This window comes from Paenibacillus sp. TC-CSREp1 (assembly GCF_050171015.1).
GTDB lineage: Bacteria > Bacillota > Bacilli > Paenibacillales > Paenibacillaceae > Paenibacillus > Paenibacillus silvae.
On sequence record NZ_JBNOKM010000002.1, the window covers coordinates 230686 to 288356 of the forward strand.

The following is a 57671-nucleotide window of genomic DNA, read 5'->3' on the forward strand; positions in this document are numbered from 1 at the left end:
CTCGTCATTGGACTGACCTTCTTGTCCACGATGGCACTCGTCGCAGCTGCGACAGTCCTGATCAACGTATTCGTTGCGTTAACCCTGCTGCCCGCCTTGCTTGGCCTTGTTGGTGAACGAATCTGCTCGAAGAAAGCGCGTGCGAAAGCTGCCAGTACATCAGAGGCGTCAAGTCATGGCGTGGCCAACAGATGGGTCAAATTCGTCATTAAAAATCGCTGGGCGACCGTTATTGCGATTATCCTCGTTCTGGGTTTTGCCGCCACTCCAATCACAAAAATGGAAATGGGTATCCCGGGTGCTTCGTCAGCGAATCTGGATACGGATGCAAGACAGAGCTATGATGCGATCTCGAAAGGTTTTGGAGAGGGCTTTAACGGACCGTTGATCCTGGTAGCTGAACCACGCAAAGCCTCTGCCAAAATGACACCTGAGCTTCTGGGCGGACTCGCCATGGAGCTGCAAGGCCAGAATAACGTGGCTCAAGTCTCACCTTTAGGCATGACGGAGGAAATGGCTATTTTCAGTCTGATTCCCAAGACAGGTCCAAACGATACTGCGACAAAAACGCTGGTCAACGATTTGCGGTCGGCAGACTCCAGCATGGCCAAAACATATGACGTCAAACTTGGCGTAACCGGGCTTACCGCCGTAAATATTGATATGTCCGCCAAGCTGGCTCAGGTTTTCCCGATCTATGTAGGCATTATCATTCTACTTTCATTATTTATCTTGCTGCTTGTATTCCGTTCGATCATCGTTCCGATCAAAGCAACCATCGGATTCCTGCTTAGTATCCTGGCTACATTCGGCATGACGACAGCTGTGTTCCAGTGGGGCTGGCTGCATTCCCTCTTCGGTTTCGATACAGGCGGTCCGCTGCTTAGCTTCATGCCTATTATCGTAACAGGCATACTTTATGGTCTTGCCATGGATTATCAGGTGTTCCTGGTTAGCTCCATGCGCGAATCCTATGTCCACGGCCACCGCGGCACCGAATCCGTTGTACATGGTTATAATCAGGTTAGTCGTGTCGTTGTAGCCGCAGCGGTTATCATGGTTTCCGTATTTGCCGGTTTTATCTTTACCGATGATGTAATGATTAAACAGATCGGCTTCACGCTGGCGGTCGGCATTCTGATCGATGCATTTATCATCCGAATGGCTCTGGTGCCTGCCATTATGGCGATGTTTGGCGACAAAGCCTGGTCTCTTCCGAAATGGCTGGATCGCATCCTGCCTAATCTCGACGTTGAAGGCGAAAAGCTGATTGCTACCCTGAGTACCCGAAATGACGAAGTGAAACCAATGTCGGATTCCAAGTCATAACGACTCTTCAATAACATTCTTCAACAAAAGACCTCCTCAGTTCATGAGGAGGTCTTTACATTATATGCTCTAACACAACTCATCCCCCCCGATACATGCTATAGCATCATTTGAGGGGATTTAAAGCTCCGCTGTAATTCACTTAATCCTCTCACACATTCATGTACAACTTCTCCAATGTTGCTTTTAATTGTTCCAGTTCCTCCGGTTCTAACCCTCGTGTAACATATTGATGAGCGTCTTCGACCGTCAAGGACAACTTTTGTTTTATTTCTTCTCCTTTAGGAGATAAATATAAATGGTGTGAACGTTTATCCTGATCATTAACCATACGTCGAACCATGCCTTTTCGTTCTAATGAATGAATCATTCGAACGACAGTCGTTTGATCCCGATCAATCGCCTCTGCCAGTTCTTTTTGAGTCGTAGCTTTATCGATATGCATATAAAAAATAATACTCCATTGTTCAGGCGTGACCTCGTATGGTTTTAATTGTTTGATAAAATAATTCGTAAGCTTGAGATCCGTCCGGTGAATTAAAAAACCAGTCACATTGTATAAGTCCATTGTTATACCCTCATTCATCATTTTCTTACACCAATTATAGGTGATCTGAACAAATGTTACAAACGACACTCATGGATTGACACCTCTTATATCCTTTTAAATTTTAAAAAAAGGAATTGTAATTTCACAAATTAAGTTGTATGCTAATGCATGTTAATTTTAAGACAAGGAGTTTGATGTTGAAATGATTATTGATTGGTCAGTAACTTCAGTGTATAACACATTGATGTCCGTTGCTACCGGAGTAGCATTGTTAATGATTTTAAAATTCAGTGCCGACGTAGTCCGATCTAAGGTTACTCACTTGGAGGGTTGGGCTGTGGGGTTCGGAATTACCGGATTTATTTTAACCCTTACGGGTGCGCACATGACATTGACATGGCCGTTATCCAAAATCGGATTTCCTTTCGATGATATTATTTTCGGTGAACCCGTTTTGGCATTTGGCGTGTTATTGTTAGGTGCGACAGTCATTCTTTGGAGAAAATCCAATCAATATCACAAAGCAGGTTTAAACATGGAAGATTCAAACTTGATATCAGGAAAACTGCGAGCTGAGTTACCGTACCTCCTCAGACCACTTTCTTACTTTGCGGCAGCTATGGGACTCGCTCTGATCTCCATCAGCTTCGCGGGGGTTGGTTTTCAATTATTTGCAGCTCCCCCGGAAGAACCGATTTCTGGCTGGTTTGCCGATTATCCGATGATCGAAGCAACATTTATGTCTTTATTAATTGCCATTACGGGTGTTGGAGCATGCATTTTCCCCTTTATTCTAAAGGATACACCTAATCCCAAGCTAGTTCGTACTGTCAATTACTTGTGGCTTATCGCTGGTATTATTTTTGTTGGTTTTGGGGTACTCAACTACTTCACTCATATTGGTTTGATTGTTCATACCATGAAATAAAACGATAGCCTGACATCGTTCCAGAAAAATGTGAATCACTTCCGAGTATATGCTATAACATATTCTTGGAAGTGATTTTTAATGATCTACTTCATTTTTATTCATTAGATTCAGGCTGTAACATCCTTAATATCCTGCAACGGATTATTGAATCGAGCTGAACAGCAGGCGTCGACGAAAGCTGTAAACAGCTGCTGACTGTACCCGTCCACGGCATAACTGTACTCCGGATGCCACTGAACAGCGAGCACAAACGAGCAGCCAGGCATGACGACAGATTCAATCAATCCATCCTCCGCAATCGCTGCAGCCACTAATTGATTAGACAACGTTTTAATTCCCTGATGGTGATAACTGTTAACCCGAATCTGATCTGTCTGCAAGATATCATGAAGCAAATTATGCTTTTCAATATGTACAGAATGTACGAGATTGCTGTACGGGGGTTTTTGCTGGTGAGTAATCTTCTGCTCTGCATCAAAAGCTGTGGGGATATCCTGATATAACGTTCCGCCTAATACGGCGTTAAACAGCTGTAATCCGCGGCATATGCCGAAGGCAGGTTTGCCCAGCGCAATCACTTTTTCAAACAGAACAACCTCCATCCTGTCCCGCTCTATACATAACTCGCCACAGACGCTCTGCATCCGCTCACCGTAAAGCTCCGGATTCACATCATGTCCACCGGTAAACAGAAATCCGTCAAAGGTGTTCGCCAGCGTTGTGATCATGTCCTCGTCCGTCGTTAATGGCAGCATGACCGGTATACCGCCCGACGCTTCAATCGCCTTCAAATAATCAGGAAGCATCCAGTAGCTTTTTTTGTCCGTATCATACAGAGGCAGTACCCCAATCATTGGTTTGTTCATGCCGTGCGACCTCCTAATCCTACTGTTTATCCTCTGAAAACTTGCTTCTATTTTATCAGAATTTCTACTGAATAATTTGCATAAAACCTTGCACTTCTGCACCTGAATGAACGCCTGCACCAATCCTCTGCTTATGAAAGATCGCTCAGCTGTTGCTTGTATTCCGTTGGACGAAGTCCCTTATATTCTTTGAACACCTTGGAAAAATAGTGTTGATCGCTGAAGCCAAGCAGCTCAGCCAGCTCTCTGAATTTCATCTCGGGCTGATCAGACATCAGACGGCAGGCTTCCTCAATTTTAAGGCAGTTATAGTATTGTACAAAAGTCACACCTGTTTCGCTCTTGATAACCCGGCTAACATAAGAGGGACTGATGTGGAACTTGTTCGCGATATCAGGAATGGACAAGGCGGAGTATTTATTTAAACATATATATTCATCAATCTTCTCAAATAATAGCGAACCGCTCCGTCGAACCTGTGATTGCAGCATATCAAAGCATTGTTCGATCCATTCCGTCAATTCCTTGCAAAAATCAGTGTATACCGGCAAGTCCATCAGCTGTCTGCATCTCATCTCTAATGCGAGTCTCATTCCTGACCCCTGCTCTTCAAAAAGATGCGCAAACGTATCAACGATCAATCCCATGAAACGTTCAATCTCCGTCATATGCACATGCTCGTCAAGCCAGCGCTGAAGCAGTTCCGTAAGCTTGAGCGTAACATTTTCTTTGCGAAGCAGTTGAATCATTTGCACAAAGGAAGCCTCTGCTGCACTGTCCAGCACGCCCGCTTCGGACCGAACCATAGAGACCGGATTGCCTGTACCAAGGGTAATGCCCTGCATGAGACGCTGCTGTTCATCCAGCAGGGAACCTATACGGTGATAGATGTCAGTTACATTCTCCCTTTCAGAAGACAGCGGCTGTCCTCCGATCATGACATTGATCTCATGTGTCGCAAGGGTTCTGCGCAACGTTTCAAGACATTCATACATCGAAGTATACAATTCCAAAGCACGGTGATGAACAAAAACTACATACTGATCTTCTTTTTGGCTTAAGTACACCCGGCAGATATGAGGTGTGAAAAAAGAGTTCATCATGGCCTGAAGCTGTTGCAGCCCCCAAGCCCCTTTGTTTCCTGTAAAAGGTTGTCTGCGCATCATAATCATCACCTGAGTATAAAGCGGGGCATATTCACCAGGGTCTTGCCATGTCTCAGTATGCTGCGCGTCAATAATCTCACGCAAATCAACCTGATTTTTCACTTTCCGTTGATCCAGCTGCTCTACAACTCTGCCGATGACCTCCTCCAGCGATTCCCGTTCCACCGGCTTTAACAAGTAATCAAATACCTGCAAGCTTAGTGCCTTTCTGGTGTATACAAAATCACTATACCCGCTGATCAATACGACTTTCAGATCGGGATTGGCCTCCTTGGCCTGTTCGATCAGCGCCAATCCATCCATTCGCGGCATACGGATATCCGTCAGAATCAAGTCAATATGATGCTTCCGGATCACCTCCAGCGCCTCCTCACCGTTGGCGGCCGTAGCCGCCACTTGCACAGGATACTCCAGGGAAGAGATAAGCATTTGAATATTGCGCAGGATTGGTTTGCTGTCTTCCACAATCATCACATTGTACATCTGCTGCCCCTCCTGTATTAATAAAAATCCTTGGTCAATGAACCGATGATCTGAACGGTAGCACCCTGTTCCTTGTCGGATGAATGATTGAATATATTCACAAACAATCGATTGCGGTACATGAGTTTGAGTCTATTGACGCTGTTGATAATACCCATATTGCCGAGTGCTGGCTGCTGACTCAGGACCATCTGTGATTCATCATCTGCTGTCTGCAGCCTGTCCATGATTTCCTTGATTTTGTCTGCTTGGAACCCATCGCCGTTGTCTGTAATCTCAAGAGCCCATAGTCCGTTATATTGTTTCACTGTAATCCGGATACGCCAGGGAGGTGCTGTCCGGGTAAAGGCATGCTCTACACAATTTTCCACAAACGGCTGAATGACGAGCCTGGGCAGCTTGACCTCATTTCCCATCTTATCAGCAGCAATCTCCCACTCCAGATCCTCCTCATATTTCTGCTGCACCAGCGACAGGTAATGACGGGTATGCTCCAGCTCTTCTTCCAGAGTCACATGTGCATAGGGTGATGATACTATATAGCGCAGGCTCTCCGAGAGATGTTTGCACATATCGGATACAGCCCTGTTCCTGCCTTCCTGAGCAGCGATACTGATCAGATAAAGCACATTATGAATGAAGTGAGGCGCAATCTGAGCCTGCAGGGCCGAATTGCGGGCTTTCACCTCTTCATGCAAAGCCTGCTTTTCACGCTCAATGGATCGCTGTAACCGATGGAGCAAATCCTGGAAAGCTTCATTAAGAAGCAGCAGATCATTATTTTTAGGAGTCTTTTCCATTTTGAGATGCAAATTACTGTAATTCATACGCCAGATCTGACTGCGAAGCTTGCGAATCGGAAGCAGCAGATTACGTGTCGACACAAAAATGTATACAAAGGAAAACAGCATAAGGCCAGTAATCAGAAGAATGGACATCGTCTGCACGGAGCGAATGGAACCCAGAACGGATGCTTTGGGCGTAATCATGTATGTGATCCAGCCTGTTTGTGGAGATATGGCATGTGTGATGTATTGATCAAACCTGTTGACATTTAACCCTTCCGAAGTTGACGGATTCGTCCATTCTTGTAACCATCCGCTTCCGGCTTGCGAGCCCGTCATCTGTTCTCCATGCTCATTCAGAATATAAACATCTCCTGCCGTAATACCTCCGGTCAGATTCTGAATATACGCCTGGTCCATTTGAATGCTGAGATAACCATATACTTTGCCGTTCTGATCATTAATCGTACGAACAAAGGAGATATGATTGGACTGACGCACCAGCACAAAGCCCTGTTCCTGCCATGCGCGTCCTGCAAGACTTTTATCCAGCATATCCCGAAGAAGAGCGGCAGGGTTACTGATGCCGAGATAAGATGTAAGCAGCACACCCTGTTTATCATAAATGGACATGTCCTTTATATTCATGCTTGGTCCAATGGCCTGGAACATAATATCCTTCAGAATTCGAATCTGCTTCAAGCGTTCATAATTATTCGGAGCAAGCGAGCTTTTGTTCATTGCGGTGAAAATATCCTTGTTGGACAATATGCGCTGTGACATCTGATTCTGCTGCTCAACATACAAATCCACCTGTTCTCGCACTTTTGTTGCGGCAATGAGCAAATCCTGCTCTGTTTTTTGTCTAAGCGGGGTAACCACAACGGTATTAACGTAGACAATGAAACATCCTAGCACAAATAAAAGCAAAACCAGGAAGGTTAGAAGCACCTTCGTTTGCAAGCTGAATTGTGGTGCACTCTTTACAAGTTTGAACATGTCCTGCATCACACTCCTGAATAACCATGGTGTTATATCCGGGCTTCAACGTTCCATGACCTACTGTATCACGGGTCTTCATGAAATGATAGCGATTTCAAGTTCAGTATTTTACACATGAATGTTCAACCACAGACATGTACCCACAGCATGAAAATATCTATAATCGGATGTGCAAACGGATTCAAGAGATGATCTAGAGGGGGATTTCACATTGAAATTGCATAAAGCAAAAAAAGTACCAGCCTTGATATTGGCAAGCATGTTAACGATCGGACTTACAGCCTGCGGATCAGACAGCTCGAACAATGGCTCATCAGCAGGTGAGGAGGGCCAAAGCACCAAGGTCACGCTTGAACTTGCCATTTCCAAAAGCTCACAGGATTCTGCCTTCATTCAGAAAGATGTGCTGGATGACTTCGAGAAAAAGACGAATATACGAGTGAACCTGCAGCTGATTCCCGCAGAGCAAACGACTACGGTGCTTCAGACCAAGCTGGCTGTTGACGAGACACCCGACATTATTCAGTACAACCTCGCAAGCGCCGTCACTGACCTGAATCTGGAGCGCAATTTCGAGATTCTGGACAACGAGCCCTGGGCCGGCAGAATTGTGAATAAAGACGTGCTTTCTTCTGGCGGTCACATCTATAGCTTCCATGTCAGTCAGGATACAGGCATGCAGGGCGTTGTATACAACAAGAAAATATTTGAGGAGCTCGGCTTATCCATTCCGAAGAATTATGAAGAATTTCTGGCCATCTGCGAGAAAATCAAAGCCAGCGGCATCACCCCTGTATTCATGCCATATAAAGATGCCTGGGCAGCCAACATTTGGCCCGCTGCCGCTTTTGCTGATTTTGCCGCTAAACATGACCCCACTTTCTTTGACGATGTGAATAGCAACAAGAAAAAATGGTCCGATGTGCCTGAGTTCAAAACCTTTCTTGAGCAGCAGTACGAAGTGTATTCCAAAGGATACACCAACGCAGATGTGCTGAGTGACAGCTATGATATGGCCGTAGGCAAATTCCTCAACAAAGAAGTTGCCATGATGTTTATGGGAGACTGGCTGATTGAGGGCGTGGCAGAACAGGACCCGGGCATGGAGCTGGGGGTCTTCCCGATTCCATCTTCCGAAGATGCAAGTTTGGGTGCAAGTCCGCTCGGCGGCCAGCTGTTTATTCCGAAAAAGTCCAAACATCTGGAAGAAGCCAAACAGTTCCTTGATTACATTGCCTCCAAAGACGTTGCACAAAAAATTGTGGACACCAAAGGATATGTATCCAATCTTAATGACGTTACTACACCTGAACTGCCGGCATACAAACAGGATATTGTCGACAATTACATTACACCGAAGAAAACCGTGCTCACAACAGATGCCTACATGCTGGTTGACCGCAGTGAGCTGTACCGTTTGCTGCAGGACCAGTTTGCAGGCGGCCTGACACCGGAGGAAGTATTGAAATCATGGGATGAGAAATTCAGCCAGCTGATGCAGGACAAAGGCATTTCCGGCTTCTAGTTTACAGCAAGCAGAACAATACACATCCAATACAAAACCAAGGCAGCATAACACGGTCAGCTTCATCTGATGACAGGTTATGCTGTCTGCCTATAACGGAGCGTGACATATGAAACGGGCTAAAAATTTATATTCATACTATATGATATTTCCTGCGCTGATCATCTACTCTGTCTTCTTTGTTATTCCGGCCATCACAGGTTTTTATTATTCCTTTACAGATTGGCGGCTGGATCGACTGGAGTTAAGTTTCATTGGCTGGGATAATTTCAGGAAGATTTTTTCGGACAAAACGCTGATTCTGGCGCTTCAGAACACAGCCATCTTTGCCATTGTGACGGTGGTTGGCAAAAATGTCATCGGTCTGCTGCTTGCCGTAGGTCTGAATATGAGACTTCGCACCAAAAATTTGCTGCGTGCCATCTTCTATTCTCCCTCCATCCTCAGCATACTGGTGATCAGTATTCTGTTTACGCCGATGCTGCGTACCGAGGGCACAATAAACAACCTGCTCGAAGCTATCGGACTCAGCTCCCTGAGTCAAGCCTGGCTGACAAATCCTTCGATTGTCATCTGGACGATTGCCATCGTTTCGATCTGGCAAAGCGCAGGGTTTCAGATGGCTATCTATCTGGCCGGCCTGCAATCCATTTCACAGGAATATTATGAAGCCGCCAAAATCGACGGAGCAAGCTCATGGAGAAGCTTTTTCAAAATTACACTGCCTCTCCTGCTGCCCGCGATTAACATCAACCTGATGCTGACTTTAATTGGCGGACTGAAAGTGTTCTCGGAGGTTTACGTTATGACAGGCGGAGGTCCGGGCAATGCATCTCAGGTTGTAGGCACAATCATTCTGCGCTCCTTTGGAGAAGGAAACTGGGGGCTTGGAACGGCTGTGAACACCCTTCTGTTTGTTGTTGTGACCATTATCGCTATACCACTCCTGATTTTCATGCGGCGCAAGGAGGTTACGGAATAATATGAGCTATACTCGCAAACTCGCCATCCGCGACTTCATTGTAGAAGGTTTCCTGATTCTCGCTTCCCTGATCGTTTTGCTGCCACTTGTCATTCTGATTCTGGGATCGTTCAAAACAAGTGCAGAAGTGCTAAGCTTCTCGCTAAGCCTGCCGGAAAGCTGGCAATTTTCAAACTATGTTCGTGTCTTTCAGGAGGGTGGATTGTCACGGGCGTTCCTCAACAGCATCTGGATTACGGGAATCTCTTCTATTATTAACATTGCCGCTTCATCGGCAGCTGCTTTTATTCTCGCCAGACGGGATACCCGTTGGTCCGGAACGATCTATATGTATTTTTTCATGGGACTTATCGCGCCAATGTCGATCATCACAACCATCCGTGTAGTTCAAGGTCTGGGCTTCTACGGAAGCATCACAAGTGTGATCCTGATCTACGCTGCACTTAATACAGCGTTCAGCGTTTTCCTGTACAGCGGGTTTATCAAAACGATTCCAAGAGCACTGGACGAAGTTGCTTTTCTGGAAGGAGCCAGTGTGTTCGGTGTGTTCTTCCGCATCGTTACACCGCTCATTCTACCTGTAAATGCCACGGTAGCCATCATGGTATTTATGTCCGTGTGGAACGATATCACAATTCCGGTCTATTTCCTGACAGACAGCTCCACCTGGACCATGCCGCTATCCATCTACAACTTCTACGGCAAGTACAGCCGGGACTGGAATCTGATCTTCGCTAATCTCGTACTGACCTCCCTGCCTGTGTTCATTCTTTATCTGTTTGGTCAAAAATATATCGTCAGCGGCCTTACAGCCGGCGCAGTCAAAGGTTAAAGATTACAACATCAAGCCCCCGTCGCCAAACATGACGAGGGCTTGATGTGTAATTCATGTAATTCATGAGTCGTAAAACTCAATCCTCCAGATCATCGAGAGGCAGCGGGGCAGCTGCTTTTCTAGGAACACAAGTTTGTTCGCGTTTCTCGTAAAGTCCTTCAGGCAGTGCCTCCACAAAAGGCGACCAATGCTGCTTGGCATATAAATGCAAACGATGCATCGCGCGAGTACAAGCCGTGTAGAGCAGCTTGCGATCATACTCTTCGCCATATTGTTCCGGTGAAGCGTCATATACAAGCACGGCATCAAATTCCACACCTTTGGCTAGATAAACCGGGATCACCATGCAGCCTTTTTCGAACTGTTCGGTTTCCTTCGTAATCAGCTTCAGTTTTTCCATACCTTGTGCCTGTAGACGCTCATAAGCTTTGCGGCTCTCGGCTGCTGTCTTGGTTATGATGGCAATGGATTGAAAACCCTCTGCATGTAACTCGTCAACATCTTTGCAAATAAGCGCATCATGCTGGCTCTCTGCGGTGCCCGTTTGTATAAGCTGCGGCTTCTGATCTCTTCTGTCAAAAGCAACAATTTCTTCGCCGCCTGGCAGCATGGCTCTGGTGAATTCGACAATTTCACGGGTTGAACGATAACTTTGCAGCAGCCGGATAAGTCTGGTTTCCTTTTCACCATATAATCCGGTTAATGGAGAATCCGCAGCAGCAAGCTCCGTTGCCTGCATATAGATGGCCTGACCGAAATCACCCAGCACTGTCAGCCGGGCGCGGGGAAACAGCTTTTTGATATATTCATACTGGAATGCAGAATAATCTTGCCCCTCATCCACAAATACATAACGGATATCCGTGTTGATGCGCACACCTTCAATGATTTCTTTGACATATAAATACGGAGTAGCATCTTCATGAAACAGTTTGTTTTGATGCAGCATGTCGATCGTTTGTTTGCAGATTTCGTCCCAGTAAGGCGGAACAACTGCACCGTTGGTGCGTTCCTTATAAGCAGCCTCGTCTACAAATAACTGCTCATACACCGCTTGAACATTCACGAATTTGAACTTCCGCACCCGCTGTCTTAACGGTTTGAACATTTGTTTCACAACATTACGCCGAAGCAGCTGCTCCTCTCGCTCCACAAAGTCAAAGGCTCCTTCATCCAGATCAGGACGTTTGCTCGTATTCTCACGAGCTGCATACTGTTCGGCCACTTCAAACACTGCCTTTTCCTTGTGCAGCTTGCGGTACACATCCGCGTAATCATCCACATCGAGATAATTCAATTCTTCCTCCACCCAATCTGCGTACAGCTCCTTCTGCTCCAATAGGGCCAGCTCTTTCAGCAGCCATTCCTGCAATAGCAGAATACGACTGGGCAGCGATAACTTCACATCATAGCTGGAAAATTGCGCCTTCATCTGTGCTGAAGTAATGAACTCGCGATCGCGGAATCGAATGCCAACAAATTTTATGCCTTCCCGGCCGAGCCATTCATTGTAATTTTTCAGTGCCTCCAGAAATGCAGGGGACGCTTTATACCGAATTCCTTCCAAGCGTGCGGCATACTCTGCTTCCTCTCCAGCTGTCAGCACATACTCCATTTGGTCGAGCGGGTCCTCCGGGCTCAGCGACGATCCCAGCCAGTAATTCAAATATTCCTGAAACGTGGTCTGTTGAATATTTTCTTCACCCAGTTCAGGCAATACGGTCGAAATGTAACTGGCAAACATCGGATTTGGCGAAAAAAGGACCATCTGATCCGCTTTAACGCTCTGGCGGTGTTTATATAAAAGATAAGCCACTCGCTGGAGCGCCGCTGACGTCTTGCCGCTGCCTGCTGCTCCCTGCACGATCAGCATTCGGCTTCGATCATCGCGAATGATCGCGTTTTGCTCCTTTTGAATCGTTGCCACGATGCTTTTCATCTGAGAATTGGCACCTTTGGAGAGTACCTCCTGAAGCAAAGCGTCTCCAATCGTCTCACTGGCATCAAACATGCCGAGCAACTGACCATCCTGAATCTGAAACTGGCGCTTCAGCTCCACGCTGCCCTCGATTCGTCCCATCGGTGTCTCGTAATCTGCCGGACCAGAGGCATGATCATAATAAAGACTTGCAATCGGGGTACGCCAATCATAGATCAGGAAATTCAACCCCTCCTTATCCGTAAATGAGGACACACCAATATAAACCTGCTCCGTGAAGTTAATTCCCTTCTCCTTAAAATCGATTCGGCCAAAATAGGGTGAAGGAAGCAGACGATTCACGCTTTTCCATTGCTGCACGAGCAGCTGATGTCCCCGTTCTCGCTCAGCCAGCACGCGTGATTGCTGGTTTATCGTATAAAAAGCCTCTTCAAAATCGGTATAGGAACTCGTATTTATCGTTACTTCTTCCCAGAAGCGCTTGCGAATATCAGCCGCCTGTTCTGCCAGTCCAGCCACTTGGGGTTCAAGCTCATCAAGTCGATCTTGCAGCTCTTGACGAACATGAGCCAATCTTTCTTTTTCCCAGCGTCGTTCATTTGTTTCTGTCATCGGTTTAACCACTCCTCCACCCATTTATTGGAATAAAAAAGCAGGTTGACAAAACAACGAATCCGATGTAAGATTAAATTAGGAGAAATAATGCTACACCTTTTTAATTCAATGAAATATCAACTGCGCTCATGATTATATCATAGCGCATTTTTGCGTTCAATCTTTTTTTGACTCAAAGAAACACTCCCATCTGCGTGTTGCAATAGGCGCATGATCCGTAAAGCTGACCTCGGAAGACATTACTTTTCTGGAAGAGCCTTATTTCCCCCTTGCTGTCGTTGGTGCGCAATAAAAAAGTCGTCTTACTTGCTGCAAGAAACAAAGAGCCCCTGCTTCCATATTCGGAAACAGGGGCTCTTTTGATAATGCATGAGCTTGAATACTCTATTCACTTAATGCTAGGACATTGATAAAGTTTATCCCTTAGCTCTCTATCTTAAATCGTGCTGGTGTCAATAACGAAGCGATATTTTACATCAGAAGCTAGTACGCGCTTGTACGCTTCATCGATCTGATCCGCTGAAATGACCTCAATGCTCGGCGCAATATCGTGTTCGGCACAGAAATCGAGCATTTCCTGTGTTTCCCGTATGCCGCCAATCAGAGAACCGGCAAATGAACGGCGGTGACCGATCAATGAGAATACATTGACAGCGAGAGGCTCTGGCGGGGCACCCACGTTGACAAGTGTGCCGTCCAGCGTCAACAGAGAGAAATAGGCATTAATGTCAATGCTGGCACTAACCGTATTAAGGATCAGATCAAATGATCCTGCGAGCTTTGCAAATGTTTCCGGGTCGCTCGTTGCGTAGTAGTGATCTGCGCCAAACTGCAATCCATCTTGCTTTTTACTCAGGGATTGAGAGAGAACGGTAACTTCAGCTCCCATCGCATGTGCGATTTTAACCGCCATATGACCAAGGCCACCCATCCCTACGATAGCTACCTTCTTACCCGGACCAGCACCCCAATGGTGCAGCGGAGAATAGGTGGTAATTCCCGCACAGAGCAATGGTGCAGCAGCATCCAGCTCAATATTGTCAGGAATGCGTACAACAAAATCCTCGGTTACTACGATATGTGTGGAATAGCCGCCTTGGGTCGGTTCACCGTATTTGTCTACACCTGCATAGGTTGGAATGTTGCCTTTCAGACAGTACTGCTCTTCACCTTTAAGGCAATTCTCACATTCACCGCAAGAGTCCACCATACAGCCAACACCTACACGGTCGCCTACTTTGTATTTGGTTACACCGCTTCCTACCTCAGTAACGATCCCTGCAATTTCGTGACCTGGTACGAGTGGATAATTGACTGGCCCCCACTCCCCATGGGCTGTATGAATATCCGAGTGGCAGATGCCGGCAAATTTAATTTCAATTAATACATCTGTGGTATCCAGATCACGGCGGTTAATTTCTGCGGAACGAAAGGCTTGATCTGGTCCATCCACGGCTCTGGCTTTAGCTGTAATCAATGTTATAACCTCCTCATGATTTTGGAATCCTCTTTATCTTACGCCCTATAGTTAACTCTAGGTCAAATGTTTTGCTCTACTTTTTTTAAAATGTTCGTTTTGACATCACTCCTGACGTCATGATAGAATTCACTCGCATCAACGAATGCCCTGCTTTTCTCCCGATTTGATCTAGAGCTGAAAGGAACACACCCTATATGACATATTCCATTAGTGAAGTCGCTAAAAAACTGGATCTAACGGTTTATACATTGCGCTACTATGACAAAGAGGGCCTGATGCCCTTTGTCGAACGCAATTCGACTGGAACGAGGCAATTCAAGGACTCCGATATTGACTTTCTGAAAATAATCCAATGTCTGAAAGCTACCGGAATGCCGATCAAGGATATCCGGGAATTCATCGCCTGGTGCTCGGAAGGTGATGCAACCTTGCGTCAGAGGTATGACATGTTTACCGAGCGCAAAGCCAGCGTCGAGGCCCAAATGGAAGAACTCCGGAGAACAATGGAGGTTATTGAGCATAAACGCAGCTATTATCAGCAGGCTATTGAAGCTGGAACGGAAAGCATTCACAAAACTGCACTTGCTCCTAACCGTGAGCACGTAGCAAGCTCGTAGAGCAAGAGAACGGGACTCTTTGTCTGTTTGTAAATGATCCCGTTCCATGCAAAAGAGGCTCCACCTAAGACGGTGAAAGCCTCTTTTTCCTTGATTCATGTTTATAATTGAAGTCTGCTTGCAAAAAAAACTATTTGGAAGCCGAGAGCAAGCTGTCCGTAATAAATTTAAGCTGTCCTTCCAACGATACCGGATCGTTATAAGTGTCCGACGATGGATCAAGCTGGAATACATGATTGGCTTTTACAGCAGGAAGGTTTTTCCATAGGGCATTTTCGTATACCTTATTGGAATCACTTGTGTCCCCGGACCACGGGCTGGTGAATATAATGTCCCCTGCATACTCCGGCAGCACTTCAATGGAGATGGAAGCCCAGCCAGTTCCGCTATCAATCGCTTCTGCTTGAGCCTTGGCTGGTGCCTTAAGTCCAAACTCGCCGTAAATAATCTCTCCCCCGCGTCCATAGTTATGACCGAACACATACAGTCCTTTGTCATACGGATTCAGAATAGATACAGTACGATTACCTACTGCTGCTTCTACCTTCGGTTTCAATTCGTTAATTTGAGCTTCCCACTTGCTTATCCAGGCTTTAGCTGCATCTTCCCTGTTTGTGAGCTTGCCCATCTCCAGCATCAAGTCTTTGTAATTGCGTTTACCATACTCGATCTGAACAACAGGTGCGATTTGAGACAGCTTATCGATGCCTTCTGTACCTGTGTACACCATAATCAAATCGGGTTTCAGCGCAAGCAGTTGCTCTGGCGTAGGCGGTTGTTCGCCTAAATCCGTTGTGCCTTGTGCAGCAAGCTGATCCTTGATGTATTTGTTTTTCATTGAGCCCGATGCTGCTCCAACTACTGGAGCATCTAATGCTACGAAATATCCCGTAGTGAAGGCTGTCAAATCCACAATCCGCTTTGGATTTTTCGGCACCTGAACTTCACCAGCGTCAGACGCAAATGAAACCATCTCATCTTCTGCACCTGCCCCCGTATTTGTCGAACCCTCTGTATTGTCACTTGTCTTGCTTTCGGCATCTGAAGATACATTAGTCTGATCTGCTCCATCTGTGGCTGTTTCCGAAGCAGATTGACCACATGCACTCAGGATGAGTACGAACACAAGTGCCATCATCATCCATATTAAACTTCTTTTTGTACTACGCAAAAATAACCCCACCTTTGTTGTATTGAATTCAATCAATGAATGATATTGATAATCGTTATCAACGATATCATGACTCTGGCCTTTTGACAATACTAGTTTCATATATTCATTCCAAACTTGCCATCTAGTGAGTTAAAAGGCTATCATCATTAGAGTGGATAGAGAGATTCAACTGAGAGATTGAACTGAGAGAATGTAAAGAAATGTTTTAAGGAGGACATGATGGATCAGATTATACTGTGGTTAAAGTACTTTTTTTTGGGCATTGTTCAAGGTGCAACGGAGCCGATTCCGGTCTCCTCCAGCGGCCATTTAATTATTGCCCAGCGGCTCATGGGGCTGAAGCAAAATGGCCTTTCGTTTGAAATTTTGACGAACACCGCCTCATTAATTGCGATTGTTTTTATTTTTCGGGAAGACATCATGAAACTGATTACCGGTGGATGGGGTTACTTAAGAACTCGCAAATCGGAATATCGGGCAGACTTTATGTTTTGCTTATATATCGTAATCGGTACAATTCCTGCTGCTGTTGCTGCTGTGCTGTTCAAAGATAAGATTGAGGATATTTTCTCATCTGTTTATACGGTCGCTGTTGCCCTGCTAATTACAGGTGTAGCGCTCTGGTTAATTCGTAATCTGCGCGGCCGCAAACAGGACGGCGATTTAAAAACGAAGGATGCTGTGCTTGTAGGACTCGCTCAGGCCGTTGCCCTTATTCCTGGCATCAGCCGTTCGGGTGCAACGGTTATTGCGTCCATTGCGGTCGGCATGAAACAGGAAACCGCATTAAAATTTTCTTTTATGCTATACATCCCGATCAGCATCGGCGGTCTGATTATGGGTGCATCTGATATCGCACATGATCCCAACCGCGCCCAGCTTGCCATCCCTTACCTGATCGCGTTTATCACTACATTGATCGTTACCTATTTCTCCATGAGATGGTTTATGGGCATTATGGCCCGGGGTAATCTCAAGTATTTTTCATATTACTGCTTTGCGGCAGGAACATTGTTACTTATTTTCTTATAAAAGATTCTCTATACACAGCAAAGGACAACCACAGCGGTTGTCCTTTTTCTGCTTCTTTACTTCAGCGATCCATAAGAAACTATGTCTCGATTTTCCATTAGGATTTGGCATATTGCAGAATCGCTGCTGCAGCTTGTACTCGAATCTGCTCGTTCTCGCTGTGCAGTGCACGTTGAAGTATTTCCAGTGCAGTATTGATTGTGCTTTGCTCAACTCTCGCTGATATATTGCCTGTTACCGTGTTGATTGCTGAGAGTTCTGTCGTTTCGGTTAATGCTGTGCCTGCTGCCCCCTCCGTTCCCCTAAGAGCCTGGTCCAGCTGAGCCTGCGTTACGGGCAACATAAATTGAGCAATAAATTTGGGCTCGCTCAGCAAGCTCTGCATATGTTCATTGATTTCCTCAAGCGGTACACGCCCAAGCCAGGTTACGCCCCTTCGGTGGCAGATCAAGTCGTCACTTGTTCCGATTGAATCGTCATAATAATAGTCACCGACGTCTCCGATGTACATCCATTCCTCATCCTTCATCACGACATAATCCCCGTCTTCAATCAGGTTGACAAAGGTATGTACCGTCTCCACCGCCTCGCTCAACTCTGCGCCAATAAGTTCATAACGCCGTTCCAGCTGTTCGGCAAAGCTCTCCATGGACACCTGCTCAAGATCACCAAGCACAGACCACGGAATGCCGATATAGTTATCTTCCAAATAACTTTTTACTTTATTGACACCATCTACAGTGGACTGAATATAAAACAGATTCATGAATGCACCCATCCCTTCTATCAAGCCATAAACCTATATAAGTTGAATCATTCAATTTAGACGTGAACGGAGAGGACAGAAAAAACCTGAAAAAGCGAAGCGGTCGCCTTTATCACCGGATTTTCCCTTTAAGAAAAGGGAGTCGAAAAAATCTGGGGATAACAGCGATTGGAAGGTTATTCTGTCATCGGAGTGGATTGTGTAAATTTTTAGGTCAACTTATATAGTTAACCACCGGAACATCATCATGTCCACTCTCTTCGATATAGCCACAAGCTATAGCTGGATATAATTTAATGGAATTACTTAATAGCCATACTTATATGATACCTTACTGTTAACACATTGCAGAGGGGTTATGTCAAATGACAAAAAGCAGCGTATTAGGATATCCGCGGATCGGAGCCGATCGGGAATGGAAAAAAGCACTTGAAGCATTCTGGGCAGGAAAATTGGAAGAAAATGAGCTTCACGCGAGACTACAGGAGATTCGTTTAGATCATTTGCGCAAGCAGCAAGCCAAAGGCATTGACCTGATTCCAGTGAACGACTTCAGTTATTATGATCATATTCTGGATACAGCCGTGATGTTTGGTATTGTGCCAAAACGCTTCGCTTATACCGGAGGTACTGTGCCTCTCTCCGTGTATTACGGCATCGCCCGTGGAACGAAAGATGCCGCAGCCAGTGAAATGACCAAATGGTTCAACACGAACTATCACTATATTGTACCCGAACTTAACGATGCTTCTCCTTCTCTGACCGAGAACAAACCGCTGATTGCGTACCTTGAAGCGAAAGAGAAGTTAGGTATTGAAGGTAAGCCGGTCATCGTTGGACCGCTGACCTTCCTGAAGCTCTCCAAGGGCTATGATGCAGCCGAAACCGATGCTTGGCTGGATCAGCTGGTTCCTCTTTACACCCAGGTATTGCAAGAACTTGCGGACGCTGGCGTACAGTGGGTACAGATCGATGAGCCCGTTCTCGTGACAAAATTGAATGACGGTGATGTACAGCGCTTGAACAAAATCTATGCTGCTTTTGCATCCGCTGTTCCGAACTTGAACATCCTGCTGCAAACATACTTCGAATCCGTCGAAAACTATAACGAAATCATTCAATTGCCAGTGCAAGGCATCGGTCTCGACTTTGTACACGGACTTGAAGGCAACCTGCAATCCATTCAAACGAGCGGTTTTCCAGCAGATAAAGTGCTTGGCGCAGGCATCATTGATGGACGCGGCATCTGGAAAGCCTCCCTTCAGGACAAGCTGACACTACTCCAAACACTTACTTCACTCGTTACACCTGAAAGGTTAATTGTACAGTCCTCTTCCAGCTTGCTGCATGTGCCTGTGACAACAGCAAAAGAAACAAAGCTTGCTGCTGAACTTAAAGAGGCACTCGCATTTGCGGATGAAAAGCTGGATGAGATCGTTATTTTGACCCAAGCACTCAAGCAGACCGATGCAGACATCACCGCTAAAATCAACGAAGCTGAGCTGAAGCTGCAAGCATTGCAGCGTTCAGGAGATCGTAATCGCAAGGCAGTACAGGAGGCTGTGGCTTCCATCCGCGTGCAGCAGCCTAATCGTTCACATCCATTTGAAGAACGTCATCTTGCCCAGCAGGAGAAATGGCAGCTACCCTTGTTCCCGACAACAACAATTGGCAGCTTCCCGCAATCAACAGAGGTCAGAAAAGCTCGCCAGCAATGGCGCAAAAACGAACTGAGCAATGAGCAGTACAGTGCCTTTATCCGTAATCAGATTGACAACTGGATCAGCATTCAAGAGGAGATCGGCATTGATGTGCTGGTACACGGTGAATTTGAGCGCACCGACATGGTTGAATTTTTCGGAGAGAAGCTGGCCGGGTTTGCCTTCACCCAATACGGCTGGGTACAGTCCTACGGTTCTCGCTGTGTGAAGCCACCGATTATTTATGGTGATGTCGAATTTACGAATGAGATGACCGTTGAAGAGACGAAATATGCTCAGTCGAAAACAGATCGCCCTGTTAAAGGCATGCTGACTGGCCCGATCACCATCATGAACTGGTCCTTTGTCCGGGAGGATATTGAGCGGGAAACAATCGCCTATCAATTGGCATATGCACTCAGACAAGAGGTTGAAGCGCTTGAAAAAGCAGGCATCGGCATGATCCAGGTGGATGAACCTGCCGTTCGTGAGGGCTTGCCGCTCAAGCAAGATCAACAAGCCAATTATCTGGACTGGGCCGTCAAAGCGTTCCGCATTACGACATGCACTGTACAACAAACAACCCAAATTCATACCCATATGTGTTATTGCGAATTCCACGATATGATCGACTCTATTGAAGCGATGGATGCCGATGTCATCTCCATTGAAACCTCGCGCAGCCATGGCGAGCTGATTCATAGCTTTGAAGAGAATACGTATGAGCTCGGTATTGGACTTGGCGTGTACGACATTCATAGCCCGCGTGTGCCAAGCGTCGAAGAAATGAGCAGCATGATCGACCGCGCTTTGCGCGTGCTTGATCCGAAGCTGTTCTGGATTAATCCGGACTGCGGTCTGAAAACGCGTGGACAGGAAGAAACCGTGGCTTCTCTGAAAAACATGGTGGATGCAACCCGAATTGCACGGGCAAAGCACGCTGCTTCTCCTGTTCTGAACTAGATAAGCTGAACAGCCGATGATTTATACGAACGTCTCAATAACAGAATAACCTGTAGAGTCACTGTTATACGCTAAACAGAAACACTTAAAAAGCCGGAATCCTGTATCATGCAGGATTCCGGCTTTTTAAAGATATACACGTTTAAAATCAGTCATCGAGCATATAATTCCTGTAAAAACAACTTTCCTGTTGTCATTGCAACGATGGTTTAGTTTGTTTTCTTTTAGACAGGGAGTTATCAAGCACTGTTGTTACAACGCCAATCACAAGGGCAAGCGCACCAATCCATGGAATATAGTTCAACAAGTTGTGGTCGACAGCAATACCCCCGATGCCAGCACCGGCAGCCATTCCAACTTGCCCGATCGCGCTATGCAAACTAAGTACAATGCCTGCAGCAGCGGGAGCAAGACTTATAAGCTGAAATTGAATGGGGGTCCCTGATGACCAGGCCGCTAGTGCCCAGAAAATCAGTAACACATATAGAAGAAAGACGGAGTGACCTATAAAAGGGAACAACAATAACGCAATGGCATGAAGCAGCATTCCACCAGTTAGTGTGCGGAATGTGCCCCATTTGTCTGTACTAAGACCTCCTATTTTGGCACCAAAAGCACTAGCGATACCAAATACAAACAGGGCTACCGTTACACCTTGATCACCCAGGCTAAATATATCAAGGAGATACGGCGAAATATACGTAAATAAAATGGAATACGCGCCTAACCACACGAACGTAATCAGTAACGCCGCTGCGATACGGGGCTGCATAATGAATTTAAACTGCTCACGCAAGGGAACAGCTTCTTCAGCAACAACTTTAGGTATCATGAGCATGGCCAAGAATAAAAGAATGAGTCCAACTACGCCAAGACCAATAAAAATGATGTTCCAATCATAATGGGAAGCTACAACCCTGCCTATAGGTACACCAATAACTAATGCCGTACTATTTCCCATAATAACAGTAGCAATGGAGCTGCCCTGCTTTCCTGGAGCAGCCAATACCGCAGCAAGCGTAAGGAGCGTAACTTGAAGAACACCTGCACTAAGTGCTGAAATAATTCTAGCGACGATGAGCATCTCATATCCTGATATCGTTGCAATTAAAATGTTAACAACAGAGAATACAGTTAAAGCATAAACCAAAAGTTTTTTTCGGTCTAATTTAGATGTAAAAGCAATTAAAAAAGGAGTACCTGCGCCAAAAGCTATAGAGAACACGGTAATGAGCTGTCCAGCAGACGAAACTGAGATGTTGCTTGATTCAGCAATTTTGTCCAGGATCCCGGCAATAACATATTCTGATGCTCCATTAAGAAAACTAATTACAGCTAATAAATATATTTTCCACATATTTTTCAACAATCGCACCTTCTTATTTCTGTATTTCTAGAAAAATAGATAAACCGAATATCCCTAACCAGATTTATTCTACATCCCGTCATCTGATACAAAACCGATTTCTATATAAAACCCTACTATTTATTAATAGCTAGAGACTTTCCCACAAAAAAAACAGCCCCTAATCGAATGGTTAGACTCATTTGTGTTCCACCTTTCAGTGTTAAATCCATAAGAGTTTCTCAAAAGAGTAATCCTGTTTATCAGACTGTAATACACTTTATTTGCACATCTTATGTTACTTTTGTTATTCAAATAAATATATACCTTTGAGTATTTTAGTTTGAATTAACATGAAATCACATTTGTTACTCAGATGTAACGTAGTGTTTTTTTTATTATGTAGAAAGAACACATTTTTTATTTTACTATTCAGCACCATGATAAAAACGGCAGCATTCCAGAGATGCTTTGGAATCACTGCCGTTATTAATAACACCAACTTAGACTTTGACACGAAATGAATTTGTAACACTTTGTTTTTTAAAGACAGGTGATGTATACTTCCTTAACAGGTTACCTATTCTTTTCATCGTGGTCTAAGGGAGTGCATATGCGTGTTCACCAGTGAGCAAATCTCAACCTATAACGAATTGGAACTATCTTTATATAACTATATTTCTCAAAACATGGAAAAAGTGGCGTACATGCGCATCAGAGAACTGGCCGATGAAACTCATGTATCTACAGCCACCATTCTGCGATTCTGCAGAAAGAATCAATGTGAGGGATTCTCGGAATTTAAAGTAAAACTCAAGATGCTCCTTTCTCAAAAAGATAAACTAACGAAGCAGGAGTTAAAAAGTCCACATCATGCTGTGTATGAGTTTGTTGAACGTTCTCAATCCCCTGAATTGGAGGAAAAAATTCGGGTGGCAGCAAAGTTAATTACCAAATCCAGCAGCGTTATTTTTATTGGTATCGGGAGCTCCGGAATCATGGGCGAATATGGAGCCAGATTTTTTTCAAATCTGGGGATCTGCTCTGTGTACATAAAAGATCCTCATTATCCTGTCCATACTAAAATGCAAAAAAACAGCGTGACGATTGCATTATCTACGCGAGGAGAAAACCCTTATGTTCTTCCTTATCTCCAACGGATCAAGCAGGAGAAACATAAAATTGTGGCGATAACGAACAATCGCCTATCCACCATGGCTAAAATTGCAGATGTAAGTATCCCTTATTATGTAAAAGAAGAGTATTACGAATCCACTAACATCACTACTCAGGTTCCTGTTACTTTCCTGTTAGAATGGTTGGGACGAGAAGTTTATAAACAAATGACGAATATAGAGTAAATGATACAACCAAATGATCCATTCCCATTTTACTAAATCAGAGCTTTTCCAGCGTTTCAGCGGACCATGCATCAACGTATTAGGTCATTCGTCACGTTGACTAATCCATGATTCCTCATTATAATTCGGACATCGAGAGCCTGGCAGACATGATTACCGTGAATGCATGGGAGAGCGATCTTTATACAAACTCAACTCTAAAGTGAAAGATGTGAAGAGATTATGATTAAGGAGAAGTTATACTACGGTAAAGATATCGAGGTCATGTTTAATTCCGATGTATGCATTCACTCCGGTATCTGCGTAAAGGGGCTCCCTGCCGTTTTTGATTTGAGCAAGCGTCCTTGGGTTGATCCCGATGGTGACACTTCGGAGGCTATTGCCCGGCATATTGACACATGTCCAAGCGGAGCATTGACGTATAAACTTCTGAACGATGAAGTCTCAACTAAGAAAGAGGATGAACATGCATAATGTAGAACATGAAGCTGCCAATAAAAGATTTGTTATTCAAGATAACGGCGACATTGCTGCGGTGATGACATATGTAATCTCAAGTCCAGAGCTGTACATTATTGATCACACATTGGTCGAAAATGCATACAGGGGACAAGGGCTTGGTGACGAGCTTATCAAAGCTATGGTGGAATACGCGCGGGAAAACGGTATTAAGATTTTACCTTTATGCCCCTTTGCCAAGGGCCGTTTCGAGCGTATCTCTGAATACGCAGATGTTCTCCATCAATAATATTTGCAGTTGATTTTTATAAGTGCAGAAAAAAAGTACAAAAAGCCTCCCTCGTCTGGGGGCTTTTTGTACTTTTAGCATTTGCTCTCATTTCATGTAGCGATAGTCTAGTAGATCCTTCAAGTTTGAGATTTTCTGTAGCAGCTTCTCCCCGACATTGGTTTCCTTCACCAGTTTCCGTTCCAGCTCTTTATCCACTAGTCTTTTTACAGACAATACGTCTGTTCCGTTGCATAACACATCTTCTTTTGAATTGAATTTTTGATGGGCGACAAGCTGCATGCCAAAAGAGTTGTAAAGCAAGGTATATCCGGCAATGCCTGTTGTGGATTGATAGGCTTTGGAAAAACCGCCGTCAATCACGATCATTTTTCCGTTTGCTTTGACAGGGCTCTCTCCACTGATTTCTTTGACTGGCGTGTGGCCGTTAATGACATGTCCATGATCCGGATTCAAATCGAACTCCTGCAAGATTCTTCGACAAATCTCTTCATTTTCACGTAAATGGTAATAAGGATTTTTTTTCTCCTTATGTGCTTCTTTTTCTTGAATAAAATAACGCTCAAAAGTGGTCATTTCTCTCTTGCCAAAGAGTGAGGAGCATTCTCCCGTCCAGATGTACCATACCATATCCGTCGCCAGATCGTCTGTCTCTTCCGGATGGGCAAAGGCGTAACGTAAATAATCCTCAAAAACATCAAGCAATTGACGACCTGCATAGGTCTTGTCTTCAATCTGCATTTCTTCCATATTTCCTTCTTCATCCATAGGAATACAGCCGTGGATTAACAAATTCCCGTTGTATTTTAAATAAAGGCTTCCCTTTTTCATGAGGAAATTCATATGTCTGGCCAGCTTTTCAGAATGCTGAACGGAGAACAGCAGTTTCTCCATTACTTGGCGTTCTTCCTCCAGCAATTGTTCAGGATTTTGCGGATTTACGGTTGAAAAACAGGTGTTTTCCAGCTGGTACGTTTTTCCGCAGATCGTGATTTCGTTTTTGTCGTAATCAATCTGCTCCAGCAAAAGTCTTTCAGACATATTAAAGTATGGACGTCTCTTGATAATCGGGCTTTCAAGTTTAAACTGGATCATGGCAATGGCTTGGTGAATTTTGGTGATCTGCAGAATTTCCTGCTCTGAACCGTTATGGCCAGCCTGCAGCTTAGGTCTGAAGGGCAGATTGTCTTCATAGTATTTCTCCGCCAGGTTTAGCAGTGGGCGCAGATTGATTCCGTATACATCTTCTATGATGTCCAGATTGTCGTATCTGGCGCAGATCCGGATAATATTCGCAAGGCAGACCAGAGAACCCGCGTAAGCACCGATCCAAAGGACATCATGGTTCCCCCACTGAATGTCTACAGAATGGTAATGGATTAGCGTATCCATAATTTTATCGGGGTCCGGACCCCGGTCATAAATATCTCCAACCACATGAAGATGGTCAACCACCAGGCGCTGGGTCGTATAAGCAAGGCCAATAATGAGCTTGTCTGCTTGGCCCAGAGAAATAATTTGCCGATATATTTCCTCATAATAAGGATCCTTATTGTTGGTCGAATCCGTCTTGTATAGAAGCTCCTCTACAATATATACATACTGCTCCGGCAGAGCTTTACGCAATTTCGAGCGCGTATACTTGGAAGAGGCATAAGAAATAAGCTTAAGCATGTGTTCAATCGTTTGTCTATACCACTGGTTTAGAGCCGTTTTATTGCTCAGTTCCCCTATAACCAGCTGTATTTTTTCTTCCGGATAATAAACCAATGCTGCAAAATCATTGATTTCCTGATCCGTCCATACTTCCCGGAATAATTCCTTGATTTTTTCTTTGACGGTACCCGAACCGTTTCGTAGTACATGCTGAAAAGCCTGGAACTCCCCATGCAAATCACTGACAAAATGCTCGGTTCCCTTTGGGAGATTGGAGATCGCTTCAAGGTTGATGATCTCTGTGATGATTTTTTCTTCGGTATCATATTTCTGGGCCAATAAATCTAGAAACTGCTCGTCCAAAACAGATGTCCCCCTTCAAAGAAGTTTGTGGTATTGATTTTATAGTAAGTTTCCAAGGGACTTTTACCTATATGATGATTATCAGCATTGTCCTCCCTAATCATACTCCAGTTCATCATATATGAACAAATTTCATCGAATGAATTTTGATTGAGACATTATTAATTTTAAAGAGCCGAATATCATTCAGGAGTTATCAGGGCGTGTCATGGTGGATATAACATCTTGAAGAAGAGGTTACGACTGAATAGATGAATGAGTATTGTTGGTATTGGTGCCCGGGGTCTTGTCTCGTTAATTTACTGATTGCTATTGGGTTGTTGTGATCTTCTTACATCAAGATCTCTATATGCTAATGAGGTGATGATCTACATAAGTTTAAGATACACGTACAAGTATACGTCCGAAAGTTTTGGAATGTAAAACTGTTGATACTGCCTCAGGGACCTCCTGAAGTGAAATTTCACGATCTATTAATTTCTCTAAAGTAGCGGGTTTCATTTCTCCGCCCATTTCTTTCCACAAATGATTTCTTTCTTCTTGTGGACAATAAACCGAATCAATACCTAACAAATTAACTCCACGTAAAATGAACGGCAGTACTGTTGTTGGAAGGTTGCTACCTCCAGTCAAGCCACTAACTGCAACTGAACCACCATACATAATCTTGCTTAAAACGGATGCAAGCTGCTGTCCTCCAACAGGGTCAACGGCAGCCTGCCAGAGCTGTTTATTTAGTGGCTTATTGCCAGCTTGTACTTCGTCACGAGTAATCACTTCTTTTGCACCAATAAGCTTTAGATAGTCTTCAGCTTGAGACTTCCCGGTACTTGCAGTCACGTCATAGCCTTTTTTATTGAGTATGGCCACTGCCACACCACCAACACCTCCAGTAGCTCCTGTCACTAGCACCTTTCCTTTTTGCGGCAGGACTCCGTTGTCTTCCAGACGTTTAATGGATAAAGCGGCAGTAAATCCAGCTGTTCCGTAAATCATCGCTTCCTTCAGAGTAAGATTCTCGGGAAGTGGCACCACCCATTCCCCGGGAACACAGGCGTACTCACTTAACCCACCGTAATGTGAGACACCTAATTCGTAACCTGTAACTATAACCTTTTGTCCTTCATGAAAGCGCGAGTCAGCGGAAGAAACGACATGACCTGATAAATCAATTCCGGGAACAAATGGATACGACTTCACAATTTTACCCTCTGGATCAGTGGCTAATGCATCTTTATAGTTAATACTGGAATAGGCGACTTTAATAAGCACATCCCCAGTCGGTAATTGCTCGAACGGGATCGTTTTCACAGTTACTGAAAACTCCTCTAGATTCTTTTCAACCAATAGAGCGTTGACGTTTGTTATCATAAATGTCCACTCCTTCTTTTATATTGATACGATATAAAGCTATTTAAGCATTTTTATTCTGACCGGTCAACTTTTTTTATACTCACATTTTATATATGGTATAATATAAGAAATTATGTATTCTCATTGTGTAACATATTACGTTTTAATTACGGAGGTTTTATGGCTCGTTATAAAAAAACTGAGGAAAAGAAAAATCAATTGCTTTATGCCGCTTTTCAAGCATTGTCAGATCTCGGTTATGATGCAGTTACTCTACAAATTATTTCAGATTATGCCAAGGTTAGTAAGGGAGTTGCTCACTACTATTTCGAGAATAAAGAGGCAATATTCATCGAATTACTTACATGGCTTACAGACAAAATTTTCAAAAAGGAATCATCAAGTATTGCTCTTGAAGAGAAAGCGATTCCAAAATTGCAATCATATATTCGTTCGGTATTCATTTCTCCAGAAGAAAATCGAAAATTCTATCGTGTATACCTGGACTTTTTAGCTAAAGCGAGTAGAAATTCAATCTACAGAGAAATAAACCAAAGATTTTATGACAATTGTAGTCACATTGGTTGCGAAATTATTACTATTGGACAAAAGGAAGGAGTTTTTAATCCACATTTATCTTCAAAAGAGGCTTCTAGAGAAATTCGGGCCATTATTGATGGGTACCTTATTCAATGGCTAATGATGGATCAAGATCAGCTTCATGATATCTACCATGAGGCATGTCTTGCTTCGATTTTAAAAATCTTAAAATAGGTAAATAAAAGTGAACTGTTTAGAAACCATCAGTGGGGGAATTGGAAAGAAGTACGTCGCTGGTCATAAATAACGAGATCAGTTTATTCGTATATGAACATATCTTTTGGTTGAGATAAAATAAAACCGATGGGGATTTTACATGTGTAGAGTTCCCATCGGTTTCTTTAATTTTAGGATAAGTTCGGTTGCAGTCAAACTGCCCTGACTCGTTCATTCGCATAATATCTATACCCACCTTCGCACACACCGTGCCATCTGCCGCTTGACCGCAATGCCTGGAACTTATCGTATGCTCCGTATGCCATATTTATAGGTGACCGTATTTTTTATTTCCTCATATAAGTGCAAGAGATATTCTTTATTGTATTCTGCTGTCTTGAACATAACCGGCGTGATTTGCTTACTGGACATCACATTAGCCGGGACTGTTCGTCAACTCCTCCAGCCATTGCTGCAAGGGAATATCCTCTGTCAGCTCGCCGAGCAAAATATGGCTAAACTGCCCTGCTCGGTCAATAACCATCGTGGCTGGAAGCCCCGTAATACGATAAAGACTCGATACTTTGCCTGTCGCATCAATGATCACTGGAAAATTAAACTGATGGCTTTTCATAAACTCGTTAATGCTTCCTTTGCTCTCCCCCACGTTAACAAATAGTGTCTCTACGTTGCTGCTATGCTGCTGCGCCAGCTCATGCACCAGCGGCATTTCTCTGACACATGGCGTGCACCAGGAAGCCCAAAAGTTTATCATCACGGCTTTGCCCCGGTAATCGGACAACCGAACCTGCTCACCCCTGGAGTTTACCGCTTCAAAATCGGGTGCTTCTGCACCTGCACGAATAGGAATACTGCTCTTGGATTCGGCATTCAATAGATTGTTCACTATAGCCCATATGCCAGCACCTAGCGCCACCATTGCAATCAACATGGTAACGGTACGCCTTATTTTTCGTCCGGGCTTGGACTCAACCTTAATCTCCTGTGCTTGTTTTGGCATTGCATTCACCTTCACTTCACACTCATCTTCATTTTTACTTTACACTCACCTTCATCATCTCACTTCAAGCCAAGGCTATGATGAAACGCTGCATGAAGCGAGCCATATTGCTCTCGAATAGCTGTCGTCGAGCCTTCCCCGACATTTCGTCCCTGATTCATAAACAGCACTTGATCCGCTATATCATTGGCAACTTCGAGCTGATGGGTAGAAAAAACGACCATATGCCCCTCTTGTTTGATCCCACTGAGCAGATGTACAAACTCCTGCATCCAGAACGGATCAAGTCCGTTCGTAGGCTCGTCCATAACTAGCAGGGCAGGCTTGGCAAGCATCGCCTGGGCGAACAAGATTCGCTGCCGCATCCCTTTAGAGAACGTGGTGACGCGTTTATGATTCTGACTGTCCAGACCCACCATCTCCAATACTTCCTGTACTCGCTGCTTCGGAAGCTTGCGCAGAGATGCCCAGAACAATAAAGCCTCCTCCGCTGTGAGCCCTTGGCTGAATTGATAATCATCCGGCATATATCCGATCTGATGGGCATACCGTTTGCGATCCTGTGCCCAGCGTAAAGAATTCACCGTGCTTTCTCCAGAGGTCGGCCGTAAAATACCCGCTAACATCCGTAGCAGCGTACTCTTCCCCGCACCGTTTCCACCACATACTGCGAGTACATGACCGGCTTCCAGCTCAAAAGAAATCTCATCCACAATGAGTTGATTTTTAATACGTTTGCTTAACCCGTTCACTCTAACTTGCGGTTCATGCATACGAGCGCCCCCTCTCCCATATCGCGTAAACAATAAGGATCGAGCAAATCACCCATAACAGGCAAATACCGATAAATATTGCACTTCCGCCTGGCTGCTGGACCCATGTCACCCATTGATAATATTCGGGTCCCAGGATGGAACCGCCGCCAAGCTTGATTACAATATACAGTCTCACCAGCTCAGCCGGGTTAAGAAAGGTCAGCAGCACCAGAAGTGGCTTGATCCAGAGATATGGCATCAAGCCCAATACGGCAAGTAACAATGCCGGCCAGCCGATAACGGCGAAGAACCAGATCGACACGGATATTGTCAGGGCCTGCCAGCGGTTACGTGACAATGATCCAATCAAGAGCGCAATCCCGAGAAACAACAGGATAAGTCCGCAGGAAAATGCAAGAAACAGCCCATATGTCAGCAGATCGATCGGATTGCCAAGCAGGCAGCTAATGACTCCCATTAGCCCATATCCAAAGGCAACAATCGTCAATAACACCGCAGCCAGCCCAATATATTTGCCTGTAATGAAAGACAAGGTGCCTATAGGATACGTGGATAACAGCTGCCAGCTTCCGTCCTCCTTTTCAGCAGTCAACGAGAAGGAGCCCAGAAACAGTGTCATCAAGGGTAAGAGATACAGAATCAGATTCAGCATCGAACCTGTCGTGCTTGAGTATCCCTGCACCGGATTCTGCGCATTTAGCAGTAACAAGCTTAAACTGAATGTACAAAAGAGGACCAGAAACGAATACGCCCAGGGATTGCGAAATCCTGTTTTCAACTCTCTCCTGGCGATCTGTATCATGTCAGACATTGCATTCACCATTCCTTATCAGCATCAGTGATGACCCGAGTTCTCTTTCGATTGGCCCTCTTGATGGTCACCTTCACTCATATCATGATCCGAGCCTTGTTCCATATCATGATTCGTTCCGTCCCCGTCATGGCTGTGTCCATGTCCATCGCCTTCCATTTTCATGTTATCCATATTTTGAGTCCAGTCATGGGAGGCCAGTTCATCTGCTGTCATGATTGTGCCTACACCCTGCTCCGCTACAAATGCTTCGGCTGAAGCCTTGTCCTTGAAGTTCAACACACCATAAGCCATCGGTGTCTTCAGGGAAGCGTCATACACATACGTCGCTTTGCTGAATTCAATCCATTCTTTGTCATTGTAATCCCGAACATAATCCATGCCGATATTGTCCGTTCCGTTTTGTTTCTTCCATTCATTCATACAGCCGATATCATCAAATTTGTAGTTTTTGCCGTCCTTCGTTGTGAGTTGTGTAGCAAATGCATCATCCTTCACCTGCATATTGCAGATTGCACAGATATCCACTTCCTCGTTAATCGGTACAGCCGCATATTTCTGTCCGCAAGCCGTTAACATCACGGTGCCCAGAAGCAGCACCATCGCCAGCATCCATCTTTTATTCATTTTCTCCATACCCCCATATAGATCATCGTACTTGCAGATAAACCGACCAGAAGCAGACCAAGCAGCCCCACCAACCCTGATCGGGTGTGCCCATCAGCTGCAGCTGCTCCTGTATGTTCTTCTCCGATTCGAATCTGAGGTGTTTCGTCGGTTGTCCAGCTGCCCTTGCCTTCCGAATGCAAATCACTCAGAAACACCATGCCGGGTGATTGAAAGAACAGCTGATATGCAGCATTCCGGCTGATCAGCTGCTCATAGAATGGATTGATCGCATAAGACAGCTCGCTCATTCCATCCTGATTCACGTCAAGTCCCTGAAAGGAATCCCAATAATTGCCCTTCATCTTGTTGCCTTTACTGTCCATCGCAGATGCATCAATCACGTTGGAAACAAACCGATTTTGCGTGAACGCATTGCCCTCTGCCAGCACCATCTGGATTCCCACAAAGTTGCGCGTAATGTCGTTATCCCGAATTTCGTTATTCGACGATTCCGCAATATTCATGCCCACACGGTTTCCCTCAACCGTATTGCTGATAATTTCGGACTGGTGTACGTCATAGAGCAAAATGCCTTGAGAATGCACATTTGTGCTTTGTTTGCGGAACGTGTTACCTGTGACAATCGTGTTTTTCACACCCATGATCATGCCGCCCGTCATATTCTCTTCTCCCGTATTGTTCAGCACAGAGGAACCGTCGATATACATGCAGTGAATGCCATACCTTGTTCGAAGTAACCGATTATCCTGTACCCGTGCGTTCCGGCTGTTCTCCAGGTAGATTCCGTCGAGCACGCCCTGAATGTGGTTCCCCTCAATCCGGCTGTTATCCGAATTCAGGAGATCGATACCGTTTCCTTTTTGCGTGCTGGAGGCTGTGCTTGCCCCTGCCCATTCAATCGTGTTGTTACGCAGCACCGCTGAATCAGCATCACGCAAGAGCAATCCAGCGCCTTTCGTGTGAATGGTAAGCTCACTGATTTCATTATTGCTGCCCGTTATGTGCACAGCAGCAGTCGGCTGTCCTCCATGATGTTCCATCGTAAAACCACGAAGCTTCACATCGTCAGCCTGAATGAGAATGGCAGTTTTATCCTGCTCGTTAATAATCGTTACAGCAGCATCACCAATCAGAGTAAGTGGTTTATGAATAGCTACCGGACCCGAATAGGTTCCCGCTTGTAGCTGGATCACAGCACCTGGGGCCGCATTATCGATAATGGGCTGAAGCGGAATCGGTTCCCGGTTGGCCTCCCCTGCCCTGGCTGCTTGCAGCGGGAGCAGCAGTATAAGGAACAGGGCAGCGGTCATCATGAAACCAGCTTTAAGAGCAGGCAGCCAGCCCGGCCCGAATCGTTTGTTTGCATTACTTTGATCGTTCATATTCAGGATGTGTATGCCCCCGTTCCCTCTGCTTTTTCCCTCCATTGCATCGTCACTTCCCTCCATTCTTTCTTGATTCTTTGCACAAATTAAGCGTTATCACAGTCCTTTACACAGTGTATCGAAAATGCTTCATTTCCCATATAGCTCCATCAGGCTATAGGCTTGTTCGTTTTGTGTCCAAATTGTGATGGAACGAAAAAAAGCCGCCACATGGGCGACTTTAGAAAGTGAATTATTCAAATGTATAGGTCCAGAACCGCTCGCGTCCGAAACGCGCCTGAAGCTCTTCATCATTCAGCTTGCGGTTGCCCATTAGCTCGGCGGCCTGGAACTGAGAGCGGTGGGCACGAATGGAAGCCAGCTTTTGCTCCAAAAAACCGCTGACATCTACCGTCACATCCGGTTTGCCAATATGCTGCTCGTGATTGTTGGAGAAGGCTACGCATTGCACGACAGGACGCTCGTCTACTGGAAGACGGCTTATCGTTCTGACCACTGCGGCTCCAGTTGCATCATGATCAGGGTGTACGCTGTATCCGGGATAAAAAGTAAAGACCAGAGTGGGCTTGATTTCCTCAAGCAGGGCCATAATGCTGCCGTCCAGCAGCTGCGGATCCTCGAACTCTACCATTTTATCGTGGAAACCAAGCATCCTCAGATCCTGAATCCCGATGGCGCTTGCTGCCTCAATAAGCTCGTTTTTACGAATGGAAGGCAGGGTTAAACGGTTTGCAAACGGTGGAATTCCCATGTTACGTCCCATCTCGCCCAAGGTCAAGCAAGCATATGTAACCTGTGCTCCACGATCAATGTATTTGGCTAAGGTGCCCGATACCGAGAATGCTTCGTCGTCTGGATGGGGATAAACCACCAGGATGCGTTGGTGCTCATCTTGTGCATTCTTTGTCATATGTTGTTCCTCCGCTCCCATTAGAACTTCTCCCGGCTCAGCTGTAAAGCTACAACCAGTTTGCCTTGGCTGTCATGGCCGGCCATAATCAATTTTTCTTGTTCCTGCTCATCAATATGTGTAAGTCCTTCAGCATAAACCCAGCCATCTGTCGTTTTCAAACCGACACGGTATGGTCCCTCACCAGAAATAGAGCCCTGTGTATATCGAATGGCCGCATTGGTTATAAAAGCTGAAGCTGGATGCCGTGAACTATCGTAATGTTGAGCGTAAGCGCCCGTTGTCATTTCAAGATGCATATATACATCCTGATTAACAAGGCGATCCAGCCGAAGCTGAATATCTTGTGGTTGTATCAGTTGCATGACGGCCTCCCTGTTTCATGTAAAGTGTGAACTCTATTTTATCATATGCAACAAGGAATATACATTCAAAGCTGGCTTGCTGCATAAAATGAGGTGGTCTGCCTCAGATGTATTCACTAAAACAGGAACATTCTTCTGTCTATTTTTCTATTTTTCATTGGTCACCTGATCGATTACATTAGATATAACACAAAGTATCTTAAACTCATCAGAATTCAACATTGCCGATTCATTGTTTTAAAAGGGGCTGCTTCCATGAAATCTTTTATTCAGTTATTACATTTTGGCTATCATCAGGCCATGAGCTGCATTTTTCCTGTAGCCATTTTTGGAACACTTGCGTTGTCCAGTGTCATTCCGTTTCCTTATATTCATCGCTATGATGCAATCCTGCTCATTCTGCTTGCTGTACAATATTTGATGTTCCGCAGCGGACTGGAAACCTGGGACGAGATCAAGGTCATCTGTGTGTTTCACCTGATTGGTCTTCTGCTCGAAATCTACAAAGTACATATGGGATCATGGTCATACCCTGAACCTGCGTACAGTAAAATTTTCGGCGTCCCGCTCTACAGCGGATTTATGTATGCCAGCGTGGCCAGCTTTATGTGTCAAATCTGGCGAAGACTGCGGATGGATATGACTGGCTGGCCGGGTCTGCTTCCCTCTGCACTGCTCGGCGGAGCCATCTATCTCAATTTTTTCACGCATCACTTTATTCCGGACTTTCGCTGGTGGCTCACGGCTCTTGTATTTGTGGTCTTCTGGAAAACGTGGATCATCTACAGAGTGCGATTCGTTACTTACCGAATGCCGCTGTCTCTTGCGTTTATCATTGTCGGATTTTTTATCTGGCTGGCCGAAAATATCTCTACTTTTCTAGGGGCCTGGAAATATCCCGATCAGCATGAAAGCTGGCAGCTGGTCAGCTTCAGCAAGATCAGCTCCTGGTTTCTGCTCGTGATTATCAGCGTAATCATCGTTGCACAGCTTAAATATGTGAAAGCGAAAAGGAGCGTGCAATCCTAAGGGAAAGTTGGCCTGCGGATCACTATCACATGGAAGAATTTCGTTTTCCTAACGTTAGTGATCCGCTATCATTTGTCATCTCCACCTGCTTCTCGCCGACCCGTTTCCCTGCTTCATCGTATACTTTAATTGTATATGCTGCATGATCTGACACAGGAAGCATGGCAAACCAGATCAGCTTGTCTATCCCTGCCTGGACGACCCTCGCTTCCGTACTAAACCCGGCGTCTTCACCATGAGGCTGTGATTCAGCAGTAACACGTACTACTCCCGAATGCTCTATCGTGCCAAATACCATTGGGAATGGTGTCTCCAAGCCCTCCAGCCTTGGCATATTCATATAATGTAACGCATATTCTGACGGGTCGATCTCGCTGGTACCATAACCGCCGCCCCATACCCATTTCCATCCAAACAGGCTTTTACGCACATACTCCAACTGCAGATTACTGGATGCCCCGCTGTTCGTTCTTTCTGTAAACAAGATCACACCACCATCAACGGGCTCCTGATGAACTACACGGACATGATGAGATGAACTTCTGAATTGTTCAACGGCATCCTCAGGCGTGCTGCCGATCGGAATCGACATAGTTTCGTCTAGCCCCATGGCTTTGGACATGGTCTGGTCAGCCAGACCACCAGGTCTTTCTGTTATATACATATATGTATAGACCATTATCAAAGAGAGCGCTAAAAATGCAACCGTTACGATTATAATCTTAAAAATGCTTCTCTTCCCTTGACTCATGTTCAAGCCTCCTTCTTAAAAAAAGCCGCCAATCGGCGGCTTCATCTTATTAAGGTCGCATAGTCATGCCTTAGGCAACTCTGGTGAAGATTTTTCATATGTCCTGTCCTGAATTAATATTCTCCAAGGAATATCACTTCTGTCTCTAATTCCACCTGGAACGTATCCCACACCTTTTTCTGAATAAACTGAATCAGGTCCTCATAATCCTTGGCTGTTGCATGATCCACATTCACGATAAAGCCTGCATGCTTCATCGAAATTTCAGCTCCCCCGATGCGGGTGCCCTGAAGCTGACAATCCTGAATCAGCTTGCCGGCAAAATATCCTTCCGGGCGTTTAAACACACTTCCGCAAGATGGGTATTCCAGGGGCTGCTTCGACTCTCTGAGAAATGTCAATTCATCCATCTTACTGGCGATCTCCTGCTTGTCACCTTGGCGTAGCGAAAATTTAGCATCGAGAATAATATAATGATCCATCTTGAAGAGACTGTTGCGGTAACTCAGCTTCATCTCTTCACGCGGAATAACAACAACATTGCCTTCACGAGTAATAACTGTGGCCTGCTCAATAACGTCAGCAATCTGGCCGCCATAAGCGCCAGCGTTCATATAAAGAGCGCCCCCGGTACTGCCAGGAATGCCGCAAGCAAATTCCAGCCCGGTCAGGCTATGCGCCAAAGCAGTACGGGATACATCAATAATGTCGGAGCCACTTTGTGCCACAATGCGCGTTCCCTCTACCTTGATCTGGTCAAAGTGGCTTAGCGAGATCGTTACCCCCCGGATGCCTCCATCCTTGATAATCACGTTAGAGCCTTTACCAATGACGGTCAGCGGCAGCTGGTGGCTATTCGCAATCTCTACTACTTTGGTGATCTCCTCCACCGTAGTCGGATGCACGAGAATGTCCGCTTTGCCTCCAATTCGAATAAACGTATGGTTTTTTAAAGGTTCATTAAATTTCACTTTTTCACTAGGTATGTGGTTCTCAAAAATATTCATGATTTTCTCTCCCTGCGTTCTTCAAAAAGAACATGATTCCTACATTGTAAATCGAAACACACTCCGATGACAATCTATATAAGTTGAACTAAAGAATTTACACAAACCACTCCGATCACAGAACAACCTTCCAATCGTTGCTATCCCCAGATTTTTTCGATTCCCTTTTCCAAAGGGGAAAATCCGGTGATAAAGGCGACCGCTACGCTTTTCCAGGTTTTTTCTGTCCTCTTCGTTCACGTGTAAAAGAATAGTTTTACTTATATTTCCCTGTACAGACCGATGAAATTCAACCGTATACTATAATGATATTCGCCTGTTTATTGAATAGGTACTCAAGTACAAGCTAAATTATAAATGAACATGAATATTTGAATAGGTTGGCATAAAAGCAATAGCGCTGCGGATTTATCAACCGCAGCGCTTGAACATTCTACCACATATTCTGGATATCATCTATCTTTTGAATAGAAGACCGGTTCATTCCCGTCCGTCGACTGGAATATCAGTCTTCGTCAATTCAGCGGATAACGCCCATAACCGAACAGCCTGCTCTGGATCAATGGCATATGGCTTTACACCGTAAAAAGCACCGTGCTCGGGAGCCATCTCACTGATATTACAATCTTCACAGTACACTCCGCCCATGCCTTCAAGCTTGGGAGCAGTTGCCGCCCACACTTGAGTTGCAGCCCCCTGTTCAGGAGATTTGAACGCCGGGTTCGCTACATTACCGTCTTCATCAATCCAGCCGAGTGCAACCATCTCTTCTTTGGGCATATGGCGCTGTAATGGAGTCATGATTCCACCCGGATGAACCGCAAACGCACGAACGCCATGCTGCTTGCCGATTCTGTCCAGCTCTACCGTGAACAAGCTGACGGCTGTTTTGGATTGGCCGTAGGCTGGGAACTTCTCGTATCCCTGTTCAAAATGGATATCCTGCCAGCGAATCGGAGAGAAATGATGACCTGTAGAGGAAACAGACACAACACGTGCTCCACCCTCATTAACGAGAGCAGGCCATAATAGATTGGTCAAAGCAAAGTGCCCCAGATGGTTCGTGGCAAATTGTGCTTCCCAGCCTGGACCTACTCGTGTCTCGGGGCAAGCCATAATGCCTGCATTCAGGATCAACATATCAATGCTTCGTTCACTTTCCAGAAAACGCTCGGAAAATGCACGAACACTCGACAGATCGGCAAGGTCCAGCTCATCAACCTCCACATTTTCCAAATCCGTCAAAGCTTCACGCGCAACTTCAGGTCTGCGTGCAGTTACAACAACATGTGCTCCCGCACGAACCAGTGCACGGGTAGTCTCCAGTCCCAGACCGGAATATCCGCCCGTCACTACGGCGAGACGCCCTGATAGATCCAGACCGCGTAAAACCTCAGCCGCTGTACTGTTCTTGTCAAAACCTGAATTCATTTTTTGTTGTGGTGTTTTTGTATTTTTGTTCATATCCATTCAATTTAGCTCCTTGTACTCTCATTAGTAACTGTAATTGCTAATAGTATTGATCCCGGTTGGGACTTCTATAAACAGTCTACACCTTAGAGTAAACTCGAAGTCAAATGATGCCCGTTAAGAGTAAGGGACGAAAAAAGCCGCCATTACGGCAGCTTTACTCTACTTCTGATGGATCTGGAAGACATCCCCGGCGTTACCGCCAAAAACGATAAATCCTTTCTTCGGAAGTTTGGTTGTCTGTTCACCAGTCGCGATGGAGAACTGCAGCACCTGACCTTGATCATCATAAACCGCATAACCGCCGTGCTCCGGAGAATTCACTGTTATCGTTTTTTCTGCAGATTTCCCACCGATGGCATACCATCGTGCCTGACCGTTCGCTGGAATGGTTGCAATACCTGATTTTCCACTAAAAATCGGCCGAATGGCCTTTTCCGAGATGTACTGCTGTCCGTTCTGCGTGAGAATTTCAGCATCTTGTTTCTTCATTAATTCCAAGTCAAAAGCATCTCGGCCGTTCATGATCGGGATTTCAGCCACATTGACGCTATGATTCACATCGGTAATTTTCGTCCCATTCACATAGCCGTGCTTTGCATTGACCTTGAAGGTTTTAATCAGCTGTGATGGGAGCAGATAGAAGATCGATGTAATTTTTTCGTCCAGCGCAAAATATCGCAAGCCATTCCGTGCAGTCCACTTCTCACTAATAACCGCATCCAGTTTGTTATGCTCAAGCTTTTGATAATCATATGCGCTCATCCTCATTTGTCCCAGCCCAGGCAAGGTCAGATACCCTTGAACTTTCACATATGTTTTAGCATTTCGTTCCTTCACAAAGCTCACCTTCACACTTCCGTCCTTGCTGGTAAAATACCCGTCACCTGTATACACATAATTTTGTTCAGCAATCAGTCCGCCCAGCATAGCTGGTAATGTGAATGCTGCATTCTGAATATCGATTTCCGTAGTTGCTCCAACGGTTCCATACAAGCCGGAGTAATCGTTCAGCTCAGCAGGCATCTCGGTCGGGACTGGTGCAGAGAAGGTGCGATCCGGCTTGATGTTGTCGATGATGCCTTGTTCCTTCAGTACTTCCAGCAACACTTTAGTGGCAAACATCTGATCAAAAACGGAAGAACCGCCCGAAGATAATACAGCCATAGAGATGTCATGCTCTGGAATTGTAATTAGAGAAGCGTGATACATCATCGTATCACCTCCCTTGGTCAATGCCTTGACACCATACTCACTGAATGGAGCAAGCTCAACGGCATCCCAGCCAAGCCCGAAGTTGAACGAATTGATTTCGTCAGATACCCATATGCCTTTGCGATATTCAGGACTTTGCATTGCCTTGACGGAAGCATCCGATAGAAGCTCCGGGCGGTTGCCTATTAGCATCTCGGCAAATTGCGTCAACTCCTCAGCCGTTGAATAAATGCCACCCGTGCCGATGATATTTGCATTTTCAACAGGCATCTTCGGTTTGAGTGTTGGCCAATAGGTCTCAGCTAACCTGTCTCTATTGAAAGAATCCAGCGGTGTCTTCGTTGAATCCAGCTGCAACGGCTTACTGATAAACTGTTCCACATATTTGCTGTAACTTAGCCCACTTATGCGCTCCACCAAAATCTCCAGCAATTGAAATCCATCATTACAATAAACCGAGTATTCGCCAGGCTTGGATTTGAGCCGTTCGGCCTGAAGCTTGCTCAGTAACTCATCGTGGTTACGTGTATCGTTATCATCAAACAGCATGCTGTTTCCATACTGCGAACCGTATAACCCGGATGAATGGTTCATTAACATACGCGGTGTGATTTCTTTATAGCGGGGATCTGCCATTTTGAAATCGGTAATATACGTGGTAAGTGGCTGATCCAGGTCAACCTGACCAGAATCGACCAGCATCATAACCGCAGTAGTCACCACCATTTTGCTTACGGAGCCTATGCCGTACATGGTGTCTTTGTGCACGGCTTTGTGGCTCGCCTTGTCATGAAATCCAGCACCATCCGATAAAATAATTTCCCCTTCGTCCATAATGGCATATTGCAGGCTTGTGACACCGTAATTTTGAACCAGCATGTCAGCGATTTGTTTAGCTTTCCCTTGGATTGTCTGCTTTGCATCCGCCTGGGCTTTGCCCCCGGATACAGGCATGATGACGAGCATGAAGGCACATAAAACCGTGATTATCCTTTTCATTCAGACTTCCTCCTTTGGATAGATATACATGAATGGATTCATCATACCCGGCCAAGGCGTTGCCTGCGGAAAAGAACCCCGAATGGAAAAAAACAACCCCTGAACGACAGTTCAGACGTTGTTTGTGTTGTAAGGAAGAACAACCATGTTGTTAAACGATCGCTGCCCTTGCTCAATCGTCATGTGACCTCCATATTTGCTGCATATTCTGGATATATTAGTCAGGCCAAAACCATGAAATTCTGAATCCTTTTTGTCACTCTTTAGATTCGTTGCGGGTAATGCTGTGTGATTCATAATCTGGATCACCAGTGCAGAAGCTGTGGAATGAATGGACACTAACATATAGCGATCTTCGGCAATCCGTACTTTTTTGGATGCTTCAACAGCATTATCCAGAATGTTACCAAGTACCACACACAAATCGTATCGTTCGATGCCTATATGCTGGGAATGCAGCTGTATTCGCGTATCGACCCGAATTCCGTTTGCCTGCCCAACCGCCAGCGTATTTGTAACCAGAGCATCAATGACAAGGTTACCGCTATTCACACGTTGGTAAGCATGTTCAATCGTATTCAAGGTTACGTGCATATGCTCTGTTGCTGCTGACAGCTCATTACGCTTCACACATTCTTCGATATATAGAAACTGTTGATTGATATCGTGGATAATACCTTTTATGCTTTTGAAGCTGTGTACGGTCTTCTCATAATTGGCATCCTGATAATCCATCTGCCGCTGCAATTGTTCATTCTCATGAGCAAGCTGCGCCTTCTCTACGATATTGTCGAACACATATACAATGAACACGTTGAGAAAAAGGGAGCCCAGCACCGAAAAAATATAATAGATATTTTTTTCACTGTATATAGAAATGACATTAATCTGATATACCGAAATCACGGTTACAATTAAAAATAAAACATAAAACCGATAATGCACGGCAAAGCTCCGGCGTTTGGCAATGAGGTGAACAATGGTAATCACCACAAACATGATGCTGCATCCCAACAGTAGAACTTTGGAGAACAGCCATATCGCTTCCGGGCCATAGACAGCCTCTTTAAGGTAGTCGATGCCGTCAAACTCACTTACAACATAAACTGAAATGATATTTACCGTTGTTAGCAGGGCTGCATACATAACCGTAAACATAATCTTCAGCTTCAATTCTACCCGATAGGATTGGGCCAGAGTGAAGATATAGATCAATGCAAGAGCAGTTGACAGAACTGAAGGTAATCGCGTAGCCAAATAAAAGAAATTCAACAGGATAAACACAATAAAATAGATTGCTCTGCGAGGTTTGCGTCTGGTCTTGCCCAATACAGAATCAAAATAATAATTCGCTTGAAAGGTCATGAGCAGGGTCATAAAAATGATGGGCACCAGATACAAAATATTCATCTTACTGGACCCTCATGATCATAAATTTGGTATACGTATCCTTGACTTCTTTGATTTTGGAACGGCCTATGGGCAATGAGGTTCCATCCAGCATAGTTACTTGTGCTCCCGTAAACTTGTGTACATGCATTAGATTGATAAGAACGGATCGGTGAATCTGCATAAAACCATGCTCTTTCAGCGTGGCAGCATAAGCTGATAAAATACCTTTCGTTTCATAAGAATGATCACTAGTAACTACCTTTAGCTTGTTTTTAACCGTAAGGCTTTTGATGACCTCAATCCATAAAATATCTTCATATTTCAGCATCAAATCATCGTAATCCGATTTAATCACAACGTACTTTTTATCCATAGCTTGAAAATACTGATGAAGTTTGATCAGCTTCTCTTCCAATACGCTCTCTTGAATGGGCTTGATCAAATATTGAAAGGTCATGACATCGAAACTTTGAACCATATACTCGGGATAACTGGTAAGGAACATGATCTGCACATCCATGATCTTCAATTTTCTGAGTTCATTTGCTGTCTGTATGCCATTCATACCACCCATCTCTACATCCAGAATAAGCAGATGAAACGTATCCCCCTGGTCCTTATAATATGTTATGAGCTCTTCTCCCGAGCTGAACATCATGGTATGAAACTCCATATCCGTTTTGAGGGAGATTTTAGTCAGTATGCTTTTTACAATCTGCCTCTGTTGTACATCATCATCACATATGGCTACATGGTACATTTAATCCCGCCTTTCGTTAATGCAGATCCATTCAGTCATTCTATTAATATACTATGTTGTCTTCCGCTGTAGAAGAAATAAGGGCGAAGTGCATACAACAGACCCTGAGCAGCAAAAATTGCAGTGATGAGCTCTGCTGCGCCATAAACCAGAACACAAGAAATAGGACAATGCAGTGGTTACACTGCCTCGTCCTGGTTGTATTTCTTTTTCAATTACAGGCTTAAAAAATGGTAGGGACCATACCGCCATCCATGCGGATGGGTGATCCTCTGAAGCTTGAAGCGAATGGGCTGCATACAAAGGCAACCATTTTTCCGATTTCAGCCGGCCTGATGAATCGCTGCAGCTCGGATTGAGGCAGATTTTTTTTCATAAAGTGAATTTCTTTAGCCTCGAAATCAAGCAATTCATCCGCATAGATGCCTTCGATGATGCTCTGAACATTCTCCGAAAGGGTTGGACCCGGGAGGATCGTATTCACGGTTACTTCTGTTCCGGCCGTGAGCTTGGACAGCGTTTTGGACAGAGACAACAGCATGCTCTTGGTCATGCAGTACTGCGGCATCTGACCCGACGGCATCATTGCTTCTTCACTTGCAATAAAAACAATACGGCCGGCGCCATTGCTTATCATTCCCGGCATATAAAAACGGCATAATGCGTTGGCGGCAAGCACATTGGTACGGAAATAGGTCTCCCATACTTCATCGCTCACTTGCTCGTAACTCATCAGCTCATAGATCCCCATGCTATTAATTAAAATATCGACCTCTGGATGCTTCTCGAACAAGGCTTCCCTCTCCGCTCGGTCTGTAAGATCAGCTGTTGCCCTTTGCGGAGATGTATCAGGAAACATCGCCTGCAGTTCAAGAACCGTTTGCTCAACCTCATCGTCGTGCCGTCCATTAATGAGCACGTGAACGCCTTCTCTGGCGAGTTCTATGGCAATGCCTTTGCCAATACCTCTGGTTGATCCGGTAATCATTGCCGTTTTTCCTTTTAACCCCATATCCATCCTGTATATCTCCTTCTTTGTGTAAAAACTGTCCGAGATTCAACTCAGCAGCTGCAGCTGCGTGTTTCGGATAAGGATGATATTACAGAATCTGCGCTGCTCCGTAACTAGTCCCGAGCGCCATCACACATGCCTGACACGCCAATTGGACGGCGTATCTCCTTCCCAGGTACGGAAAGCACGATAAAATGAATTTTGATCCTGATAACCGATCAAATAAGCAATCTCTTTAATATTAAGTGAGAGATCGGACAGATATGCCCGGGCTTGCTCGTGACGCGCCTCGGTCAACAGTTGTTTGAAGGTGGTACCCTCCTGCATCAGTTTACGCTGAAGGGAGCGCTCGCTCATATGCAATTCTCTTGCAATAGTATATATATCAAGAGGTTTGTCTGAAAGATTCCGCTTGAAGATACACTTCACAATCTCGGACAAGGATTGGTATGGATGGCCAGCCAAAGATTTATCAAGAATCGGGGTCAATATGTCCAGAAGCTCCACATTGTAAGACTGAAACGCCAAGTCCAGGTCCAGTCTGTTCAACGTCAACTGATTCAATCGAGAGCCTGTATGAACCTCACATCCAAAAAAGGCTTCAAGCGTTTTCACATCTCCCATCGGATGTGTGAATTCAACCAATTCAGCAACCAGAGGTTGTCCTGTTCCCCGTCTGCCAAGCTCAAGCAGAAATGCCAACGTTGTGCCAATCAGGAGTGCAGGCCCTTCTTCGGAATGATGCCAATCCAGTTGAATAAAGCACCGGTCACCTGCTTCCCTCATATGCAGACGCTCCGGGGGACATATCTGCTTGTACCGTGTCATACGCACCAGTGCGTCCCGATAATCCCTGGTATGATAAGCTGCCAGTACGCTCGGTGGATATTTAGAAACCTCAAATGATTTTGTCAGTCTGACAATCGCTTCTGCCGTATCTCCAACAAGGTTCGAGTAGGCCTGCCATATGGAGAAATATTGTTCCTGAGTGACCTCGGATTCATGGATAGAGGAAGGAATCACATCGGCCTCTTCCGCAATATCGTGCATTGTAATGCCAAGTTGATTTAAACTATCCCAGAAGCCGGGATGTATTTTAATCCCAGGTGAAAAAGCAGCCTTCATGGTTATAAACTCCTTTGCTATGTGTCAGGGAATTCAGCTTCTGTCTTACCCTCTATATAGCAAAACACGACTGACCAACAGTGGTCAATCGTGTCTTATATACAGCTATTCGATAAGAGCCGCCTTGATCAAGGCATTGACCCTTGAGTTATAGAGCAACCCGATATGAGTCACCAGATTAACCGAAATATTGTTCGCGCCGTCCAGTCTGGATAATGCAGGCGATACAATGGTATCACTCGTTGAATAGATCGAGGTAACTCTAATCCCGTCTGGTGCTCTGCTTGTTGTCAGTCGATTCGCTCCGCCCAGCGTAATCAGTTTATCCACTTTATCAATGCCTCCACGGTTCAGTATGTAATACAGGCTGTTGGCTCCTCCCATACTGTGAGCAACGATATGTACTTTGGAGTGCCCCGTTTGCTGAAGCACATCGTCCACAAATCGGCTGATTGCCGCAGAGTTTAACAGTTGATTCCCTGCTTTGCTCGGGAGATCAATGGCAAATAATTCATCATTCGACCATCCCTCACCCCGCAGATATCTCTCAATTAAAGCAAAATTGCTGTCTGACCCGGTTAAACCGTGGACAAAAACGATTGGCGTGCGTTCGGTTGCAGCAGAAGCCTTCAAACTCTGTCCAAAACCAGGCAAAGTAAAAATAAAGACCATGCTCATGCAAACCATTAACAACAGCTTTAACTTTCTCAAACAGATCATCCTCCTGTGAAATGAGATACCCATATTTTACAATTAAGAAAATGGAAAATATATGGAACTTTAGTCTCATTTCACCAAAAGAGTATGATTTTAACTTCTAATGATTTTGTCGAAACAGCGGTGTCCTCCCCATGTCGCATGACCCATTACACTGCCTGACTATCCCTCGACGATATCCGCATGCAGATGTGACGCCGCTTCCATCATCACTGGAACGATCGCCTCATTCGAAATTGCAACGTATAACTCCCCCATATATAACCGGAACGGATGCTGTTGTCCTTCATGCTCCCACATAAAGAAATCCCCTTCAATGGTCATCGTACTCTCCGCTCCAACGATATTAAGCACCGTGGAATAAGTGAACTCCGGCTTGGAGGCAAAGTAAGCTTTGCATTCTTCCAGAGAGATTTGTTGTTCCGGATTGTTTTCCTGCATCGATCTGGTTATTTTAAAGCGCTGATTCATTTTGCTATGCCCCCAACTTCATTTAATTTGTATTCTCTGCTTCATTTCATAACAACGTATTTTCTCATTTCATTCTGCGAATGTCAAAGTACATGTCAAGATTGTTTAGATTATATGTACCTGAATCTCCCAATTTAGATCATCATGAGCGCTCGTCCATACGAACGTACCCGCATTGAATATAGTATTCTATCTGAATGATAAGGAGGAATATCATATGACCCAATTACTTGATGCGAGAGTGTCAGTGAATGCACCTACCTTTAATTCCATCGCCATTCCTATTCCCGCCATTAATACACCTACATTATTTGCACAGATCGGGTTATTGACTGCAGGCTCAGGTCCCAATCCGCGAGTTTCTCTGAAAGGCACGATTACAGTCGAGCTTCCACGCGCGCTTTTTCAAGTCCGAATTACGATTGTACGAGGGACTGCCGCAACCGATCCGCTCATTTATTCTGCGAATCACAGGTATGCTCTCCGGGGATTGATTGTGCCTGAGGTCATCATATTTTCTGCCAATGACTATAATCCCCCTATTACTCCGCAGCTAACCTATACTGCATTTATCACTACCAATCTGCTTGGCACCGTCCGGGTAGGTCCTGAAAATTTTGACGGATTTATCGTTTCAGATTAAGTATCAGATTAAGCTTTGGTTTTTAATGACTAACACCCCATCCTGTGATCTAGATCTGGATTATGAGAACAGGAATGGGGCATTTGCACGTTAAGCTAATTGCCGAAATAGACATCCAGCTTGCCCGTTGGCGGCGTGGTTGCCATCCACACGGCGGCCAGATTATCCGGAGCATATGTTGCAGCCGTAATATAGTCTCCGATTAATGGCGTTGGCACCGGTGCAACACCATTTGGATTAAATGACGTTGTTGTCAGACGACGATTGCTGAAGCTCACTCCGCCATCAAAGGACTCTGCAACAAATACATCAAGCAGAAATCCATCAATTCGATTCGTATAGTAAATTACCCGTATCGTTCCCGCAAATGGAGAAACGGTGATGGATGGAAAAAAGTTCTGTGTACCTGCCGGTGCGGCAGTAATGCTGACAGGATCAGTCCAAAGAAGTCCATCCGGAGATTGGCACAGTAAAACATCTGTATATCCGGCACGGGCATCATTCCATACTGCATAAACTGTTCCGCTGTTAGGCCCGTTAGAAATATCTGCACCCATGCTCAGATTGGTCTGCACTCGAAAATTATAGTTCGGTACAGGCAATGGTGAGGGTGCAGGCACCACTGAAGAAATAAACGTGGACTGCCTTGCAATTGGTGGCAGATACGTAATTCCGCCATCATAGGATATCCGTAATAGTGCTGAGGGACTGGCAGGTCCAGTAATAATATAACCCGCATAGACCTCACCCGAGAAGCCAACAGCAAGTGTAGCTCTGTCATGAATTCCCCGTGGATTGGACTGTCGTTCCGGTGCTTCCCAGGTCAGACCCTGTGTGACAGACCTTTGCGTAAAAATAGCAGAAGAAGTTGTTGCAAGCGGTGTGTAGCCTACATAAGCGTGACCTCTGTATGGACTGCCTGGTGATCGATCCACGGCGATGAATGGCTCATCATTATGTACAACAGTTCCAAATCCCAGCTGTACAATTACTGGTGGCTGAAACGTGGCTCCGTCATCAAACGATGTATAACTGGCAATTGTGCCATCATTGTTTCCATTAAACAAATGTACAGTAACAATAAATGTGCTTGGAAAAGTATAGTCAATTGTCGGCGCTTCCGACCCAGAGTAACCTGCCGGTTGCTGAAGTATCGTTGTTGACCATGTCACTCCACCGTCGATGGAACGATAAAATCCCGTAAGCGTCGGCCCCGTACTGGTATCCACAGCAACAACACACATAATATCGGGATTCAATGTGTTGACCGCAATGGAAGGCTCAAACTGGTTACCTCCCAAAGCACCGGTAATATTTACAACAGCCAATTTCATCACCTCTTTTTCTAAGGGATATTCGTGAACCGGTCAATTAACGTCATTTCTGATTGAAGGATGCGCTGTATAATCTGGCCAGTAGAATCAACGCCATAGACATGAATGATTGTGCTCGTCGCACTGAAAAAATCACTTTGCACTTCAAAAAAGGCAGCGTTAATCAACGGATAGATGAAGGTTCTTGTTGCTTGAGGCAAGATCTCAACTAAATCATGACCAATAGGAACCCGTGCTAGTTGTGCAGTATCCCATCTGAATACTTCCAGTTCAACATTAACAGGAGCATTAAGTGAGTCATTAATGCAAGTGACAATAATCTGCGTAGACTGGATCGGGCCTGAAGGCGGATTGTAGATAAATCCAGTAGAGTTCGGCAAAGAGTCACACTCCTTTCGCACCATATACTCCACTATACTTTCCGTTAAGCTTGTGTTATGCACACTCTATGTTTTCTCGTATTGGAACAATATGAAAATTTTGTTATGATAGATTTGGCTAATTCCTATGATCAATAAACTTGCCAAATTTAATTAATAGACTTGTAGAACCATAATGCTGAGTCGAATTCAAATCAATGATATGTGTTCCTAATAATTCATTTGAGCATACGAAAACAACCACACCTGGAGGTAAGCATATTCATGTTCATGCAACGTACTGGAAAAATCGCTGTTACAGCATTGCTGACTCTGTCCATGATGGGCAGCGTACCCGCAACCCATGCCGATAAACTTCTTGCCGCTCCCGCCATTTCCGTTCAATTGGATCATGTACCCTTAACGTTCGATGCAGCACCGCGTATTGATCAAGGGGTAACGTATGTTCCTTTCCGTACAGTCGGAGAAGCTCTTGGCATCGATATTAACTGGAACAGCAAAACACAGACCGTAACTGCGGTGAGTACATTGAAAGGAAAAACAACGAAGGTTGTGCTTCAGGTGGGAAGTAAAACAGCCACTGTAAATGGTACCAAAGTGCAGCTTGCTGCTGCCCCTGTGCAGCGTGAAGGACGTGTGCTCATTCCGCTCAGCTCGTTCAGTAGCCAGTTCGGTGTACGTACTGGATGGAATCAGGCTACACGAACCGTCTCTATGGTGTCACCTCAGCGTGAGATGCACCTTCGGGCATTCTATGCCGTGAGATCATACCACGAGATTGATCTGTTACCCTCTATGAATTCGGTTGCTTTTGGCTGGAGCCGGATTGACCGGGATGGTGAGTTTACACTGGAAGGCAAAGAATATCAGATTCCGCCCGCTGCTGGTGAGGTCACACCTGAATCTATCGTAGCTGGTGCCGCTGAACAGCAAATTCAGCCGAGTCTGATGGTGTATGCGCTCGATGGAAACGGAGAATTAACGAAAATGCTGAGTGACAGCACGTTACGGCAAAAATCGATGGACGGCATTCAGGCAGCTGTTCAGGAGTATGGCTTTGGCGGTGTGGTGCTTGATTTTGAGGGACTTGGCTTCAAGCTGGATGCATCCCGGCAGCAGCAATTGCTTAATCAATATGTAAAGCAGCTAAGAGAGGTGCTTCCGTCCAACATTTCCATTTCTCTGGCCCTTCCTCCACTTAATAGTGCTTATAAAGGATACGATTACAAAACACTTGCGTCCATCGCAGACGACCTTATCATTATGGCGTATCAATACAATCCTGTGGGGACCAAAGCTCAGGTGCCTGAACCGAACAGTCTGGTCGATCAAGCCATTCAGCTTGCGCTGCAGGCGGGTGCACCGAAAGAGAAGCTGCTGCTCGGTATCAATTTGAACAGTGAAACATCTTCGTCCGTGAATGACAAGCTGGGACTTGCCAAACGTTACGATCTTAAAGGAGCCGCCTTCTGGCGACTGGGCATATTCCGCTTGCACGGTTCGGGAATGGAAGACGCTATCCGTGACTCTGTTATCAAAGAGTAGAGGAACCTCTACTCGCAATCATATAAATGTAAAAGAGAATCACATGTCGCTTTGAACGTGTGATTCTCTTTTGCATGTAATATTCCTCTATTTCATTACCTTATCCACACCGCCAAATAACAGCTTGACTACTGCACTCGGTCCAGGCAAACGTGGATTAAAGAGCAGCAGGATACCAATAACCGCGCTGATTGCTGTAATCCCTCCTGCAATCCACCTGACCTTGCTCTCTTTACTATTTTTCCATTCAACATAGATGATGGTTGCTGCCAACAGCAGCACTCCAAGAACCGAGCCAAGTTTGATCATAACGCTCCCTGCCTTCCTGCATGTGTACTTCATAAAAAGGATCTATGGTTTTTTTTCGTTCTCATCGGGAATACCCTGTGGTCCGGTTGACTTGCCCGAACGCACAACCTTGGTCTTTACCTTAATCTGTACATCAAGATCAGGATAGATTTTCTCCCAGTTCTTCTCTTGCTTTTTCCACTGCTGCGGATAGAATCTTCGGAATTCAACCGCGAAATGGTACAAGTCTGCTCGCATCTCCTGCTGTGACAGATGCAGCGCAGCCTGAGCCAGTTCCTGAAGCTTTTTTCCCCACTCCTGTTCCAGCTCTTTCAGAACGGAAGGGTCTGTCAGGTCACCATCCGTTGTGTTCAGCAAAACTTCTCCCTGGGTTTCAATATTAACCAGCATTCGCCACTGGCCATTGGCGATTTTTGGCTTTAATTTTGTTTTAATGTCTAGCGGCTGGATAGAAAAAGAACCTTTGGAGGACCGGAATTCCACGGGCATAATAATGTTGTTAAGATCTTTGGCAAGCAGCAGCACACCGACTGTCATCGGTTCCGTTATGGTTCGAACATAACGATCTTTCTTGTAAAGACTTAATCCTTTAAGATAAGGTGTTGTTGCGAGTTTGTCCTTCTCATCTTCCGACGGCAGAGTCAGCATACGCGACAAAATGACCGATTCGCTGGGCCCTTCAATGGATTTTGCCAGCTCCAGCACTGTCGTTCGGGTACCGAGCCTCAAATTAGCCATCTCACGCAAAGTTTCAGCAGAACTTCTTTCCAACGGATCAAGCAAGGCCAGTATTCCTTTGGCAGACTCTGTCGTGGAAAAAACATAAGCATGCTCCCTGATCTGCGGGTATCGCAGAAAAAAGTCAATATACTCACGCAGTCCATGCTTGCCCGCATCCTCGTTAATCACAATGACTTCGCAGTGCCCCCAGAACATATTTCTCGGAACTTTACGCTGCAAACGATTCAGAGCCTCTGCGATGTTTTGACCCTCAGCTGTACGGATTAATGTCACTCCACTGGGACTTCCGCCACCCCCGGTACTATCTCCTCCACCCGCTTTTCGCGGAACGAAAATCTGAGCGGTAAGATGAACTTTGTCATTCTCGTAATCAACACCTGTAGCCATCACAATCGCCATATCGTTAATTTCAATCCGGTCCCAGCAGCCGCTTAACACTACGCAGGACAGCACAGATACGAATGTTATTAACATGCGCCATGTCCGTACGATTCCCATCATCTGATCAGTGACTCGCCTGTTTCTTGCGCACATGCGACCACCCCTTTTTCAGCCATGCCAGACCATACGTAAGGCCTGGCAGCACCAATAACACACTGATGGTATAGAGATTGGCGGAGGCTGTAATCAAGCTGGATAAACCGGCGCCTTCTGTAACTACCCAATAGGCAAAAACGATGGACAAAAGGGACAATGGCCATACCAGCGGTTTATAATCTTTCATGCCAAACCACTCTGCGGTTGCAGTAACCGAGATATACAGAAACACAGAAATCTTGACAAAGATACCAAAAATCCAGATGGCAATAATCACCGATTCAATATGCTGCAGGAAGTCCGCTATCGTAATGTATCTGGCAGCTATCATAACCGGGAAAACAAACGTATCCGTCAAATCTCCGATCAAAAACAGACAAAACACATTGGTGACGGTCATCGCGACTGTCGTCAGAATCAGAGAACCGAATAGAATGTGTACCGTTCTTTTTTTTCGATTGACATAAGGCATCAAGAAAGCAATAACGATATACTCACTGAACCATGCCCCCGGCGCCATAGCTCCTTCCAGGACAGGCAGCGGACCATTCTCCATAAACGGGAACAGCTGGGCAGGATTGAGCTCACCGATTAACAATACAAAAATTAATGCCAGAAGCACGATCACCAGCGTAACAAAAATTTGTGCAGTCCTTCCCACCACTTCAATGCCGAGTCTTACATTGATTGCACAAACGATAATCATCGTCCCCATAATCACAAACATGGGTGTTCGCGGCAGGGCATTGTTAGCAATAAATTCGCCATATTCGCGCACAACCAACCCCGTCAGATGGGGCATAAATAAAATGTATATCAGTCCTAACATCTTGCCCGGAATCTTACCAGCAATTAACACACTGGATTGAATCAGGGTCTTTCCCGGATACATCCGATGCAGTCCAAGCGATATTCCAATACTGGCAATCCCGAGTATGGCCCCAATTGCTGGTGTCATCCACATATCATGACCGGCATAATGCATCGTAATTCCGGGAACAGACAGGATTGCTGTGGCAAGGATAGCCGGGAAAATCATGAATGCCAGCTGTGTTACGGATATTTTTCCTTGATCAGGTAACATGATCTTCCCTCCTTTTCCAATCCGGTTATGAATTAACGTGTTTTATTCCACGGTGACGGGCGCCACCATACATCCTTGACTTCCTTGGACATGGTTGGTGCAAGCGGCGACAGATACGGTGTGCCAAATGAGCGCAAGCTGCTGAGGTGGATAACGATTACGATAATGCCCAGCATGACACCTATCAGTCCCAGCGTTCCTGCAAGAATCATGACCGGAAATCGCAGCAAACGAGTAGCAATGCTGGCGGCGTAACGCGGAATCATAAAGGACGCTATCCCCGTAATTGCGACAATAATGATCATCGGTGCGGATACAATACCTGCTGTGGTGGCTGCCTGACCGATAATCAAGGCGCCAACAATGCTGACAGCAGAACCGACCTGCTTGGGCAAGCGCACCCCTGCCTCACGCAGCGCCTCAAAAGCGATCTCCATAATTAGCGCCTCCACTAAAGCCGGAAAAGGAATCTCCTCTCTCGCTTTGGCGATACTGAGCAGCAGTACAGTTGGAATCATCTCCTGATGAAAGGTTGTTATCGCCACATAAGCTGATGGAAGCAAGAGCGATAACACATAGAATGTGTATCTTAGCCAACGTAGAAATACACTCATGAATGCATATTGATAGTAGTCTTCTGGAGATTGCAGCATGGAAAATAACGTTACAGGTGCAATCAAAGTAAAGGGGGTACCATCAACAAAAATGGCAAAACGACCTTCAAGCAAGTTGGAGGTAACGACATCCGGTCTTTCAGTGGCAATCATCTGTGGAAATGGAGAGTGACGCTGATCAATGATATCTTCTTCAATATACTGACTTTCCAGAATGTCTCGAACCCTAAGATTATCCAGCCTTTTCTCTACTTCCTGTACCAGCTTGAAGTCAATGGCACCCTCCACATAGGCCAGTGCAACACTTGTATTGGAGCGTTCACCTACCGTGCGAGTACGAAATTTGAGCGCTGGTGTTTTCAGTCGTTTGCGAACCAAAGAAAGATTGGTTGCCAGGGCTTCCGTAAATCCGTCTCTGGCACCCCGCACGGTGGATTCCGCTAATGGCTCTTCCGTCGAACGATTAGCTGCTTTGTAGAGCGGGTACACCGTTGCAACATTAGAACCCTCTAGTAGAAGCAGTGCTTCTCCTTCCAGGATCGCTTCAGCTGCCTGTGTTGGCGTTTCTACTGTTTTGACCGATGCCATAGGTACCTGGGCTGCTTCAATTCCAATCTCCTGAACAGGGGTTAACACCTGACGTTCCAGACGTTCCGTATCACACAGACCGAGACAGTATACACAGAGTGCCGAGACGAAGCCCGCCGTTTCGAAGGAATGAAATACGACATCTGAACAGTCAGTAAATACAGATCGCAGTGTATTTTCATCGTTTACTAGATGGCCTGTCAAAGGCAGGTCCTGATATGCAGCCTCGTTCGGCTTGCTCTTTGAATTGGCTTCTTCATTCGAATTTTGATCTTTATTTTTTTTCGTATCTGAATCTGCATCTTGGTTTGATTTTTCTTGGTCTGACGTACCTTGTTCCATCTCTTGATCTGAGCCTTGCTTCGACTCTTGTTGCGGTTCTGACTTTGAAGTCTGGTTTGTACCCTTCATGAGCTTCACCCCTTCCCACGGCATCGTCCAAGTATTCTCAGTAAAAGATATCATTTGCTTCCGTGACCACAAATATGCAGCAAACATGACAAAAAAGCCGCTCGGGGAGCGACTCTTTTCAGGTAAATCCTTTAAATTGTATGTCTGATGAGATAATAGCTATCCTTTAACAGCACCTAGTGCGACACTCCCGATAATTTGCTTCGAGAACACTGCGAACACCACGATAATCGGTAAAATAGAAATCGCCACCCCGAGATACAGCAATCCATAGTCCATGCCGTAATAGCCCTGTACAAGGGCAACCAGCACCGGAAGCGGATATTTGTCCAGCGAGAAAAACAATACGAGCGGGGTGAGGAAATTGTTCCATGATCCGATAAACGTGAAAATACCGAGTGCCGAAATGGCTGGCCCAAGGATGGGCAGCACAATCTGGTTAAATGTTCTGAATTCACTGGCACCGTCCACCCGGGATGACTCAATGATCTCGTCAGGAATGCTGCTTTCCATAAACTGTTTGATAAAAAAGACATTAAACGCATTTGCTGCCGCAGGTAAAATAATAGCCGCATAGCTGTCCAGCAGGCCAAGTGTACTGAAAAGCCGATAGACCCCGATGAGTGCCAGCTGGCCCGGAACCATCATCGTTGCGAGCAGAAACAGGAACAGACCGGTACGGCCTTTAAAATTAAACTTGGCAAATCCGTAGGCGGTCAGCGCCCCGATATACAGCGACAGCACCGTAGAGCTGCCAGCGATAAAAAAGCTGTTGGCGAAGCCGCGCCAGATGTTAATTTTGGACGCCATATTCACATAATTGTCCAGCAGATATGTGCCTGGCAGAAACGTAAAGCTGGATGCAATCGATGCATTGTTATGTGTAGAATAGATCAGCATCAGGTAGAACGGAATGACACACAATACAGCGAGGGCGATCAGAAACAGATAAATGAGGATTTTCCCCAATGTCAGCCGCTGGCGCAGAGCATGATGCTGAAGCACGGCCTCTCGCTGCGCGGCAACCTTAGCAGTTTGCATACAATCTCTCCCTCCCTATGAACGGCTCTTCCGCTTGGTCATGATAAACGATGCAACGGATAACAAAATAATGATGATAAACAGGCAGAACGCGATTGCAGCGCCGTAACCAAATCGTGTGCTCTGGAACGCAACATTATAGAGATACATAATACTGGTCATCGCAGCCCGATCCGGCCCGCCGTTGCCATTGGTCAGTGTAAACGGCTGGTCAAAAATCTGAATGCCTCCGATGATCGACGTAATGATCTGGAACAAAATAATCGGTCTGAGCATCGGCACGATAATGTGCAGGAAGATATGCTTTTTCTTCGCACCATCAATCTGGGCCGCCTCCTGCAGTGCCGGGTCAATGCCTTGCAGACCTGCCAGATAGATGACCATCGAGTAGCCAAAGTATTGAAAGAACAGAATGGATGATACAATCAGGCGCATAAACCAGGGGTCATTTTTCCAATTGATCGGGTCTTGAATCAGCCCAGTCTGAACGAGAAAGTGATTCAGTCCTCCCGACTGCCAATCAAAAATGAGGCTGACGAGCAAACCCAGCGAAGCCGCTGTAACAATGTTTGGGAAAAAATAAACTGCCCGGAAAATATCCCGTCCCTTCAGCAGCTTGTCGTTCAAAATAAAAGCCAGCACAAGCGACACTGTCAGCTGCGGCACGACCGAGACACCCCAGATGAAAAGTGTGTTGAATAGCGTTTTATAGAAAAGCGGGTCTTGAAGCACAGCAACATAATTACCAATTCCGACGAACTCTGGCGTGGTTATACCGTCAAAATTCGTGAAGCTGATATACAGCGAGTACAGAATCGGGTACAGTCCAAAGATAGCAAAGATGATAAAAAACGGAGCGATAAAATAATAGCCATAGTGGTCCTTGCGAAGTGTTTTGGCAAACATGTGCTGTCCTCCCCATGATCAACTTGGATATGACTGCTCTCATGAATCTCGTGATTGAAAGGTTGTTCTGTCATCGGAGTGCTGGTGTAACCATTGTGGTTCAACTTACTCCTACTCCACCTCTAGCTCGGGGAATCTCAGGCGCACATCACGTTTGATGCGTTTCACCACGTCCTCCTTCGTCTGGATATCACCGTTCAGATACAGCTGCAGCAGGTTTCTATAGATATCCGTATTGATGATGCCGTCATATTTGGTACGTTCGTACACCGGGACCTGCTTGGCTGCCTCCGAGAAAAATTCAAAATGCTTTTGTCCGCCAAGGTAAGCCGAGGTTAGCGTTTCTGCCAGCTCATCATTCACCACCATGTTGCTCGTAAAATAATCCTGCTCTTTCGCCAGTCCTTTCAGAAACTCATGATTAAAGTTATAAAACTCAATGAATTTCCAAGCGGCATCTTTCTTGTCACTCTTGTTGTACATCGCAATATAAGTCCCTCCTGAGCTGAAGGAGGATGGGCCGTGTGCCAAACCCCATAACCCTTCGGTATCCGGTGCATTCGCTTTGAATGTAAACTGCAGCCCCCAAGTCGCAGCGGGATAAAACATCACTTCACCTTTTTGCATAGATGCTGCGTAACCTGCACTTCCATCCTCGTATTCAGCAAGAACACGCCGCTCACGCGCCTCACGAACCAGATCAAGCACCTTCAGGTACGTGGGATCAATAACCAGCTTGCCGTCCTTCACCCAGGGAATGCCGTCATATGAGTTCGCGATACCGTTCCAGTTGGCAAGTGCATGCACCTTGTTGCCGCTCTGCTCCTGCACCTTCTCTCCGATCGCAAAAATTTTCTCCCACGAATCTATCTGTGCACTCACCTTCTCCGGGTCATCCGTCCCCAGATATTCCTTCGCCAGATCGCGGCGATAATAGATGCCTCCAGGTGTTCCCTGATAACCAATCGCTCTTACATTCCCTTCACTATCCTTCTCATTGGCCTGTACAAAAGGATATTGCTCTTTGATCAGTTCGCCCGCGTTATACGGCGGGGGTGACAGATTTTCCAGATAAGGCACATCGATCAGCTCTCTGATATTGGCGTTTTCAATCATAAATACGTCCGGGGCTTTGGAGCTGGTCTGGAGTGCTGATTTGAGCTTGGTGAGGTAAAAGTTACCCGGTATATTCACAAAATTCACCTTGATATCCGGGTACTTTTCTTCGAATTTCTCAATGGCATAGCCTGCCTCATCCGTAAAACTCCAGACCGTGATTTCCTGCTGCTTCGTATGATTCGATGCTCCCGTCTGGCAGCCTGTGAACACCATGACTGCACCTGCAAGCACCATAACCGGCATAGCCCATC

The 57671-nt window shown here is 45.4% G+C and carries 52 protein-coding genes (2 of these 52 only partly in view); 15 read left to right on the plus strand and 37 right to left on the minus strand.

Annotated features, from left to right (window positions below):
* Nucleotides 1-1329: the 3' portion of an MMPL family transporter gene (locus ACQSGY_RS03620; RefSeq protein ID WP_427050700.1), read on the plus strand. Its footprint begins 999 nt before the window's first position; the window shows 1329 of its 2328 coding nt (coding positions 1000-2328); its start codon lies beyond the left edge, outside the window; its stop codon occupies nt 1327-1329.
* Between the two features lie 151 nt (nt 1330-1480).
* On the opposite strand, the gene ACQSGY_RS03625 is transcribed toward ACQSGY_RS03620, so the two are convergent.
* Nucleotides 1481-1897, minus strand: a complete 417-nt coding sequence (locus tag ACQSGY_RS03625; RefSeq protein WP_427050701.1) for a MarR family winged helix-turn-helix transcriptional regulator — start codon at nt 1895-1897, stop codon at nt 1481-1483.
* 184 nt (nt 1898-2081) lie between these two features.
* Between ACQSGY_RS03625 and ACQSGY_RS03630 the strand changes: the two genes are divergently transcribed.
* Entirely contained in the window at nt 2082-2807 is a 726-nt protein-coding gene (locus ACQSGY_RS03630; protein ID WP_427050702.1) for a DUF981 family protein, read from the plus strand.
* Nucleotides 2808-2917: 110 nt separating this feature from the next.
* Here the strand turns inward: ACQSGY_RS03630 and ACQSGY_RS03635 are convergent, their stop codons facing one another.
* From ACQSGY_RS03635 to ACQSGY_RS03645, 3 genes are all read right to left on the minus strand, one after another.
* Nucleotides 2918-3676 (minus strand): gamma-glutamyl-gamma-aminobutyrate hydrolase family protein, encoded by a 759-nt coding sequence (locus ACQSGY_RS03635; RefSeq protein WP_427050703.1) that lies wholly within the window; start codon nt 3674-3676, stop codon nt 2918-2920.
* A 131-nt stretch (nt 3677-3807) separates the two neighbouring features.
* On the minus strand, nt 3808-5325 hold the full coding sequence (locus ACQSGY_RS03640) for a response regulator transcription factor (protein WP_427050704.1): 1518 nt from the start codon (nt 5323-5325) through the stop codon (nt 3808-3810).
* Nucleotides 5326-5342: 17 nt separating this feature from the next.
* Entirely contained in the window at nt 5343-7109 is a 1767-nt protein-coding gene (locus tag ACQSGY_RS03645; protein ID WP_427050705.1) for a sensor histidine kinase, read from the minus strand.
* Between the two features lie 262 nt (nt 7110-7371).
* On the opposite strand from ACQSGY_RS03645, the gene ACQSGY_RS03650 reads away from it, so the two are divergent.
* The 3 genes from ACQSGY_RS03650 to ACQSGY_RS03660 all read left to right on the plus strand — a co-directional run bounded on the left by ACQSGY_RS03650 (nt 7372) and on the right by ACQSGY_RS03660 (nt 10451).
* Nucleotides 7372-8637 carry an ABC transporter substrate-binding protein gene (locus tag ACQSGY_RS03650; RefSeq protein ID WP_427050856.1) on the plus strand — a complete coding sequence of 422 codons (1266 nt, stop codon included), beginning with the start codon at nt 7372-7374 and terminating at the stop codon, nt 8635-8637.
* A gap of 109 nt (nt 8638-8746) precedes the next feature.
* The gene (locus tag ACQSGY_RS03655; protein ID WP_184181474.1) at nt 8747-9619 is read left to right on the plus strand and encodes a carbohydrate ABC transporter permease; all 873 of its coding nucleotides are present in this window, start codon (nt 8747-8749) and stop codon (nt 9617-9619) included.
* A 1-nt stretch (nt 9620) separates the two neighbouring features.
* The gene (locus tag ACQSGY_RS03660; protein WP_111268873.1) at nt 9621-10451 is read left to right on the plus strand and encodes a carbohydrate ABC transporter permease; all 831 of its coding nucleotides are present in this window, start codon (nt 9621-9623) and stop codon (nt 10449-10451) included.
* A gap of 79 nt (nt 10452-10530) precedes the next feature.
* On the opposite strand, the gene helD is transcribed toward ACQSGY_RS03660, so the two are convergent.
* Both helD and ACQSGY_RS03670 read right to left on the minus strand, forming a co-directional pair.
* Nucleotides 10531-13005 (minus strand): RNA polymerase recycling motor HelD, encoded by a 2475-nt coding sequence (gene helD / locus ACQSGY_RS03665; RefSeq protein ID WP_427050706.1) that lies wholly within the window; start codon nt 13003-13005, stop codon nt 10531-10533.
* A 439-nt stretch (nt 13006-13444) separates the two neighbouring features.
* A complete protein-coding gene (locus ACQSGY_RS03670) occupies nt 13445-14485 on the minus strand; it encodes an NAD(P)-dependent alcohol dehydrogenase (protein WP_216513870.1) in 1041 nt (346 codons plus the stop codon).
* A 197-nt stretch (nt 14486-14682) separates the two neighbouring features.
* Between ACQSGY_RS03670 and ACQSGY_RS03675 the strand changes: the two genes are divergently transcribed.
* The gene (locus ACQSGY_RS03675) at nt 14683-15105 is read left to right on the plus strand and encodes a MerR family transcriptional regulator (RefSeq protein ID WP_111268876.1); all 423 of its coding nucleotides are present in this window, start codon (nt 14683-14685) and stop codon (nt 15103-15105) included.
* A gap of 130 nt (nt 15106-15235) precedes the next feature.
* On the opposite strand, the gene ACQSGY_RS03680 is transcribed toward ACQSGY_RS03675, so the two are convergent.
* On the minus strand, nt 15236-16378 hold the full coding sequence (locus ACQSGY_RS03680) for an ABC transporter substrate-binding protein (protein WP_427050707.1): 1143 nt from the start codon (nt 16376-16378) through the stop codon (nt 15236-15238).
* Nucleotides 16379-16498: 120 nt separating this feature from the next.
* On the opposite strand from ACQSGY_RS03680, the gene ACQSGY_RS03685 reads away from it, so the two are divergent.
* Nucleotides 16499-17311 (plus strand): undecaprenyl-diphosphate phosphatase, encoded by an 813-nt coding sequence (locus tag ACQSGY_RS03685; RefSeq protein WP_216513867.1) that lies wholly within the window; start codon nt 16499-16501, stop codon nt 17309-17311.
* Nucleotides 17312-17408: 97 nt separating this feature from the next.
* Here ACQSGY_RS03685 and ACQSGY_RS03690 read toward each other — a convergent pair whose 3' ends face one another.
* The gene (locus tag ACQSGY_RS03690) at nt 17409-18077 is read right to left on the minus strand and encodes a hypothetical protein (protein WP_427050708.1); all 669 of its coding nucleotides are present in this window, start codon (nt 18075-18077) and stop codon (nt 17409-17411) included.
* A gap of 365 nt (nt 18078-18442) precedes the next feature.
* On the opposite strand from ACQSGY_RS03690, the gene metE reads away from it, so the two are divergent.
* Complete coding sequence (gene metE, locus ACQSGY_RS03695) at nt 18443-20740, plus strand: 5-methyltetrahydropteroyltriglutamate--homocysteine S-methyltransferase (protein WP_427050709.1); 2298 nt, start codon at nt 18443-18445, stop codon at nt 20738-20740.
* A 193-nt stretch (nt 20741-20933) separates the two neighbouring features.
* Here the strand turns inward: metE and ACQSGY_RS03700 are convergent, their stop codons facing one another.
* The gene (locus tag ACQSGY_RS03700) at nt 20934-22097 is read right to left on the minus strand and encodes an MFS transporter (protein ID WP_427050857.1); all 1164 of its coding nucleotides are present in this window, start codon (nt 22095-22097) and stop codon (nt 20934-20936) included.
* Between the two features lie 605 nt (nt 22098-22702).
* Between ACQSGY_RS03700 and ACQSGY_RS03705 the strand changes: the two genes are divergently transcribed.
* The 3 genes from ACQSGY_RS03705 to ACQSGY_RS03715 all read left to right on the plus strand — a co-directional run bounded on the left by ACQSGY_RS03705 (nt 22703) and on the right by ACQSGY_RS03715 (nt 24194).
* Nucleotides 22703-23446 (plus strand): MurR/RpiR family transcriptional regulator, encoded by a 744-nt coding sequence (locus tag ACQSGY_RS03705; protein ID WP_216513863.1) that lies wholly within the window; start codon nt 22703-22705, stop codon nt 23444-23446.
* Nucleotides 23447-23668: 222 nt separating this feature from the next.
* Nucleotides 23669-23920 carry a (4Fe-4S)-binding protein gene (locus tag ACQSGY_RS03710; RefSeq protein ID WP_184181457.1) on the plus strand — a complete coding sequence of 84 codons (252 nt, stop codon included), beginning with the start codon at nt 23669-23671 and terminating at the stop codon, nt 23918-23920.
* Nucleotides 23913-24194, plus strand: a complete 282-nt coding sequence (locus ACQSGY_RS03715) for a GNAT family N-acetyltransferase (protein WP_145330621.1) — start codon at nt 23913-23915, stop codon at nt 24192-24194. The genes ACQSGY_RS03710 and ACQSGY_RS03715 overlap by 8 nt, the downstream gene beginning before the upstream one ends.
* 87 nt (nt 24195-24281) lie before the next feature.
* Here ACQSGY_RS03715 and ACQSGY_RS03720 read toward each other — a convergent pair whose 3' ends face one another.
* Together ACQSGY_RS03720 and ACQSGY_RS03725 are read right to left on the minus strand one after the other, a co-directional pair.
* Entirely contained in the window at nt 24282-26213 is a 1932-nt protein-coding gene (locus ACQSGY_RS03720) for a fructose-1,6-bisphosphatase (protein WP_188592194.1), read from the minus strand.
* A gap of 378 nt (nt 26214-26591) precedes the next feature.
* Complete coding sequence (locus ACQSGY_RS03725; protein WP_427050710.1) at nt 26592-27584, minus strand: acryloyl-CoA reductase; 993 nt, start codon at nt 27582-27584, stop codon at nt 26592-26594.
* A gap of 162 nt (nt 27585-27746) precedes the next feature.
* Here ACQSGY_RS03725 and ACQSGY_RS03730 point away from each other — a divergent pair, with 162 nt between their 5' ends.
* The gene (locus ACQSGY_RS03730; RefSeq protein WP_248061869.1) at nt 27747-28340 is read left to right on the plus strand and encodes a TetR/AcrR family transcriptional regulator; all 594 of its coding nucleotides are present in this window, start codon (nt 27747-27749) and stop codon (nt 28338-28340) included.
* 418 nt (nt 28341-28758) lie between these two features.
* Here ACQSGY_RS03730 and ACQSGY_RS03735 read toward each other — a convergent pair whose 3' ends face one another.
* The 7 genes from ACQSGY_RS03735 to ACQSGY_RS03765 all read right to left on the minus strand — a co-directional run bounded on the left by ACQSGY_RS03735 (nt 28759) and on the right by ACQSGY_RS03765 (nt 34220).
* Nucleotides 28759-29343, minus strand: a complete 585-nt coding sequence (locus ACQSGY_RS03735; protein WP_427050711.1) for a redoxin domain-containing protein — start codon at nt 29341-29343, stop codon at nt 28759-28761.
* A gap of 59 nt (nt 29344-29402) precedes the next feature.
* The gene (locus tag ACQSGY_RS03740; RefSeq protein ID WP_427050712.1) at nt 29403-30116 is read right to left on the minus strand and encodes an ABC transporter ATP-binding protein; all 714 of its coding nucleotides are present in this window, start codon (nt 30114-30116) and stop codon (nt 29403-29405) included.
* Entirely contained in the window at nt 30109-30930 is an 822-nt protein-coding gene (locus ACQSGY_RS03745; protein ID WP_427050713.1) for an ABC transporter permease, read from the minus strand. The genes ACQSGY_RS03740 and ACQSGY_RS03745 overlap by 8 nt, the downstream gene beginning before the upstream one ends.
* Nucleotides 30931-30954: 24 nt before the next feature.
* Nucleotides 30955-31557 carry a nitrous oxide reductase accessory protein NosL gene (locus ACQSGY_RS03750; RefSeq protein WP_427050714.1) on the minus strand — a complete coding sequence of 201 codons (603 nt, stop codon included), beginning with the start codon at nt 31555-31557 and terminating at the stop codon, nt 30955-30957.
* Entirely contained in the window at nt 31554-32942 is a 1389-nt protein-coding gene (locus ACQSGY_RS03755) for a right-handed parallel beta-helix repeat-containing protein (RefSeq protein ID WP_427050715.1), read from the minus strand. Before ACQSGY_RS03755 ends, ACQSGY_RS03750 begins: the two co-directional genes overlap by 4 nt.
* 235 nt (nt 32943-33177) lie before the next feature.
* Nucleotides 33178-33855, minus strand: coding sequence for a bacillithiol biosynthesis deacetylase BshB2 (bshB2, locus tag ACQSGY_RS03760; RefSeq protein ID WP_111271239.1), 678 nt, complete (start codon nt 33853-33855; stop codon nt 33178-33180).
* Nucleotides 33856-33875: 20 nt separating this feature from the next.
* Nucleotides 33876-34220: a YojF family protein gene (locus ACQSGY_RS03765; protein ID WP_111271225.1), complete on the minus strand. Its 345-nt coding sequence runs from the start codon at nt 34218-34220 to the stop codon at nt 33876-33878.
* A gap of 255 nt (nt 34221-34475) precedes the next feature.
* Here ACQSGY_RS03765 and ACQSGY_RS03770 point away from each other — a divergent pair, with 255 nt between their 5' ends.
* The gene (locus tag ACQSGY_RS03770) at nt 34476-35249 is read left to right on the plus strand and encodes a DUF817 domain-containing protein (protein ID WP_427050716.1); all 774 of its coding nucleotides are present in this window, start codon (nt 34476-34478) and stop codon (nt 35247-35249) included.
* Nucleotides 35250-35274: 25 nt separating this feature from the next.
* Here the strand turns inward: ACQSGY_RS03770 and ACQSGY_RS03775 are convergent, their stop codons facing one another.
* The 10 genes from ACQSGY_RS03775 to ACQSGY_RS03820 form a co-directional block, all read right to left on the minus strand.
* Nucleotides 35275-35913 (minus strand): hypothetical protein, encoded by a 639-nt coding sequence (locus ACQSGY_RS03775; protein ID WP_427050717.1) that lies wholly within the window; start codon nt 35911-35913, stop codon nt 35275-35277.
* 200 nt (nt 35914-36113) lie between these two features.
* A complete protein-coding gene (gene murB, locus ACQSGY_RS03780) occupies nt 36114-37007 on the minus strand; it encodes a UDP-N-acetylmuramate dehydrogenase (protein WP_427050718.1) in 894 nt (297 codons plus the stop codon).
* Nucleotides 37008-37487: 480 nt separating this feature from the next.
* Nucleotides 37488-38477 (minus strand): SDR family NAD(P)-dependent oxidoreductase, encoded by a 990-nt coding sequence (locus ACQSGY_RS03785; protein ID WP_427050719.1) that lies wholly within the window; start codon nt 38475-38477, stop codon nt 37488-37490.
* A 162-nt stretch (nt 38478-38639) separates the two neighbouring features.
* The gene (locus ACQSGY_RS03790; RefSeq protein WP_427050720.1) at nt 38640-40691 is read right to left on the minus strand and encodes a serine hydrolase domain-containing protein; all 2052 of its coding nucleotides are present in this window, start codon (nt 40689-40691) and stop codon (nt 38640-38642) included.
* Nucleotides 40692-40802: 111 nt separating this feature from the next.
* The gene (locus ACQSGY_RS03795) at nt 40803-42101 is read right to left on the minus strand and encodes a GHKL domain-containing protein (RefSeq protein WP_427050721.1); all 1299 of its coding nucleotides are present in this window, start codon (nt 42099-42101) and stop codon (nt 40803-40805) included.
* A 1-nt stretch (nt 42102) separates the two neighbouring features.
* Complete coding sequence (locus ACQSGY_RS03800; RefSeq protein ID WP_427050722.1) at nt 42103-42843, minus strand: LytR/AlgR family response regulator transcription factor; 741 nt, start codon at nt 42841-42843, stop codon at nt 42103-42105.
* Between the two features lie 223 nt (nt 42844-43066).
* Nucleotides 43067-43861, minus strand: coding sequence for an SDR family NAD(P)-dependent oxidoreductase (locus tag ACQSGY_RS03805; RefSeq protein ID WP_427050723.1), 795 nt, complete (start codon nt 43859-43861; stop codon nt 43067-43069).
* A 123-nt stretch (nt 43862-43984) separates the two neighbouring features.
* Complete coding sequence (locus tag ACQSGY_RS03810; RefSeq protein ID WP_427050724.1) at nt 43985-44980, minus strand: helix-turn-helix domain-containing protein; 996 nt, start codon at nt 44978-44980, stop codon at nt 43985-43987.
* Nucleotides 44981-45085: 105 nt separating this feature from the next.
* Nucleotides 45086-45700 carry an esterase/lipase family protein gene (locus tag ACQSGY_RS03815; RefSeq protein WP_427050725.1) on the minus strand — a complete coding sequence of 205 codons (615 nt, stop codon included), beginning with the start codon at nt 45698-45700 and terminating at the stop codon, nt 45086-45088.
* A 159-nt stretch (nt 45701-45859) separates the two neighbouring features.
* Nucleotides 45860-46168, minus strand: coding sequence for a hypothetical protein (locus ACQSGY_RS03820; RefSeq protein WP_427050726.1), 309 nt, complete (start codon nt 46166-46168; stop codon nt 45860-45862).
* 217 nt (nt 46169-46385) lie between these two features.
* On the opposite strand from ACQSGY_RS03820, the gene ACQSGY_RS03825 reads away from it, so the two are divergent.
* On the plus strand, nt 46386-46811 hold the full coding sequence (locus ACQSGY_RS03825) for a hypothetical protein (protein WP_427050727.1): 426 nt from the start codon (nt 46386-46388) through the stop codon (nt 46809-46811).
* A gap of 95 nt (nt 46812-46906) precedes the next feature.
* Here the strand turns inward: ACQSGY_RS03825 and ACQSGY_RS03830 are convergent, their stop codons facing one another.
* Both ACQSGY_RS03830 and ACQSGY_RS03835 read right to left on the minus strand, forming a co-directional pair.
* On the minus strand, nt 46907-48139 hold the full coding sequence (locus ACQSGY_RS03830) for an exo-alpha-sialidase (protein ID WP_427050728.1): 1233 nt from the start codon (nt 48137-48139) through the stop codon (nt 46907-46909).
* Nucleotides 48140-48156: 17 nt separating this feature from the next.
* Nucleotides 48157-48525, minus strand: coding sequence for a hypothetical protein (locus ACQSGY_RS03835; RefSeq protein ID WP_427050729.1), 369 nt, complete (start codon nt 48523-48525; stop codon nt 48157-48159).
* Nucleotides 48526-48789: 264 nt separating this feature from the next.
* On the opposite strand from ACQSGY_RS03835, the gene ACQSGY_RS03840 reads away from it, so the two are divergent.
* A complete protein-coding gene (locus ACQSGY_RS03840) occupies nt 48790-50070 on the plus strand; it encodes a stalk domain-containing protein (protein WP_427050730.1) in 1281 nt (426 codons plus the stop codon).
* A gap of 87 nt (nt 50071-50157) precedes the next feature.
* On the opposite strand, the gene ACQSGY_RS03845 is transcribed toward ACQSGY_RS03840, so the two are convergent.
* The 7 genes from ACQSGY_RS03845 to ACQSGY_RS03875 all read right to left on the minus strand — a co-directional run.
* Nucleotides 50158-50379 (minus strand): hypothetical protein, encoded by a 222-nt coding sequence (locus ACQSGY_RS03845; RefSeq protein WP_216513842.1) that lies wholly within the window; start codon nt 50377-50379, stop codon nt 50158-50160.
* A gap of 42 nt (nt 50380-50421) precedes the next feature.
* On the minus strand, nt 50422-51621 hold the full coding sequence (locus tag ACQSGY_RS03850; protein ID WP_427050731.1) for a Ger(x)C family spore germination protein: 1200 nt from the start codon (nt 51619-51621) through the stop codon (nt 50422-50424).
* Nucleotides 51622-51625: 4 nt separating this feature from the next.
* Complete coding sequence (locus ACQSGY_RS03855) at nt 51626-52741, minus strand: GerAB/ArcD/ProY family transporter (RefSeq protein ID WP_289373089.1); 1116 nt, start codon at nt 52739-52741, stop codon at nt 51626-51628.
* Nucleotides 52742-52773: 32 nt separating this feature from the next.
* Nucleotides 52774-54354 carry a spore germination protein gene (locus tag ACQSGY_RS03860; RefSeq protein WP_427050732.1) on the minus strand — a complete coding sequence of 527 codons (1581 nt, stop codon included), beginning with the start codon at nt 54352-54354 and terminating at the stop codon, nt 52774-52776.
* 159 nt (nt 54355-54513) lie between these two features.
* Nucleotides 54514-55395: a carbohydrate ABC transporter permease gene (locus tag ACQSGY_RS03865; RefSeq protein ID WP_184181410.1), complete on the minus strand. Its 882-nt coding sequence runs from the start codon at nt 55393-55395 to the stop codon at nt 54514-54516.
* 15 nt (nt 55396-55410) lie between these two features.
* Nucleotides 55411-56301 carry a carbohydrate ABC transporter permease gene (locus ACQSGY_RS03870; protein WP_111271208.1) on the minus strand — a complete coding sequence of 297 codons (891 nt, stop codon included), beginning with the start codon at nt 56299-56301 and terminating at the stop codon, nt 55411-55413.
* Nucleotides 56302-56412: 111 nt separating this feature from the next.
* Nucleotides 56413-57671: the 3' portion of an ABC transporter substrate-binding protein gene (locus ACQSGY_RS03875; RefSeq protein ID WP_248061836.1), read on the minus strand. It continues 19 nt past the right edge of the window; 1259 of the gene's 1278 nt are visible here — the last part of the coding sequence; its start codon lies beyond the right edge, outside the window; it ends in the stop codon at nt 56413-56415.

Excerpts from the sequence above, each read along its gene's own strand:
- ACQSGY_RS03735 (WP_427050711.1), bottom strand. The coding sequence starts at position 29,343 with ATGCCAAAACAAGCACAGGAGATTAAGGTTGAGTCCAAGCCCGGACGA.
- ACQSGY_RS03790 (WP_427050720.1), bottom strand. The coding sequence starts at position 40,691 with ATGAAAAGGATAATCACGGTTTTATGTGCCTTCATGCTCGTCATCATG.
- ACQSGY_RS03810 (WP_427050724.1), bottom strand. The coding sequence starts at position 44,980 with ATGAAGGCTGCTTTTTCACCTGGGATTAAAATACATCCCGGCTTCTGG.
- ACQSGY_RS03850 (WP_427050731.1), bottom strand. The coding sequence starts at position 51,621 with ATGATGGGAATCGTACGGACATGGCGCATGTTAATAACATTCGTATCT.
- ACQSGY_RS03865 (WP_184181410.1), bottom strand. The coding sequence starts at position 55,395 with ATGCAAACTGCTAAGGTTGCCGCGCAGCGAGAGGCCGTGCTTCAGCAT.
- ACQSGY_RS03845 (WP_216513842.1), bottom strand. The coding sequence starts at position 50,379 with ATGATCAAACTTGGCTCGGTTCTTGGAGTGCTGCTGTTGGCAGCAACC.
- ACQSGY_RS03860 (WP_427050732.1), bottom strand. The coding sequence starts at position 54,354 with ATGAAGGGTACAAACCAGACTTCAAAGTCAGAACCGCAACAAGAGTCG.
- bshB2 (WP_111271239.1), bottom strand. The coding sequence starts at position 33,855 with ATGACAAAGAATGCACAAGATGAGCACCAACGCATCCTGGTGGTTTAT.
- ACQSGY_RS03825 (WP_427050727.1), top strand. The coding sequence starts at position 46,386 with ATGACCCAATTACTTGATGCGAGAGTGTCAGTGAATGCACCTACCTTT.
- ACQSGY_RS03820 (WP_427050726.1), bottom strand. The coding sequence starts at position 46,168 with ATGAATCAGCGCTTTAAAATAACCAGATCGATGCAGGAAAACAATCCG.
- ACQSGY_RS03750 (WP_427050714.1), bottom strand. The coding sequence starts at position 31,557 with ATGAATAAAAGATGGATGCTGGCGATGGTGCTGCTTCTGGGCACCGTG.
- ACQSGY_RS03645 (WP_427050705.1), bottom strand. The coding sequence starts at position 7,109 with ATGTTCAAACTTGTAAAGAGTGCACCACAATTCAGCTTGCAAACGAAG.
- ACQSGY_RS03870 (WP_111271208.1), bottom strand. The coding sequence starts at position 56,301 with ATGTTTGCCAAAACACTTCGCAAGGACCACTATGGCTATTATTTTATC.
- ACQSGY_RS03710 (WP_184181457.1), top strand. The coding sequence starts at position 23,669 with ATGATTAAGGAGAAGTTATACTACGGTAAAGATATCGAGGTCATGTTT.
- ACQSGY_RS03630 (WP_427050702.1), top strand. The coding sequence starts at position 2,082 with ATGATTATTGATTGGTCAGTAACTTCAGTGTATAACACATTGATGTCC.
- ACQSGY_RS03625 (WP_427050701.1), bottom strand. The coding sequence starts at position 1,897 with ATGGACTTATACAATGTGACTGGTTTTTTAATTCACCGGACGGATCTC.
- ACQSGY_RS03685 (WP_216513867.1), top strand. The coding sequence starts at position 16,499 with ATGGATCAGATTATACTGTGGTTAAAGTACTTTTTTTTGGGCATTGTT.
- ACQSGY_RS03840 (WP_427050730.1), top strand. The coding sequence starts at position 48,790 with ATGTTCATGCAACGTACTGGAAAAATCGCTGTTACAGCATTGCTGACT.
- ACQSGY_RS03655 (WP_184181474.1), top strand. The coding sequence starts at position 8,747 with ATGAAACGGGCTAAAAATTTATATTCATACTATATGATATTTCCTGCG.
- ACQSGY_RS03660 (WP_111268873.1), top strand. The coding sequence starts at position 9,621 with ATGAGCTATACTCGCAAACTCGCCATCCGCGACTTCATTGTAGAAGGT.
- ACQSGY_RS03785 (WP_427050719.1), bottom strand. The coding sequence starts at position 38,477 with ATGGATATGAACAAAAATACAAAAACACCACAACAAAAAATGAATTCA.
- ACQSGY_RS03770 (WP_427050716.1), top strand. The coding sequence starts at position 34,476 with ATGAAATCTTTTATTCAGTTATTACATTTTGGCTATCATCAGGCCATG.
- ACQSGY_RS03640 (WP_427050704.1), bottom strand. The coding sequence starts at position 5,325 with ATGTACAATGTGATGATTGTGGAAGACAGCAAACCAATCCTGCGCAAT.
- ACQSGY_RS03680 (WP_427050707.1), bottom strand. The coding sequence starts at position 16,378 with ATGAAACTAGTATTGTCAAAAGGCCAGAGTCATGATATCGTTGATAAC.
- metE (WP_427050709.1), top strand. The coding sequence starts at position 18,443 with ATGACAAAAAGCAGCGTATTAGGATATCCGCGGATCGGAGCCGATCGG.
- ACQSGY_RS03855 (WP_289373089.1), bottom strand. The coding sequence starts at position 52,741 with ATGTTACCTGATCAAGGAAAAATATCCGTAACACAGCTGGCATTCATG.
- ACQSGY_RS03765 (WP_111271225.1), bottom strand. The coding sequence starts at position 34,220 with ATGCAACTGATACAACCACAAGATATTCAGCTTCGGCTGGATCGCCTT.
- ACQSGY_RS03745 (WP_427050713.1), bottom strand. The coding sequence starts at position 30,930 with ATGTCTGACATGATACAGATCGCCAGGAGAGAGTTGAAAACAGGATTT.
- ACQSGY_RS03700 (WP_427050857.1), bottom strand. The coding sequence starts at position 22,097 with ATGTGGAAAATATATTTATTAGCTGTAATTAGTTTTCTTAATGGAGCA.
- helD (WP_427050706.1), bottom strand. The coding sequence starts at position 13,005 with ATGACAGAAACAAATGAACGACGCTGGGAAAAAGAAAGATTGGCTCAT.
- murB (WP_427050718.1), bottom strand. The coding sequence starts at position 37,007 with ATGAATATTTTTGAGAACCACATACCTAGTGAAAAAGTGAAATTTAAT.
- ACQSGY_RS03815 (WP_427050725.1), bottom strand. The coding sequence starts at position 45,700 with ATGATCTGTTTGAGAAAGTTAAAGCTGTTGTTAATGGTTTGCATGAGC.
- ACQSGY_RS03715 (WP_145330621.1), top strand. The coding sequence starts at position 23,913 with ATGCATAATGTAGAACATGAAGCTGCCAATAAAAGATTTGTTATTCAA.
- ACQSGY_RS03775 (WP_427050717.1), bottom strand. The coding sequence starts at position 35,913 with ATGTATATAACAGAAAGACCTGGTGGTCTGGCTGACCAGACCATGTCC.
- ACQSGY_RS03740 (WP_427050712.1), bottom strand. The coding sequence starts at position 30,116 with ATGCATGAACCGCAAGTTAGAGTGAACGGGTTAAGCAAACGTATTAAA.
- ACQSGY_RS03675 (WP_111268876.1), top strand. The coding sequence starts at position 14,683 with ATGACATATTCCATTAGTGAAGTCGCTAAAAAACTGGATCTAACGGTT.
- ACQSGY_RS03795 (WP_427050721.1), bottom strand. The coding sequence starts at position 42,101 with ATGAATATTTTGTATCTGGTGCCCATCATTTTTATGACCCTGCTCATG.
- ACQSGY_RS03805 (WP_427050723.1), bottom strand. The coding sequence starts at position 43,861 with ATGGATATGGGGTTAAAAGGAAAAACGGCAATGATTACCGGATCAACC.
- ACQSGY_RS03635 (WP_427050703.1), bottom strand. The coding sequence starts at position 3,676 with ATGAACAAACCAATGATTGGGGTACTGCCTCTGTATGATACGGACAAA.
- ACQSGY_RS03800 (WP_427050722.1), bottom strand. The coding sequence starts at position 42,843 with ATGTACCATGTAGCCATATGTGATGATGATGTACAACAGAGGCAGATT.
- ACQSGY_RS03725 (WP_427050710.1), bottom strand. The coding sequence starts at position 27,584 with ATGATAACAAACGTCAACGCTCTATTGGTTGAAAAGAATCTAGAGGAG.
- ACQSGY_RS03690 (WP_427050708.1), bottom strand. The coding sequence starts at position 18,077 with ATGAATCTGTTTTATATTCAGTCCACTGTAGATGGTGTCAATAAAGTA.
- ACQSGY_RS03755 (WP_427050715.1), bottom strand. The coding sequence starts at position 32,942 with ATGAACGATCAAAGTAATGCAAACAAACGATTCGGGCCGGGCTGGCTG.
- ACQSGY_RS03730 (WP_248061869.1), top strand. The coding sequence starts at position 27,747 with ATGGCTCGTTATAAAAAAACTGAGGAAAAGAAAAATCAATTGCTTTAT.
- ACQSGY_RS03650 (WP_427050856.1), top strand. The coding sequence starts at position 7,372 with ATGTTAACGATCGGACTTACAGCCTGCGGATCAGACAGCTCGAACAAT.